Origin of the sequence: Erwinia sp. (genome assembly GCF_031978025.1) — a bacterium.
Classification (GTDB): domain Bacteria; phylum Pseudomonadota; class Gammaproteobacteria; order Enterobacterales; family Enterobacteriaceae; genus Erwinia.
Genome location: NZ_DALZCD010000001.1, coordinates 1 through 49416 on the forward strand (window position 1 = coordinate 1; position 49416 = coordinate 49416).

Annotated in this window: 46 protein-coding genes, 1 pseudogene and 1 riboswitch; of the genes and pseudogenes, 22 read left to right on the top strand and 25 right to left on the bottom strand. The window is 56.2% G+C overall.

Going from position 1 to position 49416, the window contains the following annotated elements; genetic code table 11:
- A partial coding sequence (locus RTK32_RS00005) for a L,D-transpeptidase family protein (protein WP_312041498.1) occupies nucleotides 1-735 on the top strand: 735 nt, incomplete at its 5' end.
- Between the two features lie 451 nt (nucleotides 736-1186).
- Nucleotides 1187-2608: a PTS trehalose transporter subunit IIBC gene (treB, locus tag RTK32_RS00010; RefSeq protein ID WP_312041499.1), complete on the top strand. Its 1422-nt coding sequence runs from the start codon at nucleotides 1187-1189 to the stop codon at nucleotides 2606-2608.
- 53 nt (nucleotides 2609-2661) lie between these two features.
- On the opposite strand, the gene RTK32_RS00015 is transcribed toward treB, so the two are convergent.
- On the bottom strand, nucleotides 2662-3675 hold the full coding sequence (locus RTK32_RS00015; protein ID WP_312041500.1) for a DUF481 domain-containing protein: 1014 nt from the start codon (nucleotides 3673-3675) through the stop codon (nucleotides 2662-2664).
- A 220-nt stretch (nucleotides 3676-3895) separates the two neighbouring features.
- Here RTK32_RS00015 and RTK32_RS00020 point away from each other — a divergent pair, with 220 nt between their 5' ends.
- Complete coding sequence (locus RTK32_RS00020; protein WP_312041501.1) at nucleotides 3896-5503, top strand: inorganic phosphate transporter; 1608 nt, start codon at nucleotides 3896-3898, stop codon at nucleotides 5501-5503.
- Between the two features lie 36 nt (nucleotides 5504-5539).
- On the opposite strand, the gene RTK32_RS00025 is transcribed toward RTK32_RS00020, so the two are convergent.
- From RTK32_RS00025 to RTK32_RS00040, 4 genes are all read right to left on the bottom strand, one after another.
- A complete protein-coding gene (locus RTK32_RS00025; protein WP_312041502.1) occupies nucleotides 5540-6733 on the bottom strand; it encodes an MFS transporter in 1194 nt (397 codons plus the stop codon).
- 99 nt (nucleotides 6734-6832) lie between these two features.
- Nucleotides 6833-7780 carry a tRNA dihydrouridine(16) synthase DusC gene (dusC, locus tag RTK32_RS00030; RefSeq protein WP_312041503.1) on the bottom strand — a complete coding sequence of 316 codons (948 nt, stop codon included), beginning with the start codon at nucleotides 7778-7780 and terminating at the stop codon, nucleotides 6833-6835.
- 108 nt (nucleotides 7781-7888) lie between these two features.
- Complete coding sequence (gene rhlE / locus RTK32_RS00035) at nucleotides 7889-9298, bottom strand: ATP-dependent RNA helicase RhlE (RefSeq protein WP_312041504.1); 1410 nt, start codon at nucleotides 9296-9298, stop codon at nucleotides 7889-7891.
- A gap of 243 nt (nucleotides 9299-9541) precedes the next feature.
- Nucleotides 9542-9922 carry a YbhQ family protein gene (locus RTK32_RS00040; RefSeq protein ID WP_312041505.1) on the bottom strand — a complete coding sequence of 127 codons (381 nt, stop codon included), beginning with the start codon at nucleotides 9920-9922 and terminating at the stop codon, nucleotides 9542-9544.
- A 185-nt stretch (nucleotides 9923-10107) separates the two neighbouring features.
- On the opposite strand from RTK32_RS00040, the gene RTK32_RS00045 reads away from it, so the two are divergent.
- Genes RTK32_RS00045 through RTK32_RS00055 form a run of 3 tightly spaced genes read left to right on the top strand, consistent with a single transcriptional unit; the run spans nucleotide 10108 to nucleotide 13084 of the window.
- A complete protein-coding gene (locus RTK32_RS00045) occupies nucleotides 10108-10869 on the top strand; it encodes an endonuclease/exonuclease/phosphatase family protein (protein ID WP_312041506.1) in 762 nt (253 codons plus the stop codon).
- Nucleotides 10866-12116, top strand: coding sequence for a cardiolipin synthase ClsB (gene clsB / locus RTK32_RS00050; protein WP_312041507.1), 1251 nt, complete (start codon nucleotides 10866-10868; stop codon nucleotides 12114-12116). Before RTK32_RS00045 ends, clsB begins: the two co-directional genes overlap by 4 nt.
- Complete coding sequence (locus RTK32_RS00055) at nucleotides 12116-13084, top strand: lysylphosphatidylglycerol synthase domain-containing protein (protein WP_312041508.1); 969 nt, start codon at nucleotides 12116-12118, stop codon at nucleotides 13082-13084. The genes clsB and RTK32_RS00055 overlap by 1 nt, the downstream gene beginning before the upstream one ends.
- A gap of 29 nt (nucleotides 13085-13113) precedes the next feature.
- On the opposite strand, the gene RTK32_RS00060 is transcribed toward RTK32_RS00055, so the two are convergent.
- On the bottom strand, nucleotides 13114-13824 hold the full coding sequence (locus tag RTK32_RS00060; protein ID WP_312041509.1) for a Bax inhibitor-1/YccA family protein: 711 nt from the start codon (nucleotides 13822-13824) through the stop codon (nucleotides 13114-13116).
- A 253-nt stretch (nucleotides 13825-14077) separates the two neighbouring features.
- Here RTK32_RS00060 and RTK32_RS00065 point away from each other — a divergent pair, with 253 nt between their 5' ends.
- The gene (locus RTK32_RS00065) at nucleotides 14078-15994 is read left to right on the top strand and encodes a methyl-accepting chemotaxis protein (RefSeq protein ID WP_312041510.1); all 1917 of its coding nucleotides are present in this window, start codon (nucleotides 14078-14080) and stop codon (nucleotides 15992-15994) included.
- 57 nt (nucleotides 15995-16051) lie between these two features.
- Here the strand turns inward: RTK32_RS00065 and RTK32_RS00070 are convergent, their stop codons facing one another.
- The 6 genes from RTK32_RS00070 to moaA all read right to left on the bottom strand — a co-directional run bounded on the left by RTK32_RS00070 (nucleotide 16052) and on the right by moaA (nucleotide 19961).
- On the bottom strand, nucleotides 16052-17140 hold the full coding sequence (locus tag RTK32_RS00070; RefSeq protein WP_312041511.1) for a DUF1615 domain-containing protein: 1089 nt from the start codon (nucleotides 17138-17140) through the stop codon (nucleotides 16052-16054).
- A gap of 120 nt (nucleotides 17141-17260) precedes the next feature.
- Nucleotides 17261-17713, bottom strand: a complete 453-nt coding sequence (moaE, locus tag RTK32_RS00075; protein ID WP_312041512.1) for a molybdopterin synthase catalytic subunit MoaE — start codon at nucleotides 17711-17713, stop codon at nucleotides 17261-17263.
- A 1-nt stretch (nucleotide 17714) separates the two neighbouring features.
- A complete protein-coding gene (gene moaD, locus RTK32_RS00080; protein WP_312041513.1) occupies nucleotides 17715-17960 on the bottom strand; it encodes a molybdopterin synthase sulfur carrier subunit in 246 nt (81 codons plus the stop codon).
- Nucleotides 17953-18438, bottom strand: a complete 486-nt coding sequence (gene moaC, locus RTK32_RS00085) for a cyclic pyranopterin monophosphate synthase MoaC (RefSeq protein ID WP_312041514.1) — start codon at nucleotides 18436-18438, stop codon at nucleotides 17953-17955. Before moaC ends, moaD begins: the two co-directional genes overlap by 8 nt.
- Before the next feature lie 2 nt (nucleotides 18439-18440).
- Entirely contained in the window at nucleotides 18441-18956 is a 516-nt protein-coding gene (gene moaB / locus RTK32_RS00090; RefSeq protein WP_312041515.1) for a molybdenum cofactor biosynthesis protein B, read from the bottom strand.
- A gap of 15 nt (nucleotides 18957-18971) precedes the next feature.
- Complete coding sequence (gene moaA, locus RTK32_RS00095; protein WP_312041542.1) at nucleotides 18972-19961, bottom strand: GTP 3',8-cyclase MoaA; 990 nt, start codon at nucleotides 19959-19961, stop codon at nucleotides 18972-18974.
- A riboswitch (molybdenum cofactor riboswitch) is annotated at nucleotides 19948-20080 on the bottom strand. (Overlaps the previous gene by 14 nt.)
- Before the next feature lie 174 nt (nucleotides 20081-20254).
- On the opposite strand from moaA, the gene yvcK reads away from it, so the two are divergent.
- Nucleotides 20255-21163 (top strand): uridine diphosphate-N-acetylglucosamine-binding protein YvcK, encoded by a 909-nt coding sequence (gene yvcK / locus RTK32_RS00100; protein WP_312041516.1) that lies wholly within the window; start codon nucleotides 20255-20257, stop codon nucleotides 21161-21163.
- A gap of 391 nt (nucleotides 21164-21554) precedes the next feature.
- On the opposite strand, the gene uvrB is transcribed toward yvcK, so the two are convergent.
- The gene (uvrB, locus tag RTK32_RS00105; RefSeq protein WP_312041517.1) at nucleotides 21555-23579 is read right to left on the bottom strand and encodes an excinuclease ABC subunit UvrB; all 2025 of its coding nucleotides are present in this window, start codon (nucleotides 23577-23579) and stop codon (nucleotides 21555-21557) included.
- A gap of 889 nt (nucleotides 23580-24468) precedes the next feature.
- Between uvrB and RTK32_RS00110 the strand changes: the two genes are divergently transcribed.
- On the top strand, nucleotides 24469-25188 hold the full coding sequence (locus tag RTK32_RS00110) for an ATP-binding cassette domain-containing protein (protein WP_312041518.1): 720 nt from the start codon (nucleotides 24469-24471) through the stop codon (nucleotides 25186-25188).
- A gap of 38 nt (nucleotides 25189-25226) precedes the next feature.
- Here the strand turns inward: RTK32_RS00110 and bioD are convergent, their stop codons facing one another.
- The 4 genes from bioD to bioB are packed head-to-tail and all read right to left on the bottom strand — an operon-like array spanning nucleotide 25227 to nucleotide 28819.
- Nucleotides 25227-25913: a dethiobiotin synthase gene (bioD, locus tag RTK32_RS00115; RefSeq protein ID WP_409451047.1), complete on the bottom strand. Its 687-nt coding sequence runs from the start codon at nucleotides 25911-25913 to the stop codon at nucleotides 25227-25229.
- Entirely contained in the window at nucleotides 25891-26649 is a 759-nt protein-coding gene (gene bioC / locus RTK32_RS00120) for a malonyl-ACP O-methyltransferase BioC (RefSeq protein WP_312041520.1), read from the bottom strand. Before bioC ends, bioD begins: the two co-directional genes overlap by 23 nt.
- A complete protein-coding gene (bioF, locus tag RTK32_RS00125) occupies nucleotides 26630-27787 on the bottom strand; it encodes an 8-amino-7-oxononanoate synthase (protein ID WP_312041521.1) in 1158 nt (385 codons plus the stop codon). The genes bioC and bioF overlap by 20 nt, the downstream gene beginning before the upstream one ends.
- A complete protein-coding gene (bioB, locus tag RTK32_RS00130; protein WP_312041522.1) occupies nucleotides 27788-28819 on the bottom strand; it encodes a biotin synthase BioB in 1032 nt (343 codons plus the stop codon).
- Between the two features lie 86 nt (nucleotides 28820-28905).
- Here bioB and bioA point away from each other — a divergent pair, with 86 nt between their 5' ends.
- From bioA to RTK32_RS00150, 4 genes are all read left to right on the top strand, one after another.
- Nucleotides 28906-30195 carry an adenosylmethionine--8-amino-7-oxononanoate transaminase gene (bioA, locus tag RTK32_RS00135; RefSeq protein WP_312041523.1) on the top strand — a complete coding sequence of 430 codons (1290 nt, stop codon included), beginning with the start codon at nucleotides 28906-28908 and terminating at the stop codon, nucleotides 30193-30195.
- Nucleotides 30196-30980: 785 nt separating this feature from the next.
- A complete protein-coding gene (locus RTK32_RS00140; RefSeq protein ID WP_312041524.1) occupies nucleotides 30981-32033 on the top strand; it encodes an NADP-dependent oxidoreductase in 1053 nt (350 codons plus the stop codon).
- 1 nt (nucleotide 32034) lies between these two features.
- Complete coding sequence (locus RTK32_RS00145) at nucleotides 32035-32715, top strand: type 1 glutamine amidotransferase domain-containing protein (RefSeq protein WP_312041525.1); 681 nt, start codon at nucleotides 32035-32037, stop codon at nucleotides 32713-32715.
- A gap of 13 nt (nucleotides 32716-32728) precedes the next feature.
- Nucleotides 32729-33205 carry a kinase inhibitor gene (locus tag RTK32_RS00150; protein ID WP_312041526.1) on the top strand — a complete coding sequence of 159 codons (477 nt, stop codon included), beginning with the start codon at nucleotides 32729-32731 and terminating at the stop codon, nucleotides 33203-33205.
- A gap of 30 nt (nucleotides 33206-33235) precedes the next feature.
- Here the strand turns inward: RTK32_RS00150 and pgl are convergent, their stop codons facing one another.
- A complete protein-coding gene (gene pgl, locus RTK32_RS00155) occupies nucleotides 33236-34231 on the bottom strand; it encodes a 6-phosphogluconolactonase (RefSeq protein WP_312041527.1) in 996 nt (331 codons plus the stop codon).
- 148 nt (nucleotides 34232-34379) lie between these two features.
- Between pgl and RTK32_RS00160 the strand changes: the two genes are divergently transcribed.
- Entirely contained in the window at nucleotides 34380-35198 is an 819-nt protein-coding gene (locus RTK32_RS00160; RefSeq protein ID WP_312041528.1) for a pyridoxal phosphatase, read from the top strand.
- A gap of 243 nt (nucleotides 35199-35441) precedes the next feature.
- On the opposite strand, the gene modC is transcribed toward RTK32_RS00160, so the two are convergent.
- The 4 genes from modC to RTK32_RS00180 all read right to left on the bottom strand — a co-directional run bounded on the left by modC (nucleotide 35442) and on the right by RTK32_RS00180 (nucleotide 38258).
- Nucleotides 35442-36500, bottom strand: a complete 1059-nt coding sequence (gene modC, locus RTK32_RS00165; protein WP_312041529.1) for a molybdenum ABC transporter ATP-binding protein ModC — start codon at nucleotides 36498-36500, stop codon at nucleotides 35442-35444.
- Nucleotides 36494-37189: a molybdate ABC transporter permease subunit gene (modB, locus tag RTK32_RS00170; RefSeq protein ID WP_312041530.1), complete on the bottom strand. Its 696-nt coding sequence runs from the start codon at nucleotides 37187-37189 to the stop codon at nucleotides 36494-36496. Before modB ends, modC begins: the two co-directional genes overlap by 7 nt.
- On the bottom strand, nucleotides 37186-37956 hold the full coding sequence (gene modA / locus RTK32_RS00175; RefSeq protein WP_312041531.1) for a molybdate ABC transporter substrate-binding protein: 771 nt from the start codon (nucleotides 37954-37956) through the stop codon (nucleotides 37186-37188). The genes modB and modA overlap by 4 nt, the downstream gene beginning before the upstream one ends.
- A 146-nt stretch (nucleotides 37957-38102) precedes the next feature.
- A complete protein-coding gene (locus RTK32_RS00180; protein WP_312041532.1) occupies nucleotides 38103-38258 on the bottom strand; it encodes an AcrZ family multidrug efflux pump-associated protein in 156 nt (51 codons plus the stop codon).
- Nucleotides 38259-38402: 144 nt separating this feature from the next.
- On the opposite strand from RTK32_RS00180, the gene modE reads away from it, so the two are divergent.
- The 6 genes from modE (at nucleotide 38403) to gpmA (ending at nucleotide 45723) form a co-directional block, all read left to right on the top strand.
- Nucleotides 38403-39182, top strand: a complete 780-nt coding sequence (modE, locus tag RTK32_RS00185) for a molybdenum-dependent transcriptional regulator (RefSeq protein WP_312041533.1) — start codon at nucleotides 38403-38405, stop codon at nucleotides 39180-39182.
- Nucleotides 39183-39258: 76 nt separating this feature from the next.
- Nucleotides 39259-40716, top strand: a complete 1458-nt coding sequence (gene modF / locus RTK32_RS00190; RefSeq protein WP_312041534.1) for a molybdate ABC transporter ATP-binding protein ModF — start codon at nucleotides 39259-39261, stop codon at nucleotides 40714-40716.
- A gap of 886 nt (nucleotides 40717-41602) precedes the next feature.
- Nucleotides 41603-42649 carry a galactose-1-phosphate uridylyltransferase gene (galT, locus tag RTK32_RS00195; RefSeq protein WP_312041535.1) on the top strand — a complete coding sequence of 349 codons (1047 nt, stop codon included), beginning with the start codon at nucleotides 41603-41605 and terminating at the stop codon, nucleotides 42647-42649.
- Nucleotides 42650-42651: 2 nt separating this feature from the next.
- Nucleotides 42652-43800 (top strand): galactokinase, encoded by a 1149-nt coding sequence (gene galK / locus RTK32_RS00200; protein WP_312041536.1) that lies wholly within the window; start codon nucleotides 42652-42654, stop codon nucleotides 43798-43800.
- Complete coding sequence (galM, locus tag RTK32_RS00205; protein WP_312041537.1) at nucleotides 43794-44825, top strand: galactose-1-epimerase; 1032 nt, start codon at nucleotides 43794-43796, stop codon at nucleotides 44823-44825. Before galK ends, galM begins: the two co-directional genes overlap by 7 nt.
- A gap of 145 nt (nucleotides 44826-44970) precedes the next feature.
- Nucleotides 44971-45723, top strand: coding sequence for a 2,3-diphosphoglycerate-dependent phosphoglycerate mutase (gpmA, locus tag RTK32_RS00210; RefSeq protein WP_312041538.1), 753 nt, complete (start codon nucleotides 44971-44973; stop codon nucleotides 45721-45723).
- 55 nt (nucleotides 45724-45778) lie between these two features.
- Here the strand turns inward: gpmA and aroG are convergent, their stop codons facing one another.
- On the bottom strand, nucleotides 45779-46831 hold the full coding sequence (aroG, locus tag RTK32_RS00215; RefSeq protein ID WP_312041539.1) for a 3-deoxy-7-phosphoheptulonate synthase AroG: 1053 nt from the start codon (nucleotides 46829-46831) through the stop codon (nucleotides 45779-45781).
- Nucleotides 46832-47124: 293 nt separating this feature from the next.
- On the opposite strand from aroG, the gene RTK32_RS00220 reads away from it, so the two are divergent.
- Both RTK32_RS00220 and zitB read left to right on the top strand, forming a co-directional pair.
- Nucleotides 47125-47481, top strand: a complete 357-nt coding sequence (locus RTK32_RS00220; RefSeq protein ID WP_312041540.1) for a protein YbgS — start codon at nucleotides 47125-47127, stop codon at nucleotides 47479-47481.
- Between the two features lie 154 nt (nucleotides 47482-47635).
- A complete protein-coding gene (gene zitB, locus RTK32_RS00225; protein ID WP_312041543.1) occupies nucleotides 47636-48565 on the top strand; it encodes a CDF family zinc transporter ZitB in 930 nt (309 codons plus the stop codon).
- Here the strand turns inward: zitB and pnuC are convergent, their stop codons facing one another.
- Nucleotides 48566-49273, bottom strand: coding sequence for a nicotinamide riboside transporter PnuC (pnuC, locus tag RTK32_RS00230; protein ID WP_312041541.1), 708 nt, complete (start codon nucleotides 49271-49273; stop codon nucleotides 48566-48568).
- Between the two features lie 28 nt (nucleotides 49274-49301).
- Nucleotides 49302-49416: pseudogene (locus RTK32_RS00235) on the bottom strand (quinolinate synthase NadA); the annotation flags it as partial.

Genomic DNA, 49416 nt, shown 5'->3' on the forward strand with positions numbered 1-49416 from the left:
ATCGGCCTGCGCGTCAGCCATGGCTGCGTGCGTCTGCGTGCCGACGATATCAAATGGCTGTTCGACAATATTCCAGTCGGTACGCGCGTGCAGTTTATCGATCAGCCGGTGAAAGCGAGCGTGGAGCCGGACGGCACCCGTTATATCGAGGTGCATAACCCGCTGTCGCAGACTGAAGAGCAGTTTAACTCTCGCGAGCCGGTGCCGCTGACGCTGACTGCGGCCGTGAATAAAGTGGTTAGCGATGCCAGCGTGGACAGCGCCAGCCTTGAAGCCGCACTAAAAGATCGTACCGGGATGCCGACCAAGGTTAACGGGGCAGCCGGTAACGGCTATGCCGCTCCGATCCCGGTCCAGGAAAACGAAGGCGCGCAGCCGACCGAAAAACCGGCCACGCCGGTTACGCCGCAGGGCGCTAACGCGGGGGAGGCTGCTCCTGCCGCAACGGTTGACGGCCAGCCTGCACCTGTAGAGGGTCAGACCAACGGCACGCAGCAGGCTCCTGCCGCGAACGACAATAGCCAGCCCCCTGTAGAGGGTCAGACCAACGGCACGCAGCAGGCTCCTGCCGCGAACGATAATGGTCAACCCGCACCTGCAGAAGGCCAGGCCACCGATACGCAGCAGGCTCCTGCGGCAACCGGCAGCAGCTTTATCGTTCCGGCGCAGCCTGGCCCGGTTTACGATAAAACCTCTAAAGTGACAGGTAAAACCGTTACGCCAGCACAGTCGTAACCGAATGCCTGGTCTTCACTGACCAGCAAAAACGGGCCTAATGGCCCGTTTTTTTTTACCTGTTATCGGCTGCGGCAACTTCTGAAGGAAGATCGCCTGAACCGGATAACGGATTAAAAGAGGCTGCCGTGTTTTACTTCATGCTGCACAGGCAAATAAAGCCAGACTTAATTTAATGCCTTATTTTTACGTTAACCGGGACATAAACAAGCCCATCCCCCCTGAAAACCGGCCGCGCTGGCCCTTTTTAATCGGCTATTTTTTTCATTTCTCATCGACAATTCCGTGAAATTTCCGCCTCTATTCTGTGATCGTTTTCAATAATCAGAACATTGGCGCCTGGGGTTATTTTTTAAGCAGCTATGTTTTCATTACGTTTTAAAAACGTGACGTCATTTCATTAAAATAACACTCACCGTCAGACTTCTCTGTCCCCTCTGGAAGGCAAAAAATGGCGAAAAAAAGCAATGCTCAGGATATTGATAAGCTGATCGAGATGGTTGGCGGAAAAAGCAATATAGCCACGGTAAGCCATTGTATTACCCGGCTCAGATTTGTGCTTAACGATCCGGCGAAAGCCAGGCCCAAAGAGATTGAAACGCTACCGATGGTAAAGGGCTGTTTTACCAATGCCGGACAGTTTCAGGTCGTTATTGGTACGGACGTGGATGACTGGTATCAGGTGCTGCTCAAGCAGACGCAGCTTAGCGGCACGGATAAAGAAAGCGCCAAGCGGGTAGCCCGACAAAATATGAAATGGCACGAAAGCCTGATTTCGCACTTTGCCGAAATCTTTTTCCCGCTGCTGCCGGCGTTAATCAGCGGAGGATTAATATTAGGCTTTCGCAATCTGATTGGCGATTTACCGCTTTATCACGACGCCCCGCTTACCGCAGCCTCGGTCGTCTGGAAAAGCATTTACGATTTTCTGTGGCTAATCGGCGAGGCGATTTTCTTTTATATCCCGGTAGGCCTGTGCTGGTCGGTAGTAAAAAAAATGGGCGGCACGCCGATTCTGGGCATTGTGCTGGGGATCACCCTGGTTTCACCGCAGCTGATGAATGCTTATCTGCTGGGCCAACAGGTGCCCGAGTCGTGGAATTTTGGCTGGTTCACTATCGATAAGGTCGGTTATCAGTCTCAGGTTATTCCCTCTATTCTGGCGGGCCTGACGCTGGCCTGGGTCGAGCTTAAGCTAAAACGTATCGTGCCCGATTATTTAACGCTGGTCGTGGTGCCGGTTGTGTCGCTGCTGATTGCGGTCTTCCTGGCGCATACCCTTATTGGGCCGTTTGGTCGCATTATAGGGAACGGGATTGCCTGGGGCGTAAGTCACCTGATGACCGGGCCCTTTGCACCCGTTGGCGCTGCGCTGTTCGGATTTCTCTATGCGCCGCTTGTCATTACCGGCGTACATCAAACTACGCTGGCAGTAGATTTACAGCTTATCCAGAACCTTGGCGGCACGCCCGTCTGGCCTATTATCGCCCTGTCGAATATGGCGCAGGGCTCGGCGGTGTTGGGCATCATCTTTATGAGTAAGAAAGTGAACGAGCGGGAAATTTCCGTGCCGGCGGCTATTTCCGCTTATCTGGGCGTGACCGAGCCGGCTATGTACGGGATCAACATGAAATACCGTTTTCCCATGTTGTGCGGCATGGTGGGATCGGCCTGTGCCGGTCTGATTTGCGGGCTGTCTGGCGTCATGGCTAACGGGATTGGCGTCGGCGGCCTGCCGGCGATTTTATCGGTCAAAACGCAATATTGGGGCGTGTTTGGCATGGCAATGGTTGTCGCCATTGTTATTCCGCTGCTGCTCACCATGGCGATTTATAAACGTAAAAAGGCCGCTGGTAAGCTGCTGGTAGTCTGAGTAAAAGAGTGGATAAAGCGGGCTACACGGCACGCTTCTGCCGGTGAAGCCCGCTACCACTTCAGGCCCAGGCCAGTCGTAAAGTTACGCTCGTTTAGCGTATCGCGCGTGCCGCTGACCAGGTTATGGCCGTAGCTGACATTCAGCGATGACCAGCTGGTCAACTGGTAGCGCAGGCCGACCTCCGCATCCAGCGAAAAGATGTTGCCATCCAGCGAGTGTCCGGTGTCGCCGCGGCTGAACAAAGCAATCTTTCTGCCCTCAAGAAAGCGCTGGTAGTCCCAGCGCAGCGACGCGCCCAAATGACTGTCTTCACTTCCGTCGCTGTAGCCGTAGGTAAATGCGCCTCCCAGCAACGCCAGCGAGAAAGACCCCAGCTCGTTATCCCAGAACTGGTAGCCAGGGCCGGTGCCCAGCAAAGCCTGTTCTGAAAGATCCTCCACCCAGTCACGCTTGTAGCTGGCCCTGCCCTGCCAGAACAGGCGTTCCTGGAACTTATAGTCCAGCGCGTAGCGCAAACTGTAGTTTTCCGTGTTCATGCTGTCGTCTTCTTTCTCGCGCGTAAAAGTGCCGCCGAAATCGTTACGCCATTTGCCGACGTTAATTTTATTGTTGTAGGAAAAATGGGAGTCCTGAGTACGGGTTGACGCTTTTTTCAGGCTAACGCCCACGTCTATATTACCGGTCCAGGTCAGTGAGTCGGTTTTGGCTTTCGGCTTCATAAACTCTTCAAACCTGGCAACCTGTACGCGCTGCTCTTCAGTGCCCTTTCGCACCACGATATAACCGGGTTCGGCGGCCTTCAGCTGCGCTTTAAGGACGGTTTTGCCGCTGCGCAGATCTATCGGCTTGTCGCTGGAGAGCGTACTGACCGCCCCCCAGTCAAGCGAGAGCGTCCCGCCATAAGGGCTATCCATCACCAGTTTTTTATCACTTAGCGAGCGTAGAGTGCCGCTAAGGCGGTCTCCATTTTTCATCCAGACCGTATCGGCACGGGCCGTCCCCGTTGTTAACACAGACAGTAATAGCAGGCCGGTCAGTCCCGGGCGGGATAAGGCAAAAGACATAAGCAGGGGGACAATCCTCTGAAACAGCAGACGGGGTTGGCTATACTTTAGTTGATAACTTGCCCGTTAATCAGCGGGATATATCTGATAAATAAGGCGATTAACCTCAGGTGACGTGTTAATACGCTTTTCGCGGCCCCGTTTCGGTCATCTTACTGTCATCAACTCTGCGTACACCTTCAGACAGGTGTCTCTTTTTCGCTGACGGCTGAGAGGATTTATGAGCGACAACAGCGCAATTCCGCACTATCCGGCGGCCAGCAGTCGCCCCGTGTTTCAAAAAAACAGTCGGCTTTCGATCCTGCTGTTTATCCTGCTGCTGCTTTTGGGTATCGCCTTTGCTGGCGTGAATCTTTTTCACGACGTCACCGACGCAGGCAGCGCCAGCACCAGCTACGTTCCTTATCTGCTGCTCGGGATGGCATTGCTGATTGCCCTGGGCTTTGAGTTCGTTAACGGCTTTCACGATACGGCTAACGCCGTGGCAACGGTGATCTATACCCATTCCCTTACGCCAACTGTGGCGGTAATCTGGTCAGGATTCTTTAACTTTTTGGGCGTCCTGCTTTCCAGCGGCGTGGTGGCTTTCGGTATTATCTCGCTGCTGCCGGTAGAGTTAATTTTACAGGCGAGCAGCGGTGGCGGCTTTGCGATGGTTTACGCGCTGCTTTTCTCCGCCATCCTCTGGAACCTGGGGACGTGGTGGTTTGGCCTGCCAGCCTCCTCCTCCCATACGCTTATCGGCTCTATTATCGGCGTTGGCGTGGCAAATGCGCTGATCCACGGCCGTACCGGCACCAGCGGTGTGGATTGGGATCAGGCGCTGAAAGTAGGTTATGCGCTGCTGCTGTCGCCGGTAGTCGGCTTTGTCTGCGCGGGCCTGCTGTTGCTGTTGATGAAGCGGCTGGTGAAAAATCGCCGTCTGTATAGTGCGCCACAGGGCGACCGTAAGCCACCGGTCTGGATACGCGGGCTGCTGATTTTAACCTGTACCGGCGTCTCTTTTGCACACGGCTCCAATGACGGGCAGAAAGGGATGGGGCTGATTATGCTGATCCTGGTGGGCACCATGCCGATGGCCTACGCGCTGAACCGTTCTATTCCTGCGGAGCAAAGCCCACGCGTAGCGGCGCTGGCTACCGTGACGCAACAGGAGCTGCTGCGCCAGTCGCCCGGCGTCCCGGCCCCGGCTTCTCCCTACAATGTGCTGACAGCCTATGTGCGCACCACGACGCTAACGCCGCAGGTTCTGCCTGCCCTGGCGCAGCTAACCGGGGCTATTGGCGATCAGATCCGTCAATATGGCACCGTAGATAAAATACCGGCCGGGGCGGTTTCTAATACCCGCAACAATATGTATCTGGCTTCGGAAACCATTAAGCATCTGAAAAGCGAACCGCAGTTCAAACTCCCTGCTCAGACCCAGCGCGATCTGGATGCGCTAAAGGCGGAGCTGGATAACGCTACGCGCTTTATACCCTGGTGGGTGAAGGTTGTGGTGGCTATCGCGCTGGGCCTGGGGACGATGGTAGGCTGGCGTAGGATCGTGGTAACGGTGGGAGAAAAAATCGGCAAGACGCATCTGAGTTACGCTCAGGGTGCAAGCGCAGAGCTGGTGGCGATGGCGACTATTGGCGCCGCAGACGGCTTTGGCCTGCCGGTTTCCACTACACACGTCCTCTCTTCCGGCGTGGCCGGTACCATGGCGGCTAACCGGTCCGGACTACAGCTTGCCACGCTGCGCAACCTGGCCATGGCCTGGATATTAACGCTGCCGGTGTCGATTGTGCTTTCCGCGTCCCTTTACTGGCTCTTCACCCGCTTTTAAACGCTGTTTTCAGGCTGCATCCTTGTGATGCAGCCATCAGCTCGTTTCTGGCGTCGCGCTCGCTCGCTGACGCAGCCGCATAATGACTATCAGCGCAAACAGCACCACAATGGCCGTCGCCAGATAGACGGTATCAATATCCCACCACCCCATCAGCAGACCGGCCACCGGCCCGGTAATGCCTAAGCCGAAATCCAGAAAGGCAGAATAGAGGCCAAGCGCCGATCCCTGGTTTTGCGGCGCAACCTGCCTGATGGCTTCCACGCCCAGCGCCGGAAAGATCAGCGAGAAGCCGGAGCCGGTGAGAAAGGCACCGATATCCGCCATCAGCGACGAGTGCGCCTGCCAGAGGATCAGTAACCCGATGCTCTCAATAGCAAAAGAACAGGCAGAAACGCGCAGGCCGCCAAACCGGCTGATAACATTGCCGAACACCAGGCGCACCATCACAAAGCCCATGCTGAACAGCGTCAGCGAAAAGGCCGCGCCATGCCAGCCGTGACGGGCGAAATAGAGCGTAATAAAGGTAGCGATAGCGCCAAAACCAATCGTTCCTAATCCCAGACACAACCCGTACGGCCAGATACGGAAAAACACCTGGGTAAACGGAATACGCTGGCCTGTGGTCACCACGACTGCCGGCCGCCGGGTTGCCAGCCAGAAGCCGAAAACCGCCATCAACACAATCAATCCGGCAAATCCGGGAATGCCAAAGGCGGTATTGAGCAGGACGCCCAGCGGGGCGCCCAGGGCCATCGCCAGATAGGTCGCCACGCCATTCCAGGAGATCACCCGTGCGCTTTGGGTGGTGCCGACAATATTAATGCCCCAGAGAATGGAGCCGGTGGCCGTCAGGCTTTCACCCAGCCCCAGCACCACTCGTCCGGCCGCTAACAATATCAGGCTGGTCAGCGGCGCGCTGGCTATGACCGCCAGAATGCTGAACAAGCCGCTGACCCCGCACAGGATCAGCCCCATCATGACCACTTTTTTTGGGCCAAGGAGATCGGCATAGCGCCCGGCCTGCGGGCGGCTGATCAGGGTAGCAAAGTATTGCAGGCTGATAATTAACCCGGCAATAAAGGTGCTGTAACCCAGCTGGTTATGCACATAGCCCGGCAGTACCGCCAGCGGCAGACCGATAGAGAGGTAGCAAAAGAAGGTAAAGATCACTACGGAAATGATGCGCTTGTTAAGCTGAGCGCGGGATAAGGCTGGGGTTGCAGACATGTCGGAGCCGGAAAATGAGAGTGATAAGCCTGCATTATACCTTAGCAGGCTAAGAGATTTCGCGGCAAAATGTTACAAACTTGTAATTTATATGGTGAGCTACCTCACCGTTAACGCGTAACGATCCACCGCCAGCGCGATCTCGCCTGAGGATTTCAGTGCGCGTACCTGGCTAAACAGATTGTTGGCTTCCTGATAGGCTTTGCGCAAATAGCCCAGCCACTGTTTGATTCTGGCAACATGATAGAGGCCCGTATCGCCCTGTTTTTCCAGCTGCACGTAGCGTTGCAGCAGCATGACGACCTGCGGCCAGGGCAAAGGCGACTCGTTATATTTGATTACCCGGCTCAGGTTGGGCACGTTAAGCGCGCCGCGCCCAATCATCACGGCGTCACATCCCGTTACCTGCAGACAATCCTGCGCGCTTTGCCAGTCCCAAATCTCACCGTTGGCGATAACCGGGATAGTCAGTCGCTGACGGATTTCACCGATCGCCTGCCAGTTGATACGCTCCGGCCTGTAGCCGTCTTCTTTAGTGCGCCCGTGTACCGCCAGTTCGGTGGCACCAGCCTGCTCTACCGCATCCGCGATTTCAAACTGTCGCGCGCCGGATTCCCACCCCAGCCGTACTTTAACCGTCACCGGCAAATGGGCAGGAACGGCTTCGCGCATCGCTTTCGCGCCACGATAAATCAGCTCGGGATCTTTCAGCAGAGTGGCGCCGCCGCCGCTGCCGTTAACGGTTTTGGAAGGGCAGCCGCAGTTTAAATCGACTCCCCAGGAGCCCAGCTCCACCGCACGCGCCGCATTCTCTGCCAGCCATTCCGGATACTGACCCAGCAGCTGAATGCGCACCAGCGTGCCGGAAGGCGTACGGCTGGCGTGATGCAGCTCAGGACAGAGCCGGTAAAAGGATTTGGCAGGCAAAAGCTGATCGACCACCCGCAGGAATTCGGTGATGCAGAGATCGTAATCGTTGACGTCGGTGAGCAGTTCGCGCACCAGTGAATCAAGCACGCCCTCCATCGGGGCCAGTAAAACGCGCATGTCACAAACCGTTGCTGATAGAAAAAAGAGGAGACTGGCTTAGCCGCCAGCAAAAAAAAGGGGATCGGAAGATCCCCTTTTTTACCGTTTACCGTTTACCGTTTACCGTTACGCCGGGTTGGAGCGACGCTGACGGGTTTTATTCGTACGCGGTGCACCAGCGCTTTCGCCCTGACGACGTGGGCCGTTGCCCTGTCGCTCTGACTGGCTACGCTCGCCGCTGGCTGCCTGTCCACGACCGCCGCCGCTACCGCTACGGTTGCCGCTCTGGCTACGCTCGCCACCGCGATTACCCTGCGGTGCACCACGACCTCGGCCTGCACCGCCGCCGCCGCCGCGCTGCTGACGACCGTTCTGAATCGGCTCTGCTTTAATGCTCGGATCCGGCTCGTAACCTTCAATAGCGATACGCGGGATCTCACGCTTCAGCACGCGTTCGATATCGCGCAGCAGCTTGTGCTCGTCCACACAGACCAGCGACAGCGCTTCGCCGGTGGCCGCAGCACGGCCTGTACGGCCAATACGGTGTACGTAATCTTCCGGCACGTTTGGCAGCTCATAGTTCACGACGTGCGGCAGTTCGGAAATATCGATACCACGCGCGGCGATATCGGTCGCCACCAGTACGCGAATATTGCCGTCTTTAAAATCGCTCAGTGCACGGGTACGCGCGCCCTGGCTCTTGTTGCCGTGGATCGCTGCCGCAGTGATGCCATCTTTATTCAGCTGTTCAGCCAGATGGTTAGCACCGTGCTTGGTACGGGTAAACACCAGCACCTGCTGCCAGTTGTCACGGCCGATCAGGAAAGAAAGCAGTTCCCGCTTGCGCTTTTTATCTACAAAATGCACATGCTGGGTAATCTGCTCGGAAGCGGTGTTGCGGCGAGCCACTTCCACCTGCTCCGGGTTGTGCAGCAATTTTTCCGCCAGGGTTTTGATCTCGTCAGAGAAGGTAGCGGAGAACAGCAGATTTTGACGCTTAGCCGGCAGCTTGGACAGCACGCGACGGATATCGTGGATAAAGCCCATATCCAGCATACGGTCCGCTTCGTCCAGCACCAGAATTTCGACCTGAGACAGATCCAGCGCGTTCTGATGCTCCAGATCCAGCAGACGGCCAGGCGTTGCCACCAGCACGTCGACGCCGCCGCGCAGTTTCATCATCTGCGGATTGATGCTGACGCCGCCGAAGACGACCAGCGAGCGCAGATCCAGGTATTTACTGTAATCACGAACGTTTTCGCCCACCTGCGCAGCCAGCTCGCGGGTTGGGGTTAAGATCAGCGCACGAACAGGGCGACGACCTTTTGGATGCGGGCTTGAAGTGCTTAGCAGCTGCAGCAGCGGCAGGGTAAAACCAGCGGTTTTACCGGTACCGGTCTGGGCGCTGGCCATCAGGTCACGCCCGCCAAGCACTACAGGGATCGCCTGACGCTGAATCGGGGTTGGCTCGTTATAGCCCTGTTCGGTAACGGCACGCAAAATATCGGCATTAAGGCCGAGAGAATCAAATGACATAAAGTTGACTGACTCCGGTTCCGCCCTGACCGCGACAAGCGGTGTAGTTTCCAGGGGGAGAATATGACGCCAGGCTCAGCCTGACGCTTGAAAGGGGGCACAAACCACGGTGCGTAAGGGCCGGATTATAACAGATGTTACGCGTCCGGAGCGAAATATTCTTTCGCGGCCTGAAAAGTGACGGGGGGACAGCGGAAAAGCAGAGGGAGAGTAAGATGGCGGGCCATTACGGCCCGCCCGGCTTTAACGGCGAGCGCGCACCGGCTCTTTAGCCAGCAGCGACACTACGGCAGGGCCGGTCAGCATGACTACGCCAACGCAACCCAGCAGCAGGTTGTTATGCACGACACGAGAAAGCAGAAACAGCACCAGCATTGCGGCGCCAAAATAGTAAGTGGTGGTGACGTCTTCCAAAAAGTCGCCCAGGCGACGTAAGCGCGGCATATGTTGGGCCGGCAGCATAGCGATAAAGACGCTGGCATACATCGCCAGTAACACCGAGCTGACCTGCAACAGCGCATGATGTTTCCAGCCCCAAACGAGGGCGGCGATCAGCAGCAGGTGCAGCGTGATATGGACAAGGGTTTGTCCGGTAACAATCTGAACACGATTGGACCACTTCATTTTTTATCTCCCGGCAGACCCAACGGCGATCTGCCCAAGCCTGGCTATCACAGTAAGTGATAACGCATTTCATCAGACTACCGTAGTTCTTAATTAATGCCGTAAATTTCTGCACTTAGCGGCACACTTTTGTGACAAGGACTACACTTTACTCTTCCTGATCCGAAGAGGAGAGCGCGCACAGTATGTCACAAAAACCGCAAGGATTTTCATTAAAAGTCCTGACGATCAATACACACATGGGTTTCAGCGCTTCCAATAAGCGTTTTATTTTGCCGGAATTACGGGATGCAGTGAGGGCGACCTCGGCCGATATTGTCTTTTTACAGGAGGTCATGGGCTCCCACGATTTGCACTCAATTAAAGTGTCAAACTGGCCCGATACGCCCCATTACGAATTTCTGGCCGAGATGATGTGGCAGGACTTCGCCTATGGGCGTAACGCTGTCTATCCGGAAGGGCATCATGGTAATGCGCTGCTGTCTCGCTTTCCGATTTTGTCCTATGAAAACCGCGACATCTCCGTAGAGGGGACCGAAAAACGGGGCCTGCTGTACTGTAAAATCACGCTCCCTGACAGCGACAAAATCTTACACACCATTTGCGTGCATTTAGGTCTGCGAGACGCCCATCGCACCGCTCAGCTGACTATGCTCTGCGAACTGCTTAACACCCTGCCGCCGGATGAACCCGTGGTGGTGGCGGGTGACTTCAATGACTGGCAGCAAAAAGCCAATAAGATTTTACAACAGGGAGCCGGGATGGAGGAGGTATTCAGCCAGGAAACTGGCCGCCCGGCGCGCACCTTCCCTGCCCGCTTCCCTCTGTTACGACTGGATAGAATTTACGTCCGTAATGCCGCTATCAGTCATCCACAAAAAATACCGCTGCGACCCTGGTCGCACCTGTCCGATCACGCGCCTTTGGCTGTGGAGATACACTTATGAAAACGGAATGGCGTGACGGTAATCGCCTGCGCCTGTTGGCCAATGGCGAACAATATTTTCCACGCGTCTTTGAGGCTATCCGCCGGGCAAAAGAAAGTGTCCTGTTGGAAACCTTTATTCTTTTTGAGGATGAGGTCGGTAAAGCATTACAAGAGGTGATTTTGGATGCCGCCGCGCGCGGTGTCAAAGTTGAAATGCTGCTGGACGGCTACGGTTCTAATGACCTTTCGCCCGAATTTATCCGCAGCCTGACCTCGGCTGGCGTGCGCTTTATTTTTTACGATCCACGCCCGCTGGTCTTTGGCGTAAGGACCAATCTTTTCCGTCGTATGCACCGTAAAACCGTGGTTTGCGACGGTGAAATTGCGTTTGTCGGCGGCATTAACTATTCCGCCGAGCACAACTCCAGCTACGGCCCGGAAGCGAAACAGGACTATACCGTCGAGGTCAAAGGCCCGGTGGTGGAAGATATTGCCCGCTACGTCAAAGAGGCGATTAACAGTAAGGAGCCGGTACGCCGCTGGTGGGGTGGACGGTCGCACCGCGTCGCCCGTAACCGCACGCCGGGCGACGCTCAGGTGCTGTTTGTCTGGCGGGATAACGATGAGCATCGTGACGATATCGAACAACACTATATGGATATGCTGCGCGAGGCCAAAGAAGAGGTGATTATCGCCAACGCGTATTTTTTCCCCGGCTATCACCTGCTGCGTGAGATGCGCTCGGCAGCCCAGCGCGGCGTGTCGGTAAAACTGATCGTACAGGGCAAGCCCGATATGCCGATCGTGAAGGTTGGCGCAGAACTGCTCTACAACTATCTGGTTAGCGGTGGCGTGGAGGTTTATGAATATATTCGGCGTCCGCTCCATGCCAAAATTGCGATACAGGATAATTTCTGGTCAACGGTCGGCTCCAGCAATCTTGATCCGCTCAGCCTTTCGCTGAACCTGGAGGCGAATTTAATCATTCACGATCGCTCTTTTAACCAGCTCCTGCGCACTGAGCTGACCCGGCTGCTGACTCAGGACTGCGAGCGGGTAGATGAGAACAAGCTGCCTACGCAAAACTGGTGGCAGCTGGGGAAAAGCATCGTAGCCTTTCACTTCCTGCGGCATTTCCCGGCTATTGCCGGCTGGCTGCCCGCGCATACCCCTAAGCTGGCGCAGATTGCTCCGCCGGTCCAGCCAGAGATGGAAACCCAGGACCGGGTCGAATCGGACAGTGAAAAAGAGAGGGCAAAATCCTGATGTCTCAGTCACATACTCGTTGGAAATGGGTAAAAAAAGCGCTAACCGGCCTCTTTTTTATTGCGGTAGTCGTGCTGCTGGTGATTTACGCCCGCAAGGTCAACTGGCATGACGTGCTTAACGTGATTACCCACTATAACCGCACGGCTATTCTCGCTTCCGTAGGTCTGGTGGTGGTGAGCTACCTGACTTACGGCCTTTACGATCTCATCGGCCAGGCTTACTGCGGCCACAAGCTGCAAAAGCGGCAGGTGATGCTGGTGTCGTTTATTTGCTACGCCTTTAACCTGACGCTCAGCACCTGGGTAGGCGGCGTGGCGATGCGCTATCGGCTTTATTCACGGCTTGGCCTGAGCGGCAGCACCATTACGCGTATTTTTTCGCTCAGTATTGCCACTAACTGGCTGGGCTACGTATTGGTGGCCGGCATCGTCTTCAGTAGCGGCGCGGTGCCCATCCCACAAGGTTGGTTTATTGGTGAAGGCACGCTACGCACGATTGGCGTGGGGCTTTTGGCCTTTGTGGTGCTCTATCTCGCGCTCTGCGCTTTCTCCAAACGCCGCCGCTGGACGGTAAAAGGCCACAAGCTGGCCCTGCCCTCTTTCCGTATGGCGCTGCTGCAGTTTGCGGTATCCAGCGCTAACTGGCTGGTGATGGGGATGATTATCTGGTTGCTGTTTGCACAGCAGGTGGATTATCCGCAGGTGCTGGGCGTGCTGCTGATCAGCAGTATCGCAGGCGTTATTATTCATATTCCTGCGGGGATTGGGGTGCTGGAAGCGGTGTTCCTGGCGCTGCTGAGCGGGGAGCACCTCTCGCATGGGGCAATCATCGCGGGCCTGCTGGCCTACCGCGTCATTTATTTTATCGCGCCACTGCTCCTGGCGCTGGTGCTTTATCTGTGGCTGGAAAGCCGGGCCAAAAGCCTGCGGCATAAAAACCAGCAGGATATGCAAAAACAGGCGTAAAAAAAGGGGCGGATTCCGCCCCTTTTTGCTTAACGGCGGTTGCCGAAAATCCGCAGCAGCATCAGGAACAGGTTAATGAAGTCCAGATACAGCGTTAGCGCACCCATGATAGAGTAGCGGCGCAAATTTTCTTTATCACGCACGTCAATGTTCTCACCAATATTCTTCAGCTTCTGCGTGTCATACGCGGTCAGACCGACAAACACCAGCACGCCGATATAGGTAACGGCCCACATCAGCGCGGTGCTTTTCAGCCAGAAGTTAACCAGCGACGCCAGCAAAATACCAATCAGCGCCATAAACAGGATGCTGCCCATCCGGCTCAGGTCGCGCTTAGTGGTATAGCCCCAGAAGCTCATCACGCCGAACATCCCGCCCGTGACCACAAAAGTGCTGGCAATGGATGAATAGGTGTAGACCAGGAAGATGCTGGCCAGCGTCAGTCCGGTCAGCGCCGAATAGAGCATAAACAGGCCGGTCGCGAGCGCGCCGCTTAGCTTATGCACCATGCCGGACAGCACAAAAACCACGGCCAGCTGCGCGATAATCAGCCCGTAAAAAGTAAATTTATTGGCAAAAACCAGCTGCATTACCGCCGGCGTATTGGCGGCAAACCAGGACACGAAAGCGGTCAGCAACAGGCCGCAGGTCATCCAGCCATAGACCTGCGCCATATACGTTTGCAGGCCCGTGGCGGCGCCAGAAACAATCGAACCGTTGGAACGAGGATATCTTTCCATGATGCTCTCCTTTAAGGTGAATTTACCGTTAAGTCTGGCACAGTCTGGCCGGGTTGAGCCAGCGGCGCCTTACGCTTTTTCGTGACAAAAACTCCCCCTCTGCAACAAACGCGCTACAACCCCCGTCATTGTATAAAGATCGGACATTTTTTGCCGATAGAGTGAACACAGGGAGAATACTTACCAGGAAGTCTGAGAACAATTCTATTCACGCCAGGGGTTCCTGATGAACAAGCCACACCAGAAACGAAAAATGAGCACACGCACCATGATGCTCCTGACCGGCGCGCTGACTATCACGCTCGGTTTTACTATCACTATTGGCCTGCTCAGCTGGCAGTCCAGTAATCAGCAACGTCACATCGCCGAGCAATATCTGGGACAAATTGCAGAAAGCAACGCGCTTAGCGTCCAGCAAAGTCTTGATTACGCCCGCACGGTCGCCAGAGATATGGGCCAAAGCATCCTCGGCCTGTCCACCGCTGGCATAACCGATCGAAAAATCGCCGATGAGCTGATGAAATCGGCCCTGAAGCAGAATATGGATTATCTCTCGCTTTCCCTTATTTTTGAAGCCAATGCCTTTGATGGCAAAGATGCGCAGTTCGCGGCCCAGCCGGGCAACCCACCGCAGGGGCGATACGCACGCTTTGTCGATCATGATACAGCAGGCAATTTCGCCATGCATAATCTGGAATCTATCTTTACACCAGGCCAGGGCGATTACTACCTGGTTCCGCAAAAGTTGCAAAAGGATGTATTAACCGAACCTTACAGCTATCCCTATAACGGTATCCCGACGCTGCTGACCTCGGTGGCGGCGGTGATCATGGATAATGGCCAGCTGAAAGCGGTCGCCACATCGGATATCTCACTTGCGTCGCTGCAAAAAAGCGTAGGGGCCGTTAAGCCCTGGAACGGTACCGGTTACGCGCTGCTGCTTTCCAATAAAGGTCTGGTCGTCTCCAGTCCCAACAAAGCGGAAGCGGGCAAAGCCTACAAAGGCGAAACCAACGGCTTTACGCAGAGCGTGGTACAGCATTTTGACAGCGTGCTTGGTGAAGACGTGCTGGAAACCTGGCGTCCGGTCGTGATTGGCAACAGCCCGCTGCCCTGGTATCTGGGCGTGGTGGCGCCGGTCAGCGCCGTCATGGCTGAAGCTAATCGTCAGCTGATGCATGCGCTGATTATGATGATCCTGAGCATTGTGATTGTTTGCACCGTGCTGGGCGTGTTGTTCAGCCGTAAAATCTCCCGCCCGGTTGGCGGCGAGCCTTCACAGGCTGCAGAAATCGCACTTGGCGTGGCGGAAGGTGACCTCAGCGCAACTATCCCTGTTGGCGCACAGGACAGAGAGAGCATCTTCTTCGCTATGCAGACCATGCAGCAACAGCTCCGCACCATGGTCAGCGAGATCATATCCGCCAGCGACTCCGTTCGTCAGGGCGCGGAGGAGATTGCTTCCGGCAACCTCGATCTGGCCTCACGTACCGAACAACAGGCCGCCGCGCTGGAAGAAACCGCCGCCAGCATGGAGCAGCTGACTGCCACGGTGAAGCACAACGCCGATAACGCGCACAGTGCTACCCAGCTGACCGAGAACGCGACGGCTATCGCTCAGCGAGGCGAACAGCTGGTCCAGCAGGTTGTGGAAATTATGCAGCAGATCGATGACAGTTCGCAGAAGATTGGCGCGATTACCAGCATCATTAACGGCATCGCTTTCCAGACTAATATCCTGGCGCTTAACGCTGCGGTGGAAGCCGCGCGGGCGGGCGAACAGGGTCGCGGTTTCGCCGTCGTCGCGGCGGAAGTGCGCAGCCTGGCCCAGCGTAGCGCCAACGCGGTAAAAGATATCTCTGCACTGATTGGCGAATCAACGCAGCGCGTGAACACCGGGGTTTCGCTGGTGCAGGATGCGGGCAGAACCATGCAGGAAATGAACACCGCCGTGAACTCGGTAAAAACGATTATCGGCGAGATCGTGCATGCTTCCGATGAACAGTCACAGGGGATTGGTCAGGTAACAGTGGCCGTAAACCAGATGGATGGTGCTACCCAGCAAAACTCTGCGCTGGTCCAGCAGATGTCCGCTGCCGCCGCCTCGCTGGAAGATCAGGCGAAGCAGCTGGCGCAAACGGTACAAATCTTCCGGCTCGAATCGGCTTAAGCCTCCGGCAAAGGGCGATAACGCGCAGGCGCTATCGCCCTTCATCGCTTCTACTCGTTATTTCCCGCGCGACAGACAGCTCTGATAACGCCCGTCCACACGCTGGGCAAACCAGGCGGTAGTCAGGCTGCGGGTAATTTTCGGGCTTTCCAGTTTTATACCAGGCAGCCTTTCCCGCGGCTGGCGCCTGCCGCCATTTTTATCCGCTCGCGCAAAGACCTGCTGCCATAAATCGGTTTTTTCAAAGTCCAGCGTTTCGCCTTTTTCCAGCGCGCTACGGATGGCGCCGTCGCTTAACCCTAAGTGCAGCGCCCGAACGGCCAGCTCGGTGGAACCAGCCGCGTCTGAACCGTACTGAATCAAATCCCCGTCCAGCGCCAGTTTTATGCCGCTCAGCCGCGCAACGGCAGCCTGAAACGCGGCATTACGGCTGGCATACCAGCCCGCATTAAAGTCCGCGAAGCGATAAAGAGGCTGGCTGTAATTGGCCGGATAGCCAAGGAGATGGCGTGTACCAAACCAGACGCCGCCGCGGCGGCTGAACACTTCCTGACGTATAGTGCCGTCGACCGGATAAGGGTAGCCATCGGCATGGGCTTCGGCGAAGGCGATACTGACCTGCATTGGCCCGCCGGTGTGGATAGGATTCAGGTTGCCAAACAGGGTCTGCCCCATCGGCACCATATTAATAAAATCGTCAAAAATGGCGCTCAGCTCTTTTTCACTGCGTACCTTATCCAGCCGATCGGTATAGCTTTCGCCGTTGGGTGATTTAATTCTTAGCGCCGTCCGCACCAGGAAGGAAGGAATATGCAGCTTGCCCGCGCGCCGGTCGATTTCGCCCCAGGCAATTTTTGGCAGGCCCGGCACGCTGGCGTTAGCGTTAAACGTGGATTCCTGGTCGGCCACGGCAATAACGGCGCAGACGTTGCTGACTGAAGGATCGAGCTTCTGGCTGGTGAACGCGGCAAAGATATCGTCGGCCCAGCCCTGGCGATCGCTGACTTTGTTCGGCAGCAGGCGGGTAATTTGCGCTTTTACATCGGCCGGTCGCCGCTCGGGCAGTTTCTTTTCAGGCTGAGTGCTACAGCCTGCCAGGACCAGCAAGGCCAGCAGCGGCAGACGTTTAACGGCGAAGGAGATCATGACTTTCCCTGTGTAGAAAAATTTTCCCCTAAAGGTTACACAGCGAAACGTGATTAATCCATCCGCGCGGGCCGATCCGGCTGCCTGAAACCGCTACGCTCGGCTGGCCGTGCAGAATCTCTAGGCCCAGCGAGAAGCGGCTTCTTTATCGCTGTCGCGTGAATCGACCCAGCGATCGCCTTCCGGCGTGGCTTCTCTTTTCCAGAAAGGCGCGCGGGTTTTCAGATAGTCCATAATAAATTCTGCTGCGGAAAAAGCCGCACCACGGTGCGCGCCGCTGACGCCAACCAGCACGATTTCATCGCCGGGAAAGAGTTCGCCGATACGGTGGATCACCGTCACGCGCTGCATTGGCCAACGCTCGCGCGCTTCGGCCACAATCTCTGCCAGCGCCTTTTCGGTCATCCCCGGATAATGCTCCAGCGTGAGCGCAGAGACGTTATCACCCAGGTTATGGTTGCGGACTTTGCCGGTAAAGGTCACCACCGCGCCATCTTCATCGCAGGCGGCCAGCCAGCGGTACTCTTCCGCCATATCAAACGGAGCCTGCCCTACTCTGATTCGGGTTTCCATTTTAGCCTCCGGTCACCGGTGGGAAAAACGCTACCTCATCACCCGCCTTCAGCGGATGCTGCGCCGAGACCAGCGTCTGGTTTACCGCCGCCAGCAGCTTGTCTGACGAGAGCGCCAGCGACCAGCGATCGCCTCGCTGCGCCAGCGCTGCACGCAGCGCCTCTACATCGGCATATTCATCGGCAACGCTGATGCTGTCGGTGCCAATCAGCTCGCGCACCTGCGCGAAAAAAAGGACGTTAATCATGCTTGTCTGCCCTGAAGTCACCGGATTTTCCGCCGCTTTTGCTCAGCAGTCGGCACTGTTCAATGCTGATGTCTTTCTGCACCGCTTTACACATATCGTAGATAGTCAGCGCCGCCACCGAGGCCGCCGTCAGCGCTTCCATTTCCACGCCGGTTTTGCCCGTCAGGCGGCACAGCGACTCGATGCGCACGCGGCTGTTGGCAGTATCGGCGCTTAGCGTCACCTCGACCTTGCTTAACAGCAGCGGATGACAAAGCGGGATCAGCTCCCAGGTCCGTTTGGCGGCCTGAATGCCCGCAATACGCGCCGTGGCGAAAACATCGCCCTTATGATGGCTACCGTCCAGGATCATTTGTAGCGTGTCGGGATGCATTACCACAAAGGCTTCGGCACGTGCTTCACGTACGGTGTCGTTTTTGGCAGAGACATCCACCATGTGCGCCTCACCGGCGGCGTTAATATGGGTCAGTTGAGACATAATCAGGGCTTCTTCAGGTGCGAGACAAAATTACAGGGGCGAGTTCGGGCATCCAGCTGATCGCGGATAATGCTTTCCCAGGCGCTTTGACAGGCGCGGGTGGAGCCGGGAACGGCAAAAATCACCGTCTGGTTAGCCATGCCGGCAACGGCGCGTGACTGGATCGTCGCGCTGCCAACATCTTCCCACGACACCATACGGAACAGCTCACCAAAGCCGTCGATTTCACGGTCGAACAGCGGCAGCAGCGCTTCCGGCGTGCTGTTTTTGCTGTTGAAACCCGTGCCGCCGTTAACAATAACCACCTGCACGTCCGCGCTGGCGATCCAGCTGGAAACCACGGCGCGTATGCGGTAGCGGTTATCTTTTACCAGCGCATGATCGAGTACCTGATGCCCGGCGTCAGTTAGCGCCTCGCGCAGGTAGTCGCCCGAACTGTCTTCTGCCGCATCACGGCTGTCGGATACGGTCATCACCGCCACGTTGAGCGGGATAAATTCCGCCGTCGATTTTGCCATTGTAGACTCCATGCGTTAGCCGCCGATAAAAGAGAGATTCTGCGTGATGCCGGTGTTGCCCTGATGCAGAAAATGCGTCTGCTTTTTGGTTTTCAGGCTGGCGGCAATACGCGCCTGTAACGCCTCCTGCTGCTCGTCATTTTGCAGCAGATCGCGCAGCGACACACCGCCATCGCCAAACAGGCAGAGATGCAGCTTGCCAACGGCCGACACGCGCAGGCGGTTGCAGCTGGCGCAGAAATTTTTCTCGTAGGGCATGATCAGGCCGATTTCCCCTTCGTAGTCCGGGTGGCAGAACACCTGCGCCGGGCCGTCGCTGCGTCCACGCAGCTGGCGTACCCAGCCCTGTTGCAGCAGCTGATCGCGGATGACTTCGCCTGACACATGATGCTTGCGGAAGAGATCGCCGCCCTCACCCGTTTCCATCAGCTCAATAAAGCGTAGCTGGATTGGCCGGGTACGGATCCAGTCGAGGAAGGTTTGCAGGCTGTGATGGTTGACGTCGCGCATCAGCACGGTATTCACTTTTACCTTGCTGAAACCCGCTTCGAAAGCCGCATCGATACCGGCCATGACCTGATGAAATTTGTCCTGACCGGTAATAGCGTGAAACTGGCGGGCATCCAGACTGTCGATGCTGACGTTCAGGGCAGTCAGGCCCGCTTCGCGCCAGGCCGCCACGTCACGCGCCAGCCGATAGCCGTTAGTGGTCACGGCAAGCTGGCGGATGGCAGAGGACTCGCGCACGGCGGCGATGATGTCGACAAAGTCGCGGCGTAGCGAAGGTTCACCGCCCGTCAGGCGCACCTTTTCCGTGCCCGCGGCCGCAAAGGCACGGGTAACGCGCCGGATTTCATCCAGCGACAGAAAGCTTTTGTTGGTGACGCCCTGCGGCTTATAGCCATCCGGCAGGCAGTAGTTACAGCGGAAATTACAAACGTCCGTGATCGACAGGCGCAGATAGTAAAAGCTGCGGTCGAAATTATCAGTAAATTGTGACACCAGAACACCTTCCAAATATCGGGAGATGCAGGCATTTCTTTCTGCACCCTGGCAACTCAAGGTTGCGGCCAGGGCACCCTATCCGAAGACTTAGGTGCCAGGGCTAAGTGTGATTTACCGGTATGGTAAACCATGGTAGTGAAATTCTACTGCTAACGAAACGCAGTTGCCAGCAGGGAATTCGCTATGTATTTTGATATATAACGTTTTTTCACGCCATTTTACGGTACGTTAGCGTAAAATAAGGTGAAACCACTGACAGGCTGGCCGCCCTGTTAACATATTGAAGGAATTTTATGCGTAACCGCACTCTGGCCGATCTCGACCGCGTCGTGGCGCTCGGCGGCGGGCATGGCCTGGGCCGTGTTTTATCTGCTCTCTCTTCGCTTGGCTCACGCCTGACCGGCATCGTCACCACCACCGACAATGGCGGATCTACGGGGCGGATCCGCCATGCGGAAGGCGGCATCGCCTGGGGCGATATGCGTAACTGCCTGAACCAGCTAATTACCGAGCCCAGCGTGGCCTCCGCCATGTTTGAATACCGTTTTGGCGGCCAGGGCGAGCTGGCTGGCCATAATCTGGGCAACCTGATGCTGAAAGCGCTGGATCACCTGAGCGTGCGCCCGATGGAGGCGATCAATCTGATCCGCAATCTGCTCAAGGTGGACGCCTTTCTGATCCCGATGTCCGAACAGCCGGTGGATCTTATTGCCATCGATGACCGGGGCGAGCAAGTTTATGGCGAAACGGCCATTGATCGGCTTGCCCTGCCGCCGCGTGAGCTGCTGCTTTCAGCCAGCGCCAGCGCCACTAAAGAAGCCGTTGAGGCCATCAACGACGCCGATCTGATCCTGATTGGCCCGGGCAGTTTTTATACCAGCCTGATGCCCGTGCTGCTGCTACCGGATATGGCGCAGGCGCTCAGGCGTACGCCCGCCCCGATGGTATTTATCGGCAACCTGGGCAAAGAGCTTAGCCCGGCAGCAGCCCGACTAACGCTGGCGGACAAGCTGGCTATCATGGAAAAATATATCGGCAGGAAGGTTATTGATGCGGTGGTCGTTGGCCCGCATGTGGATACCACTGGCGTCAGCGGGCGACTGATTGTGCAGGAGCCACTGGAGGCAGCGGATATCAAATACCGCCACGATCGCCAGCTGCTGCACAGCGCGCTGGAGCACGCTATTCAGCGTCTGGGATAGCACGTTGGAGCCTCTGTTGAGCGGCTCAGACAACGGGCTGGAGCAGGCTATGCTGTGGCTGGGAGCAACCCTGCCGGGCACCCGATCCGCGGGCAGGAACAGGAAGCTTAACGCAGCCTGTCGGGCTTAGCCCCTGCCAGCCCGACAGGGGCTAAGCCCACTATTCGAAACGCCAACCTGGCGCAACCGCCTGGGGTCAACACGGTTTGTGAGCGGCTAAGGCTACGATATGCCGCTCCCCAAAAGCTTCCGCCGCGGCGCGTCAGCGCCTCATCCTGCAGCCTTGCGATGCCGTGACCGCGGGCTTAATCGCCGAATAAGGGTCGCCCGTCCGATACCCGCCCCATGCCAGATGAACCCACACCGTGATGACGGCAGCGGAAGTCTGTTGTCAGGAAGCGGCGATAAACAGCTCACGCACCTGATGCAGCTGATCGCGCACGTTGGCGGCCTCTTCAAACTCCAGGTTTTTGGCATGTTCCTGCATCTGCGATTCCAGCTCGCGAATGCGCTTCTGCAGGCCTTTTGGCGACAGATCGACCACGGCTGCATCGTCTTCCACAATAGCGCGAGGCGACTTGCTGCGCCCTTTGGTTTTGTTTTTGTTGAGGCCCTGACCCAGCTCCAGGATATCGGCGATCTTCTTGTTGAGCGCCTGCGGCACAATCCCTTTTTCCTGGTTATAAATTTCCTGCTTCTCGCGACGGCGTTCGGTTTCACCAATAGCCCTTTCCATCGACGGCGTAATTTTATCGCCGTAAAGGATAGCCTTGCCGCTGACGTTACGCGCGGCGCGACCAATAGTCTGGATCAGCGAGCGTTCGGAACGTAAGAAGCCCTCTTTATCGGCATCCAGAATCGCCACCAGCGAAACTTCCGGCATATCCAGCCCCTCACGCAGCAGGTTGATACCCACCAGCACGTCAAACTTGCCAAGGCGAAGGTCGCGAATGATCTCTACACGCTCTACGGTATCAATGTCCGAGTGCAGATAGCGTACCCGCTCGCCGTGCTCGGTAAGGTATTCCGTTAAATCCTCTGCCATGCGCTTGGTCAGCACGGTGACCAGCACGCGCTCGTCAATCGCCACGCGCTTGCGGATTTCCGACAGCAGATCGTCGACCTGCGTTGCCACCGGCCGGACTTCAATCAGCGGATCCAACAGGCCGGTCGGACGCACCACCTGATCCACAATTTCGCCGCCCGATTTCTCCAGCTCGTATTTACCTGGCGTAGCGGAAACATAGATAGTCTGCGGGGCCAGCGCCTCAAACTCTTCAAACTTCATCGGGCGGTTATCGAGCGCTGACGGCAGGCGGAAACCATACTCCACCAGCGTCTCTTTGCGTGCCCGGTCGCCGCGATACATGCCGCCGATCTGCGGAATAGTGACGTGCGACTCATCAATCACTAACAGGCCATCCGCCGGCAGATAGTCAAAGAGCGTTGGCGGCGCTTCGCCAGGCCCACGGCCAGAGAGATAGCGCGAATAGTTTTCAATGCCCGAGCAGTAACCCAGCTCGTTCATCATTTCTAAATCAAACTGCGTGCGCTGAGAAATACGCTGCTCTTCCAGCAGCTTATTGTTCGCCAGTAGCGTTTTGCGACGGTCGGCCAGCTCCACTTTGATATCTTCCATCGCCTGCAGAATACGCTCGCGCGGGGTGACGTAGTGCGTCTTGGGGTAGATGGTGTAGCGCGGGATCACCGAGGTTATCTGGCCTGTCAGCGGATCGAAAATTGACAACCGCTCGACTTCTTCGTCAAACAGCTCAACGCGCAGCGCGTAATCGTCCGATTCCGCCGGGAAGATATCGATGACTTCCCCCCGCACGCGGAAAGTACCGCGCTGAAAAGCCTGGTCGTTGCGGCTGTATTGCAGTTCCGCCAGACGGCGAAGAATGGCGCGCTGATCGATCACCATCCCACGCGTCAGGTGCAGCATCATTTTCAGATAGGAGTCCGGGTCGCCCAGGCCGTAAATCGCCGACACCGAGGCCACTACAATCACATCCCGACGTTCCAGCAGCGCTTTGGTGGCCGAAAGACGCATTTGTTCAATGTGCTCATTAACGGAAGCATCCTTCTCGATAAAGGTGTCCGAGCTGGGCACGTAAGCTTCCGGCTGATAATAGTCGTAGTAGGAGACAAAATACTCTACGGCATTTTCCGGAAAGAATTCTTTCATCTCACCGTAAAGTTGCGCTGCTAAAGTTTTATTCGGCGCCAGCACCATCGTAGGCCGGTTAAGGTCGGCTATCACATTGGCGACGGTAAAGGTTTTGCCCGACCCGGTCACGCCGAGCAGCGTCTGGTGCGCCAGTCCATCCTGCAGCCCTTCCTCAAGGCGGCGAATGGCTTCAGGCTGGTCGCCGGAAGGTTTAAAGGCGGAATTAAGTTTAAAGACTTTGCTCATTGAATGGCTACCTGATGATGATGAAAAGCGCGAACAGGGTGGTAATTTTACTCTGCTATGGCGATTTTGCCAGCAAAAAATACTGGATATATCCACAGTTATCGATTAAAACTCAAGGGAGGCGCAAATTGTTCAGCGTAACGGGCTTTACTCGATGCTTAAGCGGCAAGAAAGTGAGAAGGTTATCCCCAGCGGGTTTGGCATTTTAACATTTGTCAAGGCATCCTGACAAAATGGCGGCCGTAAAATCCCCTGCCTTCCCCGGCCGCTTGATTTTCCCTAACGTTTTGAAAGATAAAAACATGTTATTGCAGCCGAGTTTAGCACCAACTCAAGCTTAGCCCGCGCCGGCTCTCGCCTTTTAAAGGTTTTCAGTCATTCATACACATGGTTATCCACAGGAATGGTGGATAACTGATTTCAACGCCCAAGCCGTCTGCTGTGTATAAATTGCCAGGCGGGACGAGCGCGTACGCAAAAAAAAATTTTTCCCTGAATTTTTTACTTATCTCCTACGGTCTTACCCGCCCTGAAGCATACTTCCGCCTTTAAGGCTATCCCTGTGCAGGCTTTTTTTCCGCCATGCTAAGACGCTTTTTTGCCTTATCGGCAGGCGTCTGCACCATAAATGTTAAGTTTTCAGCACCATCAAAGTGCAGCAGGAAATTACCGTTGGCAATTATTAACCTTTCCTGACCAATAGCCCGTTGCCCGGACGTTCTATTTTCCGCGTAAAACAAAACTGGCCTGTGAATTGCAACCTTCAGCTACCGCCTCACGCTTTCAACATATCAGGGCGAGAAGCACCAGCCGGAGACGTTGCGTCAACGGTCAATCCTTCGTGACGCTACGAAGGCGCGCTCGAAAACTGTCTGGAGGAGAGTGTCAGATGCTGAGCTTACATGCGATAAATCAGTTTTACGGGCAGAACCATATTTTATGGGATGTGGATCTGGCGCTGCCGCCGGGCACCTGTACCGGTGTGCTGGGGAGGCCCGGGATGGGAAAAACCACGCTGGTTAACTGCATTATGGGCCACCTGCCGATTAACAGCGGCACGATTACATGGCAGGAAGGCAATTTACCCCCGCAGAATTTACTGCAGCAGCCGGTAGAAAAGCGGGCGGCGCTTGGTATTGGCTATGTCCCTCAGGGACGGCATATTTTTTCGCAGCTCAGCGTGGAGGAAAATTTGCAGATAGCGCTGTTGGCGGGCGCGGGTCAACAGCGTCACCCGGCTATTCCACCGATGGTTTTCGAGCTTTTTCCCGCGCTTTATTCGCTTCGTCACCAGCGCAGTGGAGAACTGGCACTCGAGCAGCAGCAGCAGCTTTCGCTGGCCAAAGCGCTGGTGTTTCAGCCAAAGTTACTAATCCTGGATGAACCGACTGAAGGTATGTCGCCCTGGCTGGAAGAAGAGATGGGAAATTTGATCCACCGCCTGAATCACGATTTTGGATTGACTATTCTGCTGCTGGAGCAGCGGATTTCATTTATCCGTAAGGTGGCCGACTACTTTCTGCTGCTGCATCGCGGGCGCAATGTGGCGCACGGCAGCGTAGCGCAGCTGGATGAGAGAGTGGTTAATACCTGGCTGACCGCTTCATAAGGTTCCCCGGCGCGACACCCACGCCGGAGAGCATGGCTCTACCCGGGCAGCCGCACGTAGTGTCCAAGCCGGTCAAAATCGGCGCTGTCGGTTAGATACGGGATCTCGCCCAGCAGCGGTGCGGGTAGCCGCTGTTGCAGCGTCGCCATGTATTCCGCATGTCGCCTGCCCGGCGGCTGCACCGTGTTGGCTATCCAGCCAGCCAGACGCAGTCCGCAGGCCAGCACAGCCTGCGCCGTCAGCATAGCGTGATTGATACAGCCCAGCTTCACGCCGACCACCAGCACGACAGGCAGCTGCTCACTCACCACCCATTCCGCAAAAGTTGTCTTGTCTGACAGAGGAGTAAACCAGCCGCCCGCGCCCTCGGTCAACACCCAGTCAGCCTGCTCGCGCAACGCCGCCAGGCCTGCAGAAAGCTGGGCGAATTCAATGGGTCTGCCCTCTTCCGCGCTGACGATATGCGGAGAGGTTGGCTCGAGAAAAGCCAGCGGATTGATCTGTTCATAGGGCAAGGCCAGCGCGCTGTTACGCTGTAAAGCCAGCGCATCGCTGTTGCGGATACCTTCCGCCGTTATCTCACAGCCGGAGGCAACGGGCTTATAGCCGACGCTACGCCACCCGGCGGCGCGAGCCGCCTGTAACAGCGCGCTACTGGCAACCGTTTTCCCTACTTCTGTATCCGTCCCGGTAATAAACCAGCTATTCACAATCAATGACTCCATACAGCAGATGATAGCTGAGCAGGTAGCCACGCTCGTCGCGCGGCCAGCACTGCGCCAGCTGATTCAGATGATGACGCCCCAGCGCCCCGTCACGGCGTCCCTGATGCAGATGCGTGGCGCCAATGCCTTTCAGTGAACGCAGCGCGCTGAGCACATCCGGAAAAGCCAGCGTCAGGGTCTGTGGAATCAAACGAAGCCCGAGCGCATTTCCTGCCGTCTCTATTTGCGCTTCGCTCAAAAAATGGTTAACGGGTGCAGGCAACGCCAGCGCTCGCCAGGACTGATGAAGCTCGTTCAGCGATCCGGCTGCCAGCGTTGAAAACAACACCTGGCCGCCGGGCCGGGTCACGCGGCACATTTCGATCAGCGCCAGGCGTAAATCACTGCACCACTGCACGGCAAGGTTACTCCAGCACACATCGAAGGCGGCAGCGGCAAACGGTAGCGCTTCGATATCCCCCAGCTGATAGGCGTCGGCCGTATCGCCGAGCCTTGCCTCCTCCAGCATCGCCGAAGAGAGATCCAGCGCGGTAACCCCATTGCCCGCGCTGCGCCAGCGCTGGCTGAACCAGCCTGGCCCACAGCCCGCGTCCAGTACCTGTCTGTGCTGGTGCGAGCGTGCCAGCGACCAGAGCGCTTCACCACACAAGCGCTGAAGCTCCGCGTGCCGGTTGTAACTTTGCGCCGCTCGACCGAACGCCCTGGCTACCGCCGTTTTATTGACCGTTTGCGTCATGCAGCGCCTCCAGCAGTTGGTTAATATCTTGTTCCTCATGCGCCGCGCTTAGCGTGATACGGAGCCTAGCCGTTCCCTGCGGGACGGTCGGCGGCCGGATAGCCGTTACCCAGCACGCCTTTTCGCGCAGCTTTTCTGCCAGCCGCAGCGTTGCCTGCTCTTCTCCCACCAACAGGGGCTGGATGGCAGTAGAAGAAGGCAGAACGGCCAGCCCGCTGGCCGCCGCACCCTCCCGAAACAGACGAATATTATTTTGTAGCCGCGCGCGGAGATCGTCACCCTGCTGCACCGCGCGCAGGGCTGCCTGTAACGCGTAAGCCTGCGCGGGCGGCATGGCCGTGCTGTAAATGAGATGACGCGCAAACTGCAACAGATATTCCGCCGTTTCTTCACTGCAGAGCACCGCCGCGCCGCTCAAACCAAACGCCTTGCCAAAGGTGACGATCAGCAACTCCGGACGAACGTTCTGCTGCCAGCAGCTGCCGCGCCCCTGCTCCCCCGTGACGCCGATGCCGTGGGCATCATCCACCATCAGCCAGCCCTTGTGCAGAACGGCAAGTTGATGCAGCTCGTTCAGCGGCGCGCTATCGCCATCCATACTGAACACGCCTTCCGTGACAACCAGCGTTTCACCGCCCGCGGCCGCGCTGGCGAAAAGCTTTGCCAGCGCTTTCGGCTCGTTATGCGTAAAGCGGCGCAGCGAAGCCGGACTGAGCGAGGCGGCCTCAAGCAACGAGGCATGCGCCAGGCGATCGGCAAAAATAGAGTCATTCTTCTGCATCATGGCGGCAATGATTGCCTGATTTGCGGCAAAGCCTGAAATAAACAGCAGCGCGCGTGGATAGCCCAGCCACTGGGCCAGCTGTTCCTCAAAAGCCTGCTGGGGCACGCCATAACCGGTCACGTGGCCCGAACCGCCGGCCCCCACGCCGTAGCGTTCGGCCCCTTGCTGCCAGGCCGCAATCACGTTTCGATCCCGGCTCAGTCCCAGATAATCATTCGCCGAGAAGTTCAGATAGCGACGGCCGTTAACGCTAAGGGTGCGCACGTCGTCCTGCTGGCTGACGCGGCGCTGGCGAAACTGCTGTTTCTCCCGGCGCTCTGCGAGCGCCAGGCTGATACGTTGCTGCCAGGCCATTTACACGGCCGCGTTATAGAACTGTTCGGTGTCAGCGTTCAACAGCTGGCCGGCCAGCGCCCGCTGCTGTTCGTTGTCGCCCGCTTCCGTGGTGGTATGTGCCGGATTGAGGCCCAGCTTGCGGAACAAAATCAGATCTTTATCTTCTTCAGGATTCGGCGTGGTCAGCAGTTTGCAGCCGTAGAAAATAGAGTTGGCGCCGGCCATAAAGCACATTGCCTGCGTCTGCTCGCTCATCTGCTCGCGTCCGGCCGAAAGACGCACGTGCGAGGATGGCATCATAATGCGCGCGACGGCGATAGTGCGGATAAAATCGAAAGGATCGACGTCGTCGTTATCGGCCAGCGGTGTACCTTTTACCTTCACCAACATATTGATCGGCACGCTTTCCGGCGGCACCGGCAGGTTGGCCAACTGGACTAACAGGCCGGCCCGATCGTTAACGGTTTCGCCCAGGCCGATGATGCCGCCGGAGCAGACCTTGATGCCTGCATCACGCACTTTCCCCAGCGTATCCAGACGTTCCTGATAGCTGCGGGTAGTGATAATGCTGCCGTAAAATTCCGGCGAGGTATCCAGGTTGTGGTTGTAAAAATCCAGCCCGGCGTGCGCCAGTCGCTGCGCCTGCTCATCACTCAGCGTGCCCAGCGTCATGCAGGTTTCCAGCCCCATCTCCTTCACGCCTTTGACCATTTGCTCCAGGTAAGGCATATCGCGCTCGTGCGGGTTTTTCCATGCCGCGCCCATACAAAAGCGATCGGATCCGGCCGCTTTGGCTTTACGGGCAGAAGTCAGTACCTCTTCCACTTCCATCAGGCGCTCGGCTTCCAGCCCGGTTTTATAACGGGCGCTCTGCGGGCAATATTTACAGTCTTCCGGACAGGCGCCGGTTTTAATCGACAGCAGCGTACTGACCTGAACCTGACGCGGATCGAAATGTTGACGATGCACCTGCTGCGCTTCAAACATCAACTCCAGAAAAGGCTTGTCGAAAAGGGCCTGAGCCTGGGCGACTGTCCAGCGATTTGCCATTGCTTGCTCCAAAAGAAAAGATCACATGTTCATTTTACGGTTATACTTGTAAACTAAATTTTTTAATTTTGGTTTACAAGTATTTTATGACTCCTCTCGACCTCGCATTTGACCGCGACCATATCTGGCATCCCTACACCTCAATGAGCAAGCCGCTGCCGGTTTATCCAGTGGTCGCGGCCTCAGGTACCTCGCTTCAGCTGGATGACGGTCGCGAGCTGGTGGACGGCATGTCTTCCTGGTGGGCGGCAATCCACGGCTATAACCATCCCCGTCTGAATCAGGCGATGCACGCGCAGATAGAGCAGATGTCGCACGTGATGTTTGGTGGGATCACGCATCCTGCCGCCGTAGCGCTCTGTCGCCGTCTGGTCGACATGACGCCACAGGGTCTTGAGTGCGTCTTCCTGGCCGATTCAGGATCGGTAGCGGTTGAGGTCGCGATGAAAATGGCGCTGCAGTATTGCCAGGCTCGCGGCGAAAAACGTCAGCGTTTTTTAACGCTGCGTAACGGCTATCACGGCGATACTTTTGCCGCTATGTCAGTTTGCGATCCGCAAAACTCCATGCACTCGCTTTATCAGGGTTATCTGCCGAATCACCTGTTCGCTGCCGCGCCGGGCTGTGGTTTTGAGGACGAGTGGCAGGAGAGCGATCTGGCCGATTTTGCCCGTTTGATTGGCGAACACGCGCACGAGCTGGCCGCGGTGATCCTGGAACCCATCGTTCAGGGGGCGGGCGGGATGCGCTTTTATCATCCGCGCTATCTGCAAGGCGTGCGCGAGCTGTGCGATCGCCATAACGTGCTGCTGATAGCCGATGAAATCGCGACCGGCTTTGGCCGTACCGGCAAGCTTTTCGCCTGCGATCATGCGGGGATCTCGCCGGATATCCTGTGCGTCGGCAAAGCGCTGACCGGCGGCACCCTGACCCTTTCGGCCACGCTGACCACGCGTGAGGTGGCCAATACCATCAGCAACGGCGAAGCGGGCTGCTTTATGCACGGCCCCACGTTTATGGGGAATCCGCTGGCCTGCGCGGTGGCCAGCGAAAGCCTGGCCATCCTGCAGGAAAACCACTGGCAGCAGCAGGTAAAGGCTATTGAAACGCAGCTGAAAGCCGCGCTGCTGCCGTTAAAAACGCAGCCGGAAGTGGCCGATGTCAGGGTATTAGGGGCGATTGGCGTCGTCGAGACGCGTCGCCCGGTAGACATGGCTGCGCTACAACGCTTTTTTGTCGGGCGCGGCGTCTGGATCCGGCCTTTTGGCAAACTTATCTATCTGATGCCGCCTTACCTTATTGAGCCGGACGCCCTGCAAAAGCTGACGGCAGCAATAGCGGCAGCCGTTGCCTGTCCGACGCTGTTTTTATCCTGAGGTCGGCGTTCTAAATAAATGGCGGCCACCGGGGCGCAGCGTAGCCTGAGCGAACACTTTAAAATTAGCGTTCAGGCTAACAGCGTCCCCCCGTTATCGGCAGTACGGTGTGCCGCAGGTAAAAAGGGGCGCGATAGCCTTTTAAATTTTTGACGGATCTTCCCGGTTCAGCCTTTTCATGCTGCTGACGCTGGCTTGCTCAATAAGGCAGGCATCCCCGCCAGGAAACAGATCTAATGTAAAAAGGCTTTTTTAATTAATGGTGATCGGGCCTTAGGATAAATCTGTTTAAACAGCGCCTGCTTAAAACCGGTATTTATCAGCTTTACGCTCCTTCTATTAAGTCAGTTAATGACAACCCGATCATTCGCTTTACGCCTTAACATTTTATTTACATCAAATTACCTTTGGCAAGCGCCCTAAAATAACGGCGAAATCCTGGCGTGCATTTTCTGGCCACCTACACCTTATTATAGCGTTAATAAAAAACGTCACATTGGCTTTAAATAAGAGAGGCCCGCCGTTTTTAAAGAATGGCTTAAGCCGTGCTCATCCTTTATATCGCTGAATATACTTAGCCTTTTCGTAGAATAGCGTTTTAAAAAAGAATAATCATCGCCCATTATAAAATAACCTTTTTTTAACGCGGCGGGACCTTAAAAAGATTAAGCATGCTTACCGGACTTACAGGGCGTTGCCGATCTGTTTTACGGTTCAGAGCAAAGCGGGCAAGGAACATATGCACTACGCTTTTTACAGGTTGAATTTTATAAAGGAGAAAAACCATGCCGCAAGACAAACAGACAAATCGCCGTATCGTCCTCGCCTCGCGCCCGCACGGCGCCCCTGGCGAAGCTAATTTTCGTCTGGAGTCAGAGCACGTCCCTACGCCAGGGAAAGGCCAGGTTTTGCTTCGCACAATCTGGCTCTCGCTGGATCCCTATATGCGTGGGCGAATGAGCGATGCCCCTTCCTATGTGCCGCCAGTTGCCGTTAATGACGTGATGGGCGCAGGCACCGTTGCCATTGTTGAACAGTCGAATCATGAAGACTATCAGCCAGGCGACTGGGTGGTCAGTCAGAGCGGCTGGCAGGATTTTGCCCTGTCGGATGGTAAGGACCTGTTTAAGCTCAGCGGCCCGGTACTGAAACACCCTTCATGGGCGCTCGGAATGCTGGGCATGACCGGTTTTACCGCCTATATGGGGCTGCTGGATATTGGTAATCCGCAGCCGGGCGAAACCGTGGTCGTGGCGGCGGCAACCGGCGCGGTGGGGTCAATGGTAGGCCAGATAGCCAAGCTGAAAGGTTGCTACGTGGTCGGCATCGCCGGAGGCGAAGAAAAATGCCGCTATGCCGAAGAGGTGCTGGGCTTTGACCGCTGCCTTAACCACCGTTCGGGCGATTTAGCCGAGTCGCTTAAACGCTACTGTCGTGACGGCATTGATGTCTACTTTGAAAGCGTCGGCGGGCCGGTATTTGACGCCGTGCTGCCGTTAATGAATACCAAAGGCCGCATTCCGGTCTGTGGCCTGATCGCCGATTACAACAGTACGGATGCGCCGGAAGGCCCGAACCGCCTGCCGCTGTTCCAGAGCGCTATCCTGCGCAAACGCCTGCACGTTCAGGGCTTTATCATCAATCAGGATTACGGTCATCGCTTTGAAGAATTTTTCCAGCAGATGAGCCAGTGGGTAGCGGAAGACCGCTTTGTTTTCCGCGAAGATATTGTTGACGGGCTGGATAACGCGCCGGAGACCTTTATCGGGATGCTTGAAGGTAAAAACTTCGGCAAGGTGCTGATTAAAGTCGCTGGCGACCAGCCAACAGGAGCCTGAAATGAAAATTTTAATGGTGCTGACTTCACATGGCCAGCTCGGTGATACCGGCAAGAAAACCGGCTTTTGGCTGGAGGAGTTTGCAGCGCCTTATTACATTTTCCGTGATGCGGGCATCAGCGTTGTGCTGGCCTCGCCCGCGGGCGGGCACCCGCCGCTCGACCCTAAAAGTGACGAGCCGGACGCGCAAACCGTTGATACTGAACGCTTCCGTAAAGATATCGCTGCGCAGCAGGCGCTGGCTAATACCCAGCAGCTGGGCAATATCGACAGCAGCAAATTCGATGCGGTGTTTTACCCGGGCGGTCATGGCCCACTCTGGGATCTGGCAGAAGAGCGGCAGAGTATCGAACTGATTGAGAGCTTTTACGCCAACGGTAAACCGGTCGGAGCAGTTTGCCACGCGCCCGGCGTGCTGAAACGAGCGAAAAAGCCGGACGGTACGCCGCTGGTAGAAGGGAAACGCGTGACGGGTTTCAGCAACAGTGAAGAAAACGCTGTTGGCCTGACGAATGTGGTACCTTTCCTGGTTGAGGATACGCTCAGGGCGCTGGGCGGCAACTATGAAAAAACCTATGACTGGGGCAGTTTCGCCATTACCGATGGCCATCTGGTGACCGGCCAGAACCCTGGATCCTCCGTTGCCGCCGCCGAGGAGCTGCTGAAACTGCTTCATCAATAATGCAGGAGGGGAAATGAAACTCTTTAGTCAGGATTTTAACGAGGGCGATAAGCTGCCGATGCGCCAGGTCTTTAACGGCATGGGTTACGAAGGCGATAATCTGTCGCCGCATCTGGCCTGGGATGACGTGCCGGCCGGCACCAAAAGTTTTGTCGTTACCTGTTTTGATCCCGATGCGCCGACCGGCTCCGGCTGGTGGCACTGGGGCGTGGCAAACCTGCCTGCCGACACGCGTGTCCTGCCGCAGGGTGCGGGTTCTGGCGTGGCCGAATTGCCTGCTGGCGCGGTGCAGACCCGCACGGATTTTGGCAAAGCGGGCTACGGCGGCGCGGCACCGCCGAAAGGCGAAAGCCACCGCTATATTTTTACCGTCTATGCGCTGGACGTAGAAAAGCTGGAGGTGGACGAGCAGGCGAGCGGCGCAATGCTGGGCTTTAACGTTCATTTCCACCAGCTGGCGAGTGCTTCACTTACGGCTCTCTACATCTGATAAAAAAGGCGGCTACATGGCCGCCTTTTTTCAGATTTCAGTAATGGTGACCCACATCGGTCCCTGCCCTACCGCATAACGTCCCAGCGGCGTCAGCAATCCTCTTTCTTCCGTAATGCTATAGACCTCTATATGGTGCGATTTCTGCCCGGCCGCAATCAGGTAACGTCCACTGGCATCAATGTTAAAGCCGCGCGGCTGCGCTTCCGTTGGCTGATGACCTTCGACCGTCAACAGCCCGCCGTCCTCGCTGACGCTGAACGTGGTCAGCACGCTGGCGGTACGGTCGCAGGCGTAAAGGTGACGACCATTCGGGGTCAGACGAATATCGGCCGCCCAGCGCGTATCGCTGAAGCCTTCCGGCATCATATCCAGGCTCTGCACGCGCTCGACTTCGCCACGGGCATTGTTGAGCTGCCAGACGTCTACCGTGCTGTCCAGTTCGTTTACGCAGTAGGCGTACTGCTGGTTCGGATGGAACACCATATGGCGCGGGCCTGCGCCTTCAACCGTGTTGACCTGAGGCTGCGCGTGCGGCAGCAGCTGGCCATCTTCCTGTAAATCAAACAGGCAGATACGGTCCTGTTTCAGTGCCGGCACAAACAGCGTTTCGTTGTTCAGATCGATGTTAGCCGAATGGCAACCGTCCAGGCCTTTAATCACCTGTAACGGCTCGCCGGGCAGGCCTTGCTCATCCAGCGGCGTCACGCTGACGCAGGCGTCATTATAAGAACCGGTGAAAATAAAGCGTCCCTGGCGATCGGTGGAAATATGCGTCGGGCTGCCCGGCAGCGGCGCTTCTGCCACTTTGGTCAGCTTGCCTTCGCTGTCGATACGAAAAGCGATAACGCGAAAATCGGGGCGGATACCGACATACAGAAAAGCTTTATTGGGGCTGACCACCATGGGCTGAACCTGGCCTGGCAGATCGACCACCTGCAGCAGCGTCAGCGCGCCCTGTGGGTCAAGCTGCCAGGCATGGATCTGCCCACTTTCTGGGCTGGCGGTATAAACGACTTGTTTCATGAATGCTCCTTTTTCAGGTCAATCGGGTCTGCTTCAGCGTAGCGCGTTTTTGTCGGCCACGCAGGCGGATTTGTGCCGGGCGGTTTTGCCAGTGCCGTCACAGGGTGTAGACTCAAAACTCGTTTTCTAATCACATTCGGAACGATTTATGAGTTATCGCGTTATTGCTTTAGATCTGGACGGTACGCTGCTGACGCCACGTAAGACCATTCTTCCTGAGTCGCTGGAAGCGCTGCAAAAGGCCCGGCAGGCTGGCATCAAGATTGTGATCGTGACCGGTCGTCATCACGTCGCTATCCATCCTTTTTATCAGGCGCTGGCGCTTGATACACCTGCAATCTGCTGTAATGGCGCCTACTTGTATGATTATCAAGCTAAAAAGGTCATATCCGCCGATCCGCTGCCAACAGAGCAGGCGCTGCGGGTGATCGAAAAACTGGAAGAGGCTGCCATTCATGGCCTGCTGTATGTTGATAACGCGATGCTTTACCAGACCGAAACCGGCCACGTTACCCGCGCCATTAACTGGGGACTGTCGCTACCGGAACATCAACGCCCAACGTTTATTAAGGTGCCGAGCCTGAGCCGCGCCGCGAAAGAGGCTGAATCAATCTGGAAATTTGCGCTGTCCTATCCTGACACCCGCGCGCTGCAACAGTTTGCCGATGAAGTGGAGCAGGAAATGGGCCTCGCCTGTGAATGGTCCTGGCACGATCAGGTGGATATCGCCAGGGCGGGCAACAGCAAAGGGAAACGGCTGGCAGAATGGGTTAACGCTCAGGGCTATCAAATGCACGACGTGCTCGCCTTCGGGGATAACTATAACGATTTGAGCATGTTGGAAAACGTTGGGCTGGGCGTGGCGATGGGTAATGCAGACGACGCTATCAAAGCGCGCGCGCATCGGGTTATCGGCACTAATCTGGAACCGGGCATTGCTCAGACCATCTGTCAGGAAGTGCTGTAACAGTCAGGGGGAGGGCTTCGCCTGTTGACGCAGGCCTTTGCTGACGATGTTGGCCTGCTAACGCAGCTTTACTGGAAATCTTTGCTCGTCGCTAAAGATTTCTGCCTGTTAATGAAAGGCTTGCTGAAGAGGTTCGCCCATCTTCGCCTATCAACACAGGGCCTGGCTAAAAATCCCTCACCTGCTAACGCAGAAGGCCGCCAGCTGCATAAACGTGGCGAAGATGTATAAAAGCGGGCGCACTCAGGCGGCGATCGCCACGCTTTTAATCTGCGCGTAAAGCCACATGCCCGGTTTAATCATCAGCTCGTCGCGTGCCCACGGAGTGATCCGCGCCCAGAGTTCGCTTTGCCCTATCAACAACTTCACCTCAACCTGATTATCAATATCCAGCAGTTCGCCGACCTGGGCCGGGATGACATTGCGGATAGTACTGTTAAGCGGCGGTTGCAGAACCAGCGAGACGTCGGCGGCCTGAATGCGAAGACGCAGCGGCGTTTTCAGCGGCACGTCAATACGGCTGACCCAGATATGCTGATCGCCCAGTGAAAGCGCCGTCATCGCATAGTGCGGATGCTGTTCCAGTACCTGCACCCTCAGCACGCTGCTCTGCTCGGCGCGCGGTAGCCACGGGCGCATAGCGCTGCTGCCCCAGACTTTTTCCAGCGTCCCGGAGGCTTTTACCTCGCCCTTATCCAGCACCAGCACGTTATCGGCCAGCTGAATAATCTCTTCAAGGCTGTGGCTGACGTACAGTACCGGGATAGCCACCTTTTTCGCCAGCGCCTGCAAATAGGGCAACAGCTCGCGCTTTCGCGGTAAGTCCAGCGAGGCCAGCGGCTCGTCCATCAGTAAAATTTCCGGTGCGCTGAGCAGGGCGCGGCCTATCGCCACCCGCTGCTTTTCTCCACCGGAAAGCGAAAAAGGAAAGCGCGACAGCAGCTCACCGATGCCTAACAGCTCTACCAGCTCATCAAACTGCGAGCGCATCGTTTTCGCCATGCCGTATTCGAGGTTGCCTTTCACCTTGTAGTGCGGGAAAAGACGCGCATCCTGAAATACATAGCCGATACGGCGCTTTTCCGGCGGCAGATTCACCCTGGCCTGGGCATCAAACAGCACTCTGTCATTCAGCGTAATACGGCCTTCCTGCGGCGTGGTCAGGCCGCCGATAGCGTTAATCAGCGAGGTTTTCCCGGCGCCGGATACGCCGAAAACGGCCGTGATGCCCTCTGCCGGTATTGTCGTGTTGACCTGCAAAGTGTGGTCGCCAAGGCGCTGAGAAATATCAAGCTCTAACATGCCATCCCCAACCTTTTACGTCCCCAGCGCGCCAGCCATTCCGACAGCCACAGCGAACAAAGAGCCAGCGCAATGGCGATCGCACAAAGCCTGGCCGCCGCGTTTTCCGCGCCTGGCGTTTCAATCAGCGTATACATAGCGGAAGGCAGCGTGCGGGTCTCCCCGGGAATGTTAGAGACAAAGGTGATGGTCGCACCGAATTCCCCCAGCGAGCGGGCGAAGGCGAGCACCGTGCCGGCGATGATGCCGGGTAGCGTCAGCGGCAGCGTAATGGTAAAAAACACCCGCCAGCGACCCGCGCCCAGCGTACGTGCCGCCAGCTCCAGTCGCCCGTCGACGCTTTCCAACGCCAGGCGGATCGCCCGCACCATCAGCGGAAAGGCGACCACGGCGGAGGCCAGCGCCGCGCCGCGCCAGCTAAAAGCAAAGGTAAAACCAAACCAGTCATAAAGATAGCGCCCAAGAAAACCGCGCCTGCCGAACCCTAACAGCAGCAAATAGCCGACCACCACCGGCGGCAGCACCAGCGGCAGGTGGATCAGGCTGTCGAGCAGCGTTTTGCCGGGGAAACGGCAGCGTACCAGCACCCAGGCCGCTACTATGCCCAACGGCAGGCTGAATAACACCGCCACGCTGGAGACTTTCAGGCTGAGCAAAACAGCCTGCCATTCGGGTTCGCTGACTATCACAGAGGCGTAAATCCGTAGTGTTTAAACACGGCCGCAGCTTCCGGCCCTTTAAGGTAATGGTAAAATGCGGTGACGCTGGCCGAATCATGGCCTTTAACTTTCGCCATCGGATACTCCACCGGCTTGTGGCTGTCTGCCGGGAAAACCCCGACCACGGCCACTTTGCTGCTGGCTACCGCGTCGGAACCATAAACGATGCCGTAAGGCGTTTCATTACGTTCTACCAGCGCCAGCGCGGCTCGCACGCTGTTCCCCCTTGCCAACATCGGTTCCAGCGTGGTCCAGGCACCCAGCGACTGCAAAGCCTCTTTGGCGTAGATCCCTGCCGGTACATGATCCGGGTCGCCTACTGACAGACGTTGCCCCTGCAACAGGCTTTTCCAGTCGGTCTTTTTCGACAGCGTGACCGGCGGAGATTTCGCTTCTGCTGGCGCCACCAGCACCAGCTCATTGCCTAACAGCGTATAGCGGCTGGCTTCATCAATGCTTTTTTTCTGCGCGGCGTAGTCCATCCATTGCTGATCGGCAGAGATGAACAGATCGGCAGGTGCCCCCTGCTCTATTTGTCGTGCAAGCGTAGAAGAAGAGGCAAAAGAGGAGACGATTTTTACCTCTTTTCCCTGCTGATAACGGGTAGCGATATCCTGCAGCGCATTGGTCAGGGAAGCGGCCGCAAAAACGGTAATGTTTTCAGCCGCCACGGCCTGCCCGGCCAGGCTCACTGTGGCTACAGCCCCGATAAAGAACAGGCGTAATTTCACAGACATAGTTTTCTCCGAAGGGTTCGTTATGTAGCCTTCACTATAACGATTTAACACCCGCTGTCATGGTTATTATCGGCAGAAACAGGGAGAAAGTAAGGTGGATGGCAAAAAAATAGCGCCCGGTGTTGCCGGGCGTATCGGGCAGAGATCTAGCGGCGGTCTTTCGCGGGCTGCTCTTTACGATGACCGATTGTTGAAATGACGTTAAAGACTTCGCCAAGGCCGTAGATCAGGCCAAGGATAATCGCCATCACCACGGGAACCATGAGGATCGCTTCTGCAAGACCAATAAGTAATTCCAGCATGGTATTTTTCCTCACTGAATAAAAGAAGTTATTGTATCCATAGCGGAAAAAAGTGCACTGACCTTTTGTGCGTTTTACCTGTTTTTACGTCCCTCGGGCGCAACGGTGTACAATTCGGAAAATCCTTTTTTACCAGGAGCGACTATGCAGGCTGAGCTTTCCCTAATCCTGAAATTACAAAAACGGCTTTTTGCCGATCCTCGCCGTATCGAGTTGCTTAAACAGATTGCGGCGACGGGCTCGATCAGTCAGGGCGCGAAGATGGCCGGAATCAGTTATAAAAGCGCATGGGATGCCATTAACGAGATGAATACCCTGGCCGACCGCATGCTGGTAGAACGGGCTACGGGTGGCAAAGGCGGCGGCGGCGCACAGGTCACGCCGTACGGTGAGCGGTTGATCCAACTTTTCGCGCTGCTGGAGCAGATTCAGCAAAAAGCGTTTGATGTGTTGCAGGACGACGTGCCGTTAGGCAGCCTGCTGGGTGCCATTGCCCGCTTTTCACTCCAAACCAGCGCTCGCAACCAGCTGTTCGGCACTCTGGTGCAGCGTGACGCGCAAACGGTGCAGCAGCACGTTGAGATCCTGCTGGCCAACGGCGAAACATGCATTAAAGCTGCCCTCACCGAGCAGAGCGCTAATCGTCTTGAATTAACGCCGGGCAAAGAGGTGCTGGTACTGATCAAAGCACCGTGGATAGATGTTACTCAATCAACCAGCGAGGCTGATAACCAACTCGAAGGCGTGTTAAGCGAGTTGATTAAGGGCGACACCCACAGCGAAGCCTTGGTGACGCTGCCGGGCGGCGAAACGCTGTGTGCCACCTTAACCAACCAGCGCGCACAGGAGCAAAATCTTCAGCCTGGCGCGGCGGTGACAGCACATTTTAATGCCGATCGCGTGATTATCGCCACGCTGCTCTGAAAACGGCGACGCCATTTGACAGTCCCGCCGTCCAGCGTCGATAGTGAAGGAAACAATGCATAAAATGGAATAAACAATGTCTACGTTGCAAATTTCGCAAGGCACGTTTCATCTTAGCGCGACCCGAAACCTGACGCTGCCGGCGCTACAGATTCAGGCTGGCGAAAGCTGGGCTTTTGTCGGCGCTAACGCCAGCGGCAAATCTTCCCTGGCGCGCGCGCTGGCGGGCGAGCTTGCCGCCGCCAAAGGCGAAGTGGCGAATACCTTCCGCCCTGTTCGTCTTTCTCTTGAGCAATTACAGAAGCTGGTTTCCGAAGAGTGGCAGCGTAACAACACCGATATGCTCAGTCCGGATGAAGACGATACCGGCCGTACCGCGGCTGACATTATCCAGGAAGAGGTACGCGATGAGGCTCGCTGTCGCCAGCTGGCGGACACTTTTGGCATTACTGCGCTGCTCAACCGGCGGTTCAAATATCTCTCGACCGGCGAAACCCGCAAGACGCTGCTTTGTCAGGCGCTGATGGCCCGGCCGGATTTGCTGATCCTTGACGAGCCTTTCGACGGGCTGGATGTTGCTTCGCGCGCCAATCTGGCTCAGGTCCTTGCGCAACTGCACCAGCAGGGCCACACGGTGGTGCTGGTGCTGAATCGTTTTGACGATATTCCTGACTTCGTCGATCGGGTTGGCGTGCTGGCTGAATGTGAGCTGACGCATGTAGGTGGCCGTGAAGAAATCCTGGCCGAGGCGCTGGTCGCGCAGCTGGCCCACAGTGAAAATTTGCAGGGTATGGCGCTGCCGGAAGCCGACGACGCGTCGGCAGCCCTGCCGCCGCAGACGCCACGGGTGGTGCTGCGTGACGGCGTGGTTTCTTATAACGATCGTCCCGTGCTTAATCATCTTGACTGGACGGTACAGGCGGGCGAGCACTGGCAGATTGTCGGTCCAAACGGCGCGGGAAAATCAACGTTGCTGAGTCTGATTACGGGCGATCATCCGCAGGGCTACAGCAATGACTTAACGCTGTTTGGACGCCGTCGCGGCAGTGGCGAAACCATTTGGGAGATCAAACAGCATATTGGCTACGTTAGCAGCAGCCTCCATCTGGATTACCGCGTCAGCAGCAGCGTGCGCAACGTGATTCTCTCCGGTTACTTTGACTCCATCGGCATTTATCAGGCCGTTTCCGATCGGCAACAAAAGCTGGCGGAGCAGTGGCTACAGCGGCTGGGCATGCTTGCTATGGCAGACACGCCTTTTAAAAGTCTCTCATGGGGTCAGCAGCGGCTGGTGCTGATAGCCCGCGCGCTGGTTAAACATCCCGCACTGCTGATTCTGGATGAGCCTTTACAGGGGCTGGATTCGATTAACCGCCAGCTGGTCCGTCGCTTTGTGGATGTCCTGATTGGCGAGGGGGCTACGCAGCTTCTTTTCGTTTCCCACCATGCCGAAGATGCGCCACAGTGCATCACCCATCGCCTGACCTTCGTGCCGGAGGGCGACAGCTATCGCTATCAGCAAGAAAGGCTCTGAATCAGTTTCTGCGCCAGCCGTAAGGCTGGCTTAAAGCCCTTCTGCAGGCTGCTCATCAGAACTGAAAAATCCGTTTTCACGTTGTCTGAACGTATGCCCCCCTTCGTTTTCTCATAGAGCTGAAGCAGGAGCCTTCTTCAGGCTGCTCGCAGAGCAGGAACAAAGCAGGTTTTTATCCCGCCCCTGGGCTGTACACCCGCTTTCATTCTGCCCGTAAAGTCGATACATAAAGCCTTCAAAACCCCCGTAATGCCGCGACAAGCCGTTATGGCATCCGATACGGGCAGTCGCCCGAAACCCGACGGCGGCTTTCGGCATCCGGGCAAGCAGCTTATGTCAGTTTCTGCTGTTTTTTGGGCGGTGCCAGCCAGCAGCATATTGACGAACGCACTTGCCCCGCCAGACAGGCAAACCTGCCCTGCCCGAAAAGCGCAACCCTCCTGCCTGCCGTAGCCGTGGATGTCAGATAGCTCTCCCATGGCAACAGAGGAGTGAGTATTTTACCGCCTTGTATGTTGGCACTACTTTCAGTCAGGCTTTGGTATGTAGTTATTAAATCCCCCACCCCTTTAAGTATGTTGGCACTAAACTCTTGCTCGATCCGAAAGTGCGCCTTTTGCCAAAATATCGTCCGATTAATCTGATAATCCTTAGCCCGGCTTTTAGCCCCACCCACCGCCAGGTGGCTGCCCTCGTGTAACCGCTACCACTATAAGGTTTGTCAGTTCAGTTTTTTATGGATTAAACAAGCGCGAAACCTGCCTCTTCGGAATTTTCAGCTTGTGTAAACGATTCCATTTATTCACACTCGATCACGCTTTATTGCTTCGCGCTGTGCTATTTTTCTTTCAGACTTGCAGGCATCACCAGGTAATCAGGACTCAATATGCAGAAATTTAATCCGGTCGATCATCCGCATCGCCGCTATAACCCACTGTCCGATCAGTGGATTCTGGTTTCTCCGCATCGTGCCAAGCGCCCATGGCAAGGCGCGCAGGAGACACCTTCTCAGGAGAAGCTGCCTGCGCACGACCCGGACTGTTTTCTTTGCCCGGGTAACACGCGCGTAACCGGCGATAAAAATCCCGATTACACCAGCACCTACGTGTTTACCAATGACTTTGCCGCGCTGATGACCGATACGCCAGACGCACCGGAAAGCGACGATTTACTCATGCGCTGCGAAAGCGCACGCGGCACCAGCCGGGTAATCTGTTTTTCGCCGGATCACAGCAAAACGCTGCCTGAGTTGTCGGTTGCCGCGCTGGAAGATGTGGTTCGCACCTGGCAGGAGCAGACGGCCGATCTGGGCCAGCACTACCCGTGGGTGCAGGTGTTTGAGAACAAAGGTGCGGCGATGGGCTGCTCCAATCCGCATCCACACGGCCAGGTCTGGGCCAACAGTTTTCTGCCTAACGAAGCCAAACGCGAGGACGATCTCCAGCGCGCTTATTTTGCGAAAAACCAGTCGCCGATGCTGGTGGATTACGCCAGTCGCGAACTGAATGACGGCAGCCGTACGGTAGTGGAAACCGAACACTGGCTGGCCGTAGTGCCCTGGTGGGCCGCCTGGCCATTCGAGACGCTGCTGCTGCCAAAAGCGCACGTCAAGCGCCTGAACGACTTAACGGACGCGCAGCGAGCCGACCTGGCCTTGGCGCTGAAAAAGCTGACCAGCCGTTATGACAACCTGTTCCAGTGCTCATTTCCCTACTCGATGGGCTGGCACGGCGCACCCTACAATGACGACGCCAACGACCACTGGCAGCTTCATGCGCATTTCTATCCGCCGCTGCTGCGTTCCGCCACGGTACGCAAGTTTATGGTTGGCTATGAAATGCTGGCCGAAACCCAACGTGACCTGACGGCGGAGCAGGCGGCTGAACGTCTGCGTGCCGTCAGCGATATTCATTTCCGCGAGACCGGAGCATAACCATGCATTTAAAAACTTTGACCCAACAGCTTTTCAGCGAGAAATTTGGCTATGCTGCGCCGCAAACTTTCCAGGCGCCGGGCCGTGTTAATTTGATTGGCGAGCACACCGACTATAACGACGGCTTTGTGTTGCCCTGCGCCATTGATTACCAGACTGTTATCGCCTGCGCTAAGCGTGACGATCGCCAGGTGCGTGTCATCGCCGCCGACTATGAAAATCAGGAAGATATTTTTTCGCTGGATGAACCGATCGTGCCACATGACACCCAGATGTGGTCAAACTACGTCCGTGGCGTGGTCAAACATCTGCAAAAACGCAGCCCCGATTTCGGTGGCGTGGATATGGTCATTGCAGGCAACGTGCCGCAGGGTGCGGGCCTGAGCTCCTCCGCCTCGCTGGAAGTGGCGGTCGGCACCGTGTTTCGCCACCTGTTTGATCTGCCGCTGGACGGCGCGCAGATTGCCGTAAACGGCCAGGAAGCGGAAAACCAGTTTGTCGGCTGTAACTGCGGCATCATGGATCAGCTGATTTCGGCGCTGGGCGAGAAAGATCATGCCATGCTGCTGGATTGCCGCACGCTGGGTACGCGACCGGTACCGATGCCGGAAGATATCGCCGTGGTGATTATTAACTCTAACTTCCGCCGCAATCTGGTCGGCAGCGAGTACAACACGCGGCGTCAGCAGTGCGAAGCGGGCGCAAAGTTCTTCAATAAAGATTCACTGCGTGATGTCGATCTGGCGCAATTTTCTGAGAAGGAACAGGCACTCGATCCGCTGGTGGCCAAACGTGTTCGCCACGTGCTGACCGAAAATGCGCGTACGCTGGAAGCCGCCGACGCGTTGGCCAGAGGCGACCTGGCGCGTATCGCCGTGCTGATGGCGGAATCTCACGCCTCCATGCGTGATGATTTTGAAATCACCGTGCCGCCAATCGATACCCTGGTCACCATTGTGAAAAACAGCCTGGGCGATCGCGGCGGCGTGCGCATGACCGGCGGCGGCTTTGGCGGCTGTGTGGTCGCGCTGATGCCGTTGGATCTGGTCGACAGCGTAAAAGCGGCCGTAGCGGAGCAGTACGAAGCGCAATCCGGCATTAAAGAAACCTTTTACGTTTGCAAAGCCTCAGAAGGAGCCGGCCCATGCTGAGTCCTTCCCAGGCGCCGGACGGCCAGCCTTGGCGCATTACTACGCTACGCAACGCAGGTGGCATGGTCGCGACCTTTATGGACTGGGGCGCAACCTGGCTTTCTGCCCGAGTGCCGATGAAAGACGGCAGCGTGCGTGAAGCTTTGCTGGGCTGCGCCACGCCATCTGCTTACCTTCATCAGACGGCCTACCTGGGCGCAACGGTGGGCCGCTACGCCAACCGTATCGCTAACGCCACCTTTGCCGCAGGCGAACAGCGCTGGCAGCTGGCAGCCAATCAGGGCAAGCACCAGCTGCACGGCGGGCCAGAAGGCTTTCACGCTCGTCGCTGGCAGATTGTCAGCCAGACCGGTCAGGAAGTGACCTACCAGCTGGACTCGCCCGACGGCGACCAGGGCTATCCGGGCAATTTGCAGGTCACCCTGCTCTATCGGCTGGAAGAGGACAATACGCTCACTATCCGCTATCACGCTACGGTGGATCAGGCCTGTCCGGTGAATCTGACCAACCATGCCTATTTCAATCTTGATGCCGAACATAATGATGCCCGTCATCATCGCCTGCGCCTGCGTGCAGACCACTATTTGCCGGTGGACAGTGAAGGCATTCCCAACCGGCCGCTGACCGACGTCAACAACACCGGTTTTGACTTCAGAGAAATCAAAACGGTGGCCCAGGACTTCCTGCTGGATGACGATCAGCGCGCGGTGAAAGGCTACGATCACGCGTTTCTGCTGAACGGTGCCGACGACCAACAGCCGGATGCCGAACTGTGGTCAGCGGATGGCAGGCTGAAGCTGAGCGTGTTTACCACCGCCCCCGCGCTGCAATTCTATTCGGGGAATTATCTGGAAGGCACCCCGGCTCGTGAGCAGGGCGTCTATACTGCCTTTCAGGGTATTGCGCTGGAGAGCGAGTTTTTACCCGACTCGCCTAATCATCCTGAATGGCCGCAGCCCGACTGCTGGCTGAAGCCAGGTGAATCGTATCAGTCAGAAACGCGTTATCGCCTGACGCCGCTTTGATTAAGCGCATGAAAAACGTGCATCGCACCTGCGGCAGGCTTACGTGCCGCGAAGATTTCCGCTATGGTAATGGCCAGTTAAAATTGCGTCGGCAATTTTCGCTTTCCGTTATCTTAGAAACGTCAGATTATTAAGGAGTTAAGCTATGGCTGTAACTAAGCTGGTTCTGGTACGTCACGGCGAAAGCCAGTGGAACAACGAAAACCGCTTTACCGGATGGTACGATGTTGATCTGTCCGATAAAGGGCGTACCGAAGCGAAAGCGGCGGGTCAGCTGCTGAAAAAAGAAGGCTTTACCTTCGATTTCGCTTATACCTCCGTGCTGAAACGTGCCATCCACACGCTGTGGAACATTCTTGACGAAGTGGATCAGGCCTGGCTGCCGGTTGAAAAATCCTGGCGCCTGAACGAGCGTCACTACGGTGCGCTGCAGGGTCTGGACAAAGCGGAAACCGCCCAGAAATATGGCGATGAGCAGGTTAAGCAGTGGCGTCGCGGCTTTGCGGTTACACCACCGGAGCTGGATCGCGCTGACGAACGCTTCCCTGGCCATGACCCACGCTACGCCGCGCTGACCGCTGAGCAGCTGCCAACCACCGAAAGCCTGGCGCTGACCATCGATCGCGTACTGCCTTACTGGAACGAGTCTATTCTGCCTCGCATGAAGAAAGGCGAAAAAGTGATCATTGCCGCACACGGCAACTCACTGCGTGCGCTGGTGAAATATCTGGATGATATGAGTGAAGAGGCGATCCTGGAACTGAATATCCCAACCGGCGTGCCGCTGGTGTATGAGTTCGACGAAAACTTCAAGCCAATCAAACACTACTACCTGGGCGATGCGGACGAGATCGCGGCTAAAGCCGCCGCCGTAGCCAACCAGGGTAAAGCGAAGTAATCCCCTCTGAAAAAATCCGCCGAAAGGCGGATTTTTTTATGTCGCGTTTGCGAGCCTACCCGCGCCGCGCTTTCACTGCCTGCGCTAACTGGCGCAATACGGTTTCGGTATCTTCCCAGCCGATACAGCCATCCGTCACGCTCTTGCCGTAGACCAGCGGCTCTCCGCTTTCCAGATTTTGATTCCCTTCCACCAGATGACTTTCGATCATTACGCCGATAATCGCTGTTTCGCCGCCCGCGATCTGCTGCGCCACGTCGTCCGCCACGGTCAGCTGCTTTTTAAACTGCTTGCTGCTGTTAGCATGGCTAAAGTCGATCATAATTTGCGGCTCCAGGCCCGCTTTCGCCAGCCCTGCTTTCACCTCTTCCACATGCTGCGCGCTGTAGTTGGGCTCTTTACCGCCGCGCAGAATAATGTGGCAATCACCGTTGCCGCTGGTTTCCACAATGGCAGAATGCCCGTATTTGGTTACCGACAGGAAGCAGTGCGGGGCGCTGGCAGCGTTAATCGCGTCAATCGCCACTTTAATGGTGCCATCGGTGCCGTTTTTGAAACCCACCGGACAGGAAAGGCCAGAAGAAAGCTCGCGGTGTACCTGGGATTCCGTGGTGCGGGCGCCAATCGCCCCCCAGCTCATCAGATCGGCCACGTACTGCGGCGTGATCATATCCAGGAACTCGCCCGCCGCCGGCAGACCGGTGTCGTTGATATCCACCAGCAGCTTGCGCGCAATGCGCAGACCGTCGTTGATCTGGTAGCTGTTATCCATATGAGGATCATTGATCAGCCCTTTCCAGCCGACCGTTGTGCGCGGTTTTTCAAAGTAAACGCGCATCACCACTTCCAGCGAGTCGCTCAGCTCTTCACGCAGCTTCAGCAGGCGGGATGCATACTCCTTTGCCGCCCCGGTATCGTGAATGGAACAGGGGCCGATCACCACCAGCAGGCGATCGTCCTTTTTTTGCAGGATATGGTGAATGGCCTGGCGGGTATCAGCGACAGTTTTAACTGCCGTCTCCGTGGCAGGAAATTTTTCGAGCAGCGCAACGGGAGGTAAAAGTTCTTTTATTTCTTTAATTCTTAAGTCATCATTCTGATAATTCATAATATTTCCAGATAGTTACTGAGCCGTACTGCACACCAGGCGCATCAGAACCAATTTATCGCGTGTGCCCCACCCTGTAAATCGACTTTGCGCAAATTATTATCAGTATGAGTTGCCGTTTTCGCGCTTTTTACTACACTTTTACCTGTTGATACTTAAAAAAAACGCCCGGCGATCGCGGACTTTATCCTCTCGTATCGCCTGCGTAAGAAGAGGTACTCTCTTCCATTTATGCAAACCGCTTTTTTAGCAGGGTTTGGTTCGCCAAGACGCAAAAAAATTAACGGAGTAAGATGATGAAAAAGTTTGCAATCGTTTTCCTGACAGCAGCAATGGCTCTGGGCAGCGCTTCCGCTATGGCAGAGGGAAGCAATAACGGCACCGCTAACCAGGCGGCAGACGCCGGTGCGGCTGCAGGCGGCGCGAAACAGAACATTGCGCCGAACAAAGTTAACAACAACGATATCAATAACACTGGCGACGCCACGCAACACAAAACGACTCATCACGCGAAAAAGACTCACCATGCCAAGAAAATGACCGCGGATGAGATCGACAAAAATACCCAGTGTAAAGATGGTAAGTGTCCGGACATTAACCAGAAAGTAGGCCCGGGTACCGACAGAAAAACCGACGGTACCTCACAGTAAGCTGACCGCCGGACAAGAAAAAGGAGAGCTAAGGCTCTCCTTTTTTATTGGGCGCTGTAAAGGGTAAAACTGCGTATCCGTAATAAAAACCTCGTCACGGAGACGCATTATTTCTTGATATAATAAAGCAGGTTTATTGAAAACATGGATAATTATGGCGCACTCGCATTCTCATAGCGGTGGAAACCGCAATCGTTTACTGGCCGCCTTTCTGGTAACGGCCGTTTTTATGGTCGCAGAAGTAGTTGGCGGCCTGCTTTCCGGCTCGCTGGCGCTGCTGGCCGACGCCGGTCATATGCTGACGGACGCCGCCGCGCTGTTAATGGCGCTTTTAGCCGTGCAGTTTGGCAGCCGCAAGCCCAACGCGAGCCATACCTTTGGCCTGCTGCGGCTGACCACGCTGGCCGCTTTCGTCAATGCTATCGCTTTGATAGCGATCACGGCGCTGATCGTCTGGGAAGCCGTGCAACGCTTTATGCATCCTGAACCCGTTGCCGGGGGCTTTATGTTGGGCATAGCCGTGGCGGGCCTGCTGGCCAACCTGCTCTCTTTCTGGCTACTGCATCACGGCAGCGAAGAGAAGAACATTAATGTTCGTGCCGCCGCCCTGCATGTGATGGGCGATTTACTGGGTTCCGTCGGCGCCATTGCCGCCGCACTGATTATTATGTTTACCGGCTGGACGCCGATTGACCCGATTTTGTCGCTGTTGGTGTCGGTTCTGGTGCTGCGTAGCGCCTGGGCACTGCTAAAAGAGAGTTTTCATGAGTTGCTGGAAGGTACGCCGCCGCAGCTGAATGTAGAGAAGCTGAAGCGGGCGTTAACGCGTGATATTCCTGAAGTACGCAACGTGCATCACGTTCATCTGTGGCTGGTGGGTGAAAAACCCGTGATTACGCTGCATACGCAGGTGATCCCGCCTTACGATCATGACGCCCTGCTGCACCGTATTCATGACTATCTGCATGAACACTATCAGATTGAACATGCTACGGTGCAAATGGAGTACGAAAGCTGTGACGATGGCGACTGCGAGCTGTCATGGGGAAAAGCGGGGCACGAGCACGCTCACCATCACCACTGATTAAGCCAGCGCCTGCCTGCGGGCGCTTTTAATCCATAGCCAGGCGCCATTCAGGGCAATCAGCGTCAGAATAGCGTATTCCAGTGACATCGCGTAGACGCCCTGACGAGCAAAAACCATCACGCTGATCGCATCAATCACCACCCACAGCAGCCAGTTCTCCACATATTTCCGCGTCATTAAAATCATCGCAACCACCGACAACACCAGCAAACAGGAATCCCAAAATGGGAAAGCGTCCGGCTGCAGCTGTGGCATCGCCACCGCCAGTCCCAGCGTCTGCATCAGCTTTACGGCAATCTCCGTCAGCCAGGCAAAGACCGGATTGATGTAAAGGGTCATCAGCGTGACCGCCACTACGCTGAACAGCGTCCAGCCCAGCGCTTTCGGCAGCCCCAGCCAGCGAATGTGCAACGCCTGCTGATTATCGCTGGTCTGCCGCGTCCAGGCGTACCAGCCATAGACGTTGGCAGCAAAGAAAAAGATCTGCAGCAACAGGCTGGCATAAAGCTGGATCTGGAAGAAGATTACCGCGAAAAGCGTGACGTTAAGTAAACCAAAAACGTAGTTGATGTTTTTTTCAAGGCTGGCGAGCCAGATACAGAGCAGACCTGCCAGCGTCCCAATTGCCTCAATCCAGGAAAGATCGTAGCCGCCCGCGCCTAAAGGGATATGGGCTAAGATATTTTGCGTGCTGAAAAAATCCATGTTGGCACCTTGTACCTGAAAACAGGCGTTATTTTAATGATGCAGCAAAGGTTAGCATACGATCCAGAGAGCGTAACGCGCCTTCACGCAGCGCCGCATCGACGTGGATTTCATGTTCACTGCCGCCGTGCTCCAGCCCTTCT

Coding starts and splice junctions, on each gene's coding strand:
- treB (WP_312041499.1), top strand. CDS start 1,187: ATGGCGAAAAAAAGCAATGCTCAGGATATTGATAAGCTGATCGAGATG.
- RTK32_RS00015 (WP_312041500.1), bottom strand. CDS start 3,675: ATGTCTTTTGCCTTATCCCGCCCGGGACTGACCGGCCTGCTATTACTG.
- RTK32_RS00020 (WP_312041501.1), top strand. CDS start 3,896: ATGAGCGACAACAGCGCAATTCCGCACTATCCGGCGGCCAGCAGTCGC.
- RTK32_RS00025 (WP_312041502.1), bottom strand. CDS start 6,733: ATGTCTGCAACCCCAGCCTTATCCCGCGCTCAGCTTAACAAGCGCATC.
- dusC (WP_312041503.1), bottom strand. CDS start 7,780: ATGCGCGTTTTACTGGCCCCGATGGAGGGCGTGCTTGATTCACTGGTG.
- rhlE (WP_312041504.1), bottom strand. CDS start 9,298: ATGTCATTTGATTCTCTCGGCCTTAATGCCGATATTTTGCGTGCCGTT.
- RTK32_RS00040 (WP_312041505.1), bottom strand. CDS start 9,922: ATGAAGTGGTCCAATCGTGTTCAGATTGTTACCGGACAAACCCTTGTC.
- RTK32_RS00045 (WP_312041506.1), top strand. CDS start 10,108: ATGTCACAAAAACCGCAAGGATTTTCATTAAAAGTCCTGACGATCAAT.
- clsB (WP_312041507.1), top strand. CDS start 10,866: ATGAAAACGGAATGGCGTGACGGTAATCGCCTGCGCCTGTTGGCCAAT.
- RTK32_RS00055 (WP_312041508.1), top strand. CDS start 12,116: ATGTCTCAGTCACATACTCGTTGGAAATGGGTAAAAAAAGCGCTAACC.
- RTK32_RS00060 (WP_312041509.1), bottom strand. CDS start 13,824: ATGGAAAGATATCCTCGTTCCAACGGTTCGATTGTTTCTGGCGCCGCC.
- RTK32_RS00065 (WP_312041510.1), top strand. CDS start 14,078: ATGAGCACACGCACCATGATGCTCCTGACCGGCGCGCTGACTATCACG.
- RTK32_RS00070 (WP_312041511.1), bottom strand. CDS start 17,140: ATGATCTCCTTCGCCGTTAAACGTCTGCCGCTGCTGGCCTTGCTGGTC.
- moaE (WP_312041512.1), bottom strand. CDS start 17,713: ATGGAAACCCGAATCAGAGTAGGGCAGGCTCCGTTTGATATGGCGGAA.
- moaD (WP_312041513.1), bottom strand. CDS start 17,960: ATGATTAACGTCCTTTTTTTCGCGCAGGTGCGCGAGCTGATTGGCACC.
- moaC (WP_312041514.1), bottom strand. CDS start 18,438: ATGTCTCAACTGACCCATATTAACGCCGCCGGTGAGGCGCACATGGTG.
- moaB (WP_312041515.1), bottom strand. CDS start 18,956: ATGGCAAAATCGACGGCGGAATTTATCCCGCTCAACGTGGCGGTGATG.
- yvcK (WP_312041516.1), top strand. CDS start 20,255: ATGCGTAACCGCACTCTGGCCGATCTCGACCGCGTCGTGGCGCTCGGC.
- uvrB (WP_312041517.1), bottom strand. CDS start 23,579: ATGAGCAAAGTCTTTAAACTTAATTCCGCCTTTAAACCTTCCGGCGAC.
- RTK32_RS00110 (WP_312041518.1), top strand. CDS start 24,469: ATGCTGAGCTTACATGCGATAAATCAGTTTTACGGGCAGAACCATATT.
- bioD (WP_409451047.1), bottom strand. CDS start 25,913: ATGGAGTCATTGATTGTGAATAGCTGGTTTATTACCGGGACGGATACA.
- bioC (WP_312041520.1), bottom strand. CDS start 26,649: ATGACGCAAACGGTCAATAAAACGGCGGTAGCCAGGGCGTTCGGTCGA.
- bioF (WP_312041521.1), bottom strand. CDS start 27,787: ATGGCCTGGCAGCAACGTATCAGCCTGGCGCTCGCAGAGCGCCGGGAG.
- bioB (WP_312041522.1), bottom strand. CDS start 28,819: ATGGCAAATCGCTGGACAGTCGCCCAGGCTCAGGCCCTTTTCGACAAG.
- bioA (WP_312041523.1), top strand. CDS start 28,906: ATGACTCCTCTCGACCTCGCATTTGACCGCGACCATATCTGGCATCCC.
- RTK32_RS00140 (WP_312041524.1), top strand. CDS start 30,981: ATGCCGCAAGACAAACAGACAAATCGCCGTATCGTCCTCGCCTCGCGC.
- RTK32_RS00145 (WP_312041525.1), top strand. CDS start 32,035: ATGAAAATTTTAATGGTGCTGACTTCACATGGCCAGCTCGGTGATACC.
- RTK32_RS00150 (WP_312041526.1), top strand. CDS start 32,729: ATGAAACTCTTTAGTCAGGATTTTAACGAGGGCGATAAGCTGCCGATG.
- pgl (WP_312041527.1), bottom strand. CDS start 34,231: ATGAAACAAGTCGTTTATACCGCCAGCCCAGAAAGTGGGCAGATCCAT.
- RTK32_RS00160 (WP_312041528.1), top strand. CDS start 34,380: ATGAGTTATCGCGTTATTGCTTTAGATCTGGACGGTACGCTGCTGACG.
- modC (WP_312041529.1), bottom strand. CDS start 36,500: ATGTTAGAGCTTGATATTTCTCAGCGCCTTGGCGACCACACTTTGCAG.
- modA (WP_312041531.1), bottom strand. CDS start 37,956: ATGTCTGTGAAATTACGCCTGTTCTTTATCGGGGCTGTAGCCACAGTG.
- RTK32_RS00180 (WP_312041532.1), bottom strand. CDS start 38,258: ATGCTGGAATTACTTATTGGTCTTGCAGAAGCGATCCTCATGGTTCCC.
- modE (WP_312041533.1), top strand. CDS start 38,403: ATGCAGGCTGAGCTTTCCCTAATCCTGAAATTACAAAAACGGCTTTTT.
- modF (WP_312041534.1), top strand. CDS start 39,259: ATGTCTACGTTGCAAATTTCGCAAGGCACGTTTCATCTTAGCGCGACC.
- galT (WP_312041535.1), top strand. CDS start 41,603: ATGCAGAAATTTAATCCGGTCGATCATCCGCATCGCCGCTATAACCCA.
- galK (WP_312041536.1), top strand. CDS start 42,652: ATGCATTTAAAAACTTTGACCCAACAGCTTTTCAGCGAGAAATTTGGC.
- galM (WP_312041537.1), top strand. CDS start 43,794: ATGCTGAGTCCTTCCCAGGCGCCGGACGGCCAGCCTTGGCGCATTACT.
- gpmA (WP_312041538.1), top strand. CDS start 44,971: ATGGCTGTAACTAAGCTGGTTCTGGTACGTCACGGCGAAAGCCAGTGG.
- aroG (WP_312041539.1), bottom strand. CDS start 46,831: ATGAATTATCAGAATGATGACTTAAGAATTAAAGAAATAAAAGAACTT.
- RTK32_RS00220 (WP_312041540.1), top strand. CDS start 47,125: ATGATGAAAAAGTTTGCAATCGTTTTCCTGACAGCAGCAATGGCTCTG.
- zitB (WP_312041543.1), top strand. CDS start 47,636: ATGGCGCACTCGCATTCTCATAGCGGTGGAAACCGCAATCGTTTACTG.
- pnuC (WP_312041541.1), bottom strand. CDS start 49,273: ATGGATTTTTTCAGCACGCAAAATATCTTAGCCCATATCCCTTTAGGC.